43 protein-coding genes and 1 tRNA gene (1 of these 44 running past the window's edge) are annotated in these 57671 nt (G+C 58.4%); 34 read left to right on the forward strand and 10 right to left on the reverse strand.

The window, feature by feature from the left end; all coding sequences use genetic code 11:
- On the reverse strand, nt 1-4344 hold a 4344-nt coding region (locus ACRC0P_RS09220; RefSeq protein WP_438630125.1), incomplete at its 3' end, for a YDG domain-containing protein.
- Nucleotides 4345-4582: 238 nt separating this feature from the next.
- Here ACRC0P_RS09220 and ACRC0P_RS09225 point away from each other — a divergent pair.
- Together ACRC0P_RS09225 and ACRC0P_RS09230 are read left to right on the forward strand one after the other, a co-directional pair.
- A complete protein-coding gene (locus tag ACRC0P_RS09225) occupies nt 4583-5290 on the forward strand; it encodes a response regulator transcription factor (RefSeq protein WP_438630127.1) in 708 nt (235 codons plus the stop codon).
- Nucleotides 5291-5469: 179 nt separating this feature from the next.
- Nucleotides 5470-7299, forward strand: coding sequence for a sensor histidine kinase (locus ACRC0P_RS09230; protein ID WP_438630129.1), 1830 nt, complete (start codon nt 5470-5472; stop codon nt 7297-7299).
- 176 nt (nt 7300-7475) lie between these two features.
- Here the strand turns inward: ACRC0P_RS09230 and ACRC0P_RS09235 are convergent, their stop codons facing one another.
- The 5 genes from ACRC0P_RS09235 to ACRC0P_RS09255 all read right to left on the reverse strand — a co-directional run bounded on the left by ACRC0P_RS09235 (nt 7476) and on the right by ACRC0P_RS09255 (nt 13480).
- Nucleotides 7476-9011 (reverse strand): sialidase family protein, encoded by a 1536-nt coding sequence (locus tag ACRC0P_RS09235; protein ID WP_438630131.1) that lies wholly within the window; start codon nt 9009-9011, stop codon nt 7476-7478.
- A 366-nt stretch (nt 9012-9377) separates the two neighbouring features.
- Nucleotides 9378-10442, reverse strand: coding sequence for a helix-turn-helix transcriptional regulator (locus tag ACRC0P_RS09240; protein WP_438630133.1), 1065 nt, complete (start codon nt 10440-10442; stop codon nt 9378-9380).
- A gap of 39 nt (nt 10443-10481) precedes the next feature.
- On the reverse strand, nt 10482-11042 hold the full coding sequence (locus tag ACRC0P_RS09245) for a lytic transglycosylase domain-containing protein (protein ID WP_438630135.1): 561 nt from the start codon (nt 11040-11042) through the stop codon (nt 10482-10484).
- Between the two features lie 145 nt (nt 11043-11187).
- Nucleotides 11188-12930 carry a proline--tRNA ligase gene (locus ACRC0P_RS09250; protein WP_438630137.1) on the reverse strand — a complete coding sequence of 581 codons (1743 nt, stop codon included), beginning with the start codon at nt 12928-12930 and terminating at the stop codon, nt 11188-11190.
- 139 nt (nt 12931-13069) lie between these two features.
- Nucleotides 13070-13480, reverse strand: a complete 411-nt coding sequence (locus ACRC0P_RS09255; protein ID WP_438630139.1) for an HU family DNA-binding protein — start codon at nt 13478-13480, stop codon at nt 13070-13072.
- 253 nt (nt 13481-13733) lie between these two features.
- Between ACRC0P_RS09255 and ACRC0P_RS09260 the strand changes: the two genes are divergently transcribed.
- From ACRC0P_RS09260 to ACRC0P_RS09340, 17 genes are all read left to right on the forward strand, one after another.
- Entirely contained in the window at nt 13734-14027 is a 294-nt protein-coding gene (locus ACRC0P_RS09260) for an FmdB family zinc ribbon protein (protein ID WP_438630141.1), read from the forward strand.
- 51 nt (nt 14028-14078) lie between these two features.
- Nucleotides 14079-15857: an aspartate--tRNA ligase gene (aspS, locus tag ACRC0P_RS09265; protein ID WP_438630143.1), complete on the forward strand. Its 1779-nt coding sequence runs from the start codon at nt 14079-14081 to the stop codon at nt 15855-15857.
- 140 nt (nt 15858-15997) lie between these two features.
- The gene (locus tag ACRC0P_RS09270; RefSeq protein ID WP_438630145.1) at nt 15998-16741 is read left to right on the forward strand and encodes a YebC/PmpR family DNA-binding transcriptional regulator; all 744 of its coding nucleotides are present in this window, start codon (nt 15998-16000) and stop codon (nt 16739-16741) included.
- A 298-nt stretch (nt 16742-17039) separates the two neighbouring features.
- Nucleotides 17040-17570, forward strand: a complete 531-nt coding sequence (ruvC, locus tag ACRC0P_RS09275) for a crossover junction endodeoxyribonuclease RuvC (protein ID WP_438630147.1) — start codon at nt 17040-17042, stop codon at nt 17568-17570.
- A 75-nt stretch (nt 17571-17645) separates the two neighbouring features.
- Nucleotides 17646-18254, forward strand: coding sequence for a Holliday junction branch migration protein RuvA (gene ruvA / locus ACRC0P_RS09280; RefSeq protein ID WP_438630149.1), 609 nt, complete (start codon nt 17646-17648; stop codon nt 18252-18254).
- A 258-nt stretch (nt 18255-18512) separates the two neighbouring features.
- Nucleotides 18513-19535, forward strand: a complete 1023-nt coding sequence (gene ruvB, locus ACRC0P_RS09285; protein WP_438630151.1) for a Holliday junction branch migration DNA helicase RuvB — start codon at nt 18513-18515, stop codon at nt 19533-19535.
- A gap of 293 nt (nt 19536-19828) precedes the next feature.
- A complete protein-coding gene (ybgC, locus tag ACRC0P_RS09290; protein ID WP_438630153.1) occupies nt 19829-20233 on the forward strand; it encodes a tol-pal system-associated acyl-CoA thioesterase in 405 nt (134 codons plus the stop codon).
- A 3-nt stretch (nt 20234-20236) separates the two neighbouring features.
- A complete protein-coding gene (gene tolQ / locus ACRC0P_RS09295) occupies nt 20237-20926 on the forward strand; it encodes a protein TolQ (protein WP_438630155.1) in 690 nt (229 codons plus the stop codon).
- A gap of 13 nt (nt 20927-20939) precedes the next feature.
- Entirely contained in the window at nt 20940-21371 is a 432-nt protein-coding gene (gene tolR, locus ACRC0P_RS09300) for a protein TolR (RefSeq protein ID WP_438630157.1), read from the forward strand.
- A gap of 8 nt (nt 21372-21379) precedes the next feature.
- The gene (tolA, locus tag ACRC0P_RS09305; RefSeq protein WP_438630159.1) at nt 21380-22138 is read left to right on the forward strand and encodes a cell envelope integrity protein TolA; all 759 of its coding nucleotides are present in this window, start codon (nt 21380-21382) and stop codon (nt 22136-22138) included.
- A complete protein-coding gene (gene tolB / locus ACRC0P_RS09310) occupies nt 22135-23439 on the forward strand; it encodes a Tol-Pal system beta propeller repeat protein TolB (RefSeq protein WP_438630161.1) in 1305 nt (434 codons plus the stop codon). Before tolA ends, tolB begins: the two co-directional genes overlap by 4 nt.
- Before the next feature lie 126 nt (nt 23440-23565).
- A complete protein-coding gene (locus ACRC0P_RS09315) occupies nt 23566-24048 on the forward strand; it encodes an OmpA family protein (protein WP_438630163.1) in 483 nt (160 codons plus the stop codon).
- Nucleotides 24049-24066: 18 nt separating this feature from the next.
- Nucleotides 24067-24879 carry a tol-pal system protein YbgF gene (ybgF, locus tag ACRC0P_RS09320; RefSeq protein ID WP_438630165.1) on the forward strand — a complete coding sequence of 271 codons (813 nt, stop codon included), beginning with the start codon at nt 24067-24069 and terminating at the stop codon, nt 24877-24879.
- A gap of 171 nt (nt 24880-25050) precedes the next feature.
- Nucleotides 25051-25710, forward strand: a complete 660-nt coding sequence (gene queE / locus ACRC0P_RS09325) for a 7-carboxy-7-deazaguanine synthase QueE (protein WP_438630167.1) — start codon at nt 25051-25053, stop codon at nt 25708-25710.
- Between the two features lie 145 nt (nt 25711-25855).
- On the forward strand, nt 25856-26533 hold the full coding sequence (queC, locus tag ACRC0P_RS09330) for a 7-cyano-7-deazaguanine synthase QueC (protein WP_438630169.1): 678 nt from the start codon (nt 25856-25858) through the stop codon (nt 26531-26533).
- A 112-nt stretch (nt 26534-26645) separates the two neighbouring features.
- A tRNA-Lys gene (locus ACRC0P_RS09335) sits at nt 26646-26721 on the forward strand.
- 372 nt (nt 26722-27093) lie between these two features.
- Nucleotides 27094-27984: a LysR substrate-binding domain-containing protein gene (locus tag ACRC0P_RS09340; protein WP_438630171.1), complete on the forward strand. Its 891-nt coding sequence runs from the start codon at nt 27094-27096 to the stop codon at nt 27982-27984.
- A 330-nt stretch (nt 27985-28314) separates the two neighbouring features.
- Here the strand turns inward: ACRC0P_RS09340 and ACRC0P_RS09345 are convergent, their stop codons facing one another.
- From ACRC0P_RS09345 to ACRC0P_RS09355, 3 genes are all read right to left on the reverse strand, one after another.
- Nucleotides 28315-30864, reverse strand: a complete 2550-nt coding sequence (locus tag ACRC0P_RS09345) for a TonB-dependent receptor plug domain-containing protein (RefSeq protein ID WP_438630173.1) — start codon at nt 30862-30864, stop codon at nt 28315-28317.
- Between the two features lie 282 nt (nt 30865-31146).
- Nucleotides 31147-32535 (reverse strand): sodium-dependent transporter, encoded by a 1389-nt coding sequence (locus ACRC0P_RS09350; RefSeq protein WP_438630175.1) that lies wholly within the window; start codon nt 32533-32535, stop codon nt 31147-31149.
- Nucleotides 32536-32827: 292 nt separating this feature from the next.
- A complete protein-coding gene (locus ACRC0P_RS09355) occupies nt 32828-34111 on the reverse strand; it encodes an NAD(P)/FAD-dependent oxidoreductase (protein WP_438630177.1) in 1284 nt (427 codons plus the stop codon).
- Nucleotides 34112-34455: 344 nt separating this feature from the next.
- Here ACRC0P_RS09355 and amaB point away from each other — a divergent pair, with 344 nt between their 5' ends.
- From amaB to ACRC0P_RS09375, 4 genes are all read left to right on the forward strand, one after another.
- Nucleotides 34456-35949: an L-piperidine-6-carboxylate dehydrogenase gene (amaB, locus tag ACRC0P_RS09360; protein WP_438630179.1), complete on the forward strand. Its 1494-nt coding sequence runs from the start codon at nt 34456-34458 to the stop codon at nt 35947-35949.
- A gap of 141 nt (nt 35950-36090) precedes the next feature.
- Complete coding sequence (locus ACRC0P_RS09365) at nt 36091-37494, forward strand: pyridoxal phosphate-dependent decarboxylase family protein (RefSeq protein ID WP_438630181.1); 1404 nt, start codon at nt 36091-36093, stop codon at nt 37492-37494.
- A gap of 170 nt (nt 37495-37664) precedes the next feature.
- Complete coding sequence (locus ACRC0P_RS09370) at nt 37665-39167, forward strand: hypothetical protein (protein ID WP_438630183.1); 1503 nt, start codon at nt 37665-37667, stop codon at nt 39165-39167.
- A gap of 37 nt (nt 39168-39204) precedes the next feature.
- Nucleotides 39205-41493, forward strand: a complete 2289-nt coding sequence (locus tag ACRC0P_RS09375; protein WP_438630185.1) for a GH92 family glycosyl hydrolase — start codon at nt 39205-39207, stop codon at nt 41491-41493.
- Nucleotides 41494-42019: 526 nt separating this feature from the next.
- Here ACRC0P_RS09375 and ACRC0P_RS09380 read toward each other — a convergent pair.
- The gene (locus ACRC0P_RS09380) at nt 42020-44353 is read right to left on the reverse strand and encodes a GH92 family glycosyl hydrolase (RefSeq protein WP_438630187.1); all 2334 of its coding nucleotides are present in this window, start codon (nt 44351-44353) and stop codon (nt 42020-42022) included.
- A 191-nt stretch (nt 44354-44544) separates the two neighbouring features.
- On the opposite strand from ACRC0P_RS09380, the gene manD reads away from it, so the two are divergent.
- The 11 genes from manD to ACRC0P_RS09435 form a co-directional block, all read left to right on the forward strand.
- Entirely contained in the window at nt 44545-45753 is a 1209-nt protein-coding gene (manD, locus tag ACRC0P_RS09385; RefSeq protein ID WP_438630189.1) for a D-mannonate dehydratase ManD, read from the forward strand.
- Nucleotides 45747-47117: a sugar MFS transporter gene (locus ACRC0P_RS09390; protein ID WP_438630191.1), complete on the forward strand. Its 1371-nt coding sequence runs from the start codon at nt 45747-45749 to the stop codon at nt 47115-47117. The genes manD and ACRC0P_RS09390 overlap by 7 nt, the downstream gene beginning before the upstream one ends.
- Before the next feature lie 558 nt (nt 47118-47675).
- Complete coding sequence (locus ACRC0P_RS09395) at nt 47676-48338, forward strand: FadR/GntR family transcriptional regulator (protein WP_438630193.1); 663 nt, start codon at nt 47676-47678, stop codon at nt 48336-48338.
- 457 nt (nt 48339-48795) lie between these two features.
- Entirely contained in the window at nt 48796-49572 is a 777-nt protein-coding gene (locus tag ACRC0P_RS09400) for an SDR family oxidoreductase (RefSeq protein ID WP_438630195.1), read from the forward strand.
- Between the two features lie 14 nt (nt 49573-49586).
- The gene (locus tag ACRC0P_RS09405; RefSeq protein WP_438630197.1) at nt 49587-51977 is read left to right on the forward strand and encodes an SMP-30/gluconolactonase/LRE family protein; all 2391 of its coding nucleotides are present in this window, start codon (nt 49587-49589) and stop codon (nt 51975-51977) included.
- A gap of 34 nt (nt 51978-52011) precedes the next feature.
- Nucleotides 52012-52791 (forward strand): ThuA domain-containing protein, encoded by a 780-nt coding sequence (locus ACRC0P_RS09410; RefSeq protein ID WP_438630199.1) that lies wholly within the window; start codon nt 52012-52014, stop codon nt 52789-52791.
- Nucleotides 52792-52907: 116 nt separating this feature from the next.
- Nucleotides 52908-53918 carry a Gfo/Idh/MocA family protein gene (locus ACRC0P_RS09415; RefSeq protein WP_438630201.1) on the forward strand — a complete coding sequence of 337 codons (1011 nt, stop codon included), beginning with the start codon at nt 52908-52910 and terminating at the stop codon, nt 53916-53918.
- 43 nt (nt 53919-53961) lie between these two features.
- Nucleotides 53962-55293 carry an ABC transporter substrate-binding protein gene (locus ACRC0P_RS09420; RefSeq protein WP_438630203.1) on the forward strand — a complete coding sequence of 444 codons (1332 nt, stop codon included), beginning with the start codon at nt 53962-53964 and terminating at the stop codon, nt 55291-55293.
- A gap of 44 nt (nt 55294-55337) precedes the next feature.
- Nucleotides 55338-56222, forward strand: a complete 885-nt coding sequence (locus tag ACRC0P_RS09425) for a carbohydrate ABC transporter permease (protein ID WP_438630205.1) — start codon at nt 55338-55340, stop codon at nt 56220-56222.
- Between the two features lies 1 nt (nt 56223).
- Nucleotides 56224-57150: a carbohydrate ABC transporter permease gene (locus ACRC0P_RS09430; protein WP_438630207.1), complete on the forward strand. Its 927-nt coding sequence runs from the start codon at nt 56224-56226 to the stop codon at nt 57148-57150.
- A 17-nt stretch (nt 57151-57167) separates the two neighbouring features.
- Nucleotides 57168-57671, forward strand: the 5' portion of a protein-coding gene (locus ACRC0P_RS09435) for an ABC transporter ATP-binding protein (RefSeq protein ID WP_438630209.1). The gene runs 621 nt beyond the window's last position; the window shows 504 of its 1125 coding nt (coding positions 1-504); the start codon lies at nt 57168-57170; its stop codon lies off the right edge, out of view.

Here is a 57671-nt window from a genome sequence, read left to right on the forward strand (position 1 = left end):
CAGGGTCAGGCCGCTGATATTCACCGTCTTGTCGCTGCCGGCGTTCTTGTCGGCGAAGGCACCGCTGGCCGTGGCGACCGTGAGGGTGTCGCCAGAGACCATGCCGGTGAAGCCTGCGCCGGACGCATCGAGTGTCGCGGCGGTGGTGCCGTCGTAGGTCTTGTCCTCAGCGGCGATGCCGGTGATGGCGGCGATGCTCGTCTTGCCGATATCGGCACTGGTAGTGGCGGTGTCGCCGGCAAGTGTGTAGTTCCCCGCGTCGTCGCCACCCAGAGCCAGACCACTGATCGAGACCGTCTTGTCGCTGCCGGCGTTCTTGTCGGCGAAGGCGCCGCTGGCCGTGGCGACGGTGAGGGTGTCGCCGGCGACGATGCCGGTGAAGCCCGCGCCGGACGCATCGAGTGTCGCGTCGGTGGTGCCGTCGTAGGTCTTGTCCTCAGCGATGATACCGGTGATGGCGGCAATGGTTGCCTGGTTTACCGTCAGGGTTCCGTCGGCATAGCTGATGTCGTAGTTGTCCGCCGCCAGGCCGTCGGCGGTGAGGCTGTAGCTGCCGGCATTCACGGCGTTTTGCGCGTCGCCGCCAAAGCTGAGGCTGCCGTTGAGCACACTCTCGTCCTCACCGGCCACGAACCCGGCGTAGCTCACTCCGTTGCCGCCGGTGAAGGCCTGGCCGTCATAGGTTTTGTTGGCGTCGTTGGCGGTGACGGTGAGCGCGGCCTTGTCGATGGTACTGGTGGTGTTGTCGGCATAGGTGACGCTGTAATTGTCGCCGCCGTTGCCGTCGTTCACCTCTATATCGGCGACGGTGACCGTCTTGCCGGTCCCGGCGTTCCTGTCGGTGAAGGCGAAGCTGCCGCCGGAGAGGCTGTCGTCGCCGAACAACTGGCCGGCCACGACGGTGGCCGTGCCGTCGGCTTCGGTGGTGCCGTCGTAGGCCTTGGTTACGTCGGCACTGGAGAGGGTAAGCGCGGCCTGATCGATGGCGCTGTTGGTGTTGTCGGCATAGGTGACGATGTAATTGTCGCCGCCGTTGCCGTCGTTCAGCGTTACATCGGCGACGGTGACCGTCTTGCCCGTACCGGCGTTCCTGTCGGTAAAGGCGAAGCTGCCGCCGGCGAGGCTGTCGTCGCCGAACAAGTCGCCGCCCACGACGGTGGCCGTGCCGTCGGCAGTGGTAGTGCCGTCGTAGGTCTTGGTTACATCATCGGTGGAGAGGGTGAGTGAGGCCTGGTCGATATCGGCGTTGGCGCTGGCGGTATCGTCGGCGAGGGTGTAGTTGCCCGCGTCATCGCCGCCCAGGGTCAGGCCGCTGATCGTGACCGTCTTGCCGCTGCCGGCGTTCTTGTCGGCGAAGGCACCGCTGGCCGTGGCGACGGTGAGGGTGTCGCCGGAGACGATGCCGGTGAAGCCCGCGCCCGACGCATCGAGTGTCGCGCCGGTGGTGCCGTCGTAGGTCTTGTCTTCAGCGATGATACCGGTGATGTTGGCGATGGTTGCCTGGTTTACCGTCAGGGTTCCGCCGGTATAGCTGATGTCGTAGTTGTCCGCCGCCAGGCCGGCGGCGGTGAGGCTGTAACTGCCGGCATTCACGGCGCCTTGCGCGTCGCCGACAAAGCTGAGGCCGCCGTTAAGCACACTCTCGTCTTCGCCGGCCACGAACCCGGCGTAGGTAACACCATTGCCGCCGGTGAAGGCCTGGCCGTCATAGGTTTTGTCAACGTCCTTGGCAGTGACGGTCAAGGCTGCCTTGTCGATGGTCAGCCCGCCCGTGCCGTAATCCACGTAAACACCGTTTGCGGAAGTGGTGGTGACATCGAGGACGCCAGCGCCGGAATAGGCGTAGGTTCCGGCATTGGTCGTATTCGTGATGGCGCTGCCCCATTCGAGCGAGACATTGTCCGTTCCTACGCCGTCCAGCCTAATGTCGGTGAGCTCCGGGTTGGTGTCGCCATAGGTCTTGGAGGTTTCGGACAGTTTGACGTAATCGTCATACAGCGCGCCACTGACACCGACCCCGCGCAGCATCATATAGCCGCTGTTTTCGGGGGTATCGGTATTATTGGACTTGCCCCAAGTCGAGAAATCCCAGCCCGCATCGATGAACGTGAAGGGATTTTGCATTTCCGCCGTGGTCAGGCCGGTCACGGTCTGACCGTTTCTGTCAACGCCAATGCCGGAGGACTGTCCACTGGTCTCCGTATTCCAGTAGGCGCCTTTGACCACGGAGGAGGGATCGTTATCGTTAGCCCCCACCAGCCCGCCGACAGCGAAATCTCCCGAGACCCTGCCGGTGGCGTAGGCGTTGCTGATGGTGGAAGAGTCGCTGTACCCCACCAGCCCGCCGATATCGCCAGTTCCCGACACGCTGCCGGTGGCGTAGGCGTTGCTGATGGTGGAAGAGTCGTTGTCCCCCACCAGCCCGCCGACATGGGTAGAACCCGTCACGTTGACAGTGGCGTAGGCGTTGCTGATGGTGGAAGAGTCGTTGTCCCCCACCAGCCCGCCGACATCATCATCTCCCGAGACGCTGCCGGTGGCGTAGACGTTGCTGATGGTGGAAGAGTTGTTGTGCCCCACCAGCCCACCGACGTAGTCGTCCCCCGTCACACTGCCGCCAACGAGCCCGACATTGCGGAGGGTCGCGCCGGTGGTCGAGCGGAACAGTCCGACTCTACTGGCGTCGGGGCGATTGATGGTCAGATCGCTGATGGTATGGCCGAGGCCATCGAAACGACCCATAAACTCATTATTGAAAGCGCCCACCGGGTCAAACCCCGCGCCGGAGTTCCAGCCTGCGGTCTCGCCGGCGTCAATATCCGCACCCAGCACGTAATTGCCGGAGAGATCGCCGTTCATCCCTTGCAGGTCGGCGCCAGTGTCGCTGCCCTGGGCCCCCAGACTGGTGATAATGGTGTACTGGACGGCGCCGCCCGCGCTGCCGTCTTTGGTGGAGAAACTGCCTGTCGAGGCAAGGTTGACGGGCGCGTTGACGAAGTAATCGCCGCCGCCGTCGGCCTGGTTGTATTCCAGCGCCAGCCCGGCCGCGTTGGAGGCGTTCATTTCCGCGTTGATCTCGATATTGCGATCGGCGCTCAGGGTCAGGGTGTTGGCCGACCAGCTGACGCTATGGTTGACGAAAATATCGCCGTTGCCGTCGGTGGCGCCGTCGGCGCTTTGGATGGTGACGTTGTTGCTGTCGAGCTGGCTGGACAGCGTGTCGCCGGAGATATCACCGCCGGATTCGGCGATGGTGTAATCGTTGGGGTCGATCAGCCAGGTGCCGGTGGCGCCGTCCGCCGCCAGGGTGGTGATGGCGGTGCCGTCGGCGACTTTTACCCTGGCCGCGGAGGTTTCGATAAAACCGCCGTCGCCGCCCTCCGGAGCGGAGGCGTCGAGGGTGCCCGCCACATTGACTTCGCCATTGTCCATATCCCCGAGCAGAACGATCTCGCCGTTCTCGCCACTGGCCAGGGTGCGCGCCTCGGTGACGCCGGTGTGGTTGATCACACTGGAAGCCAGCTCGCCGGCGGCCTTGGCGGTCAGGTAGACCTGGCCGCCGCCGGCCTCAATGGCGCCGCCCTGTTCGATCAGACCATTCAGCGCGCCCTTTTCCACCCGCAGCTTGACCGGGCCCCCCAGGTCGAGGGTGACGCGGCTGCCGGAACCCATCGCCACGGTGCCGCCGGGGGCCTCGATACTGCCCTCGTTGACGATGCGCGCGGCAACGAGCGCGACCGCCCCGCCTTGGGCGGCGCGGATGGCGCCTTCGTTGATGACCGCGGCCGTGCTGTCGCCCTCGAAGGTGTGGCGCCCGGCGAGAAAGTCCTCGTCGCTCAGTTCCAGGGTGGAGGCCACCAGGCCGCCGACGTTGACCTGCGCCGTGGGGTTGAATAACACGCCGTTGGGGTTGATCAGAAACACCCGGCCGTTGGCGCTCAGCGCGCCCTGGATGCTGGAGACATCGGAGCCGGTCACGCGGTTGAGGGCGATTGACGAGGCGGAGGGCTGCTCGAAGGTGACCGAGTTGTCCTTGCCGATGGAGAAGCTCAGCCAGTTGACCGACATACGATCGCTGGACTGGGTCACCAGCATGTCGGTGCCGTCGCTGCTGATGCTGCCGCTGCCGGCGCTGATGGTGCCGCTGCCGGGCAGTTCGGCCAGGGCCGGCGCCGCGGGGACGGACAGCCCGGCCGCCAGTAAAAGCGTGCCGACGCGGGGGGCGGACGGGGATGATGTGCTGGATACCGCGCCGCGGCTTTTACCCTGGGCTTTGGCGAGTTCGCCGGCGGCTATCCAGGTGTTGCGGCTTGTACTCCATAGGACTTTGTAGATGCGGTTCATTGTTGAGGCCTGTTTTTTTATCTCGTCGTCCCGTCTGGCGTTGCAACCGCATCCGGCTTTTTTCTTTATGAGAATGGCGGTCCGCACCGGTTGCTGGCGCCGGGCTAGTTGCCGATAACGATAAATAAGGACGATAAGGCAGGGCTACGATTGTTTTCTGTCAAAGTCTGTCAAATCCTGTTAACTTATTAATGGGTTATACAAAAATACAAAGCTCAGCGTGACAATGAATCACTTTGTGCAATACACACAACCCCGTATCGCCGTCGTTGAGGATGAAGATGACCTGCGCGATGATTTGGTTGAATTCCTGATGCTCCGCCCGTTTCAGGCTCAGGGCTTTGCCAGTGCGGAATCGCTTTTCCGGGCCTGGTCCGCCAGGGCCTTTGATTTGGTGATTCTGGATATCGGCCTGCCGGGAATGGATGGCCTGCAGGCATTGCAGTGGCTGCGGGCACGCAGCACGGCGGGCATCGTTATGTTGACGGCAATGGATAGCCAGGCCACTCAGGTAACGGGGTTGGAAAGCGGGGCGGATGCCTATCTGGTTAAAACCGCATCGCTTGATGTCATTGAAGCCACTTGCCGCAGTGTACTGCGCCGCTTGCCGCAACAGGCTGAAGCAACGGAAACCGTACAGGCCGACTGGCTGCTGAATTTGAAAAGCTGGCGCTTGACCGTCCCGGGTGGCGAGCACATCGAGTTAACGCATAGTGAGTCGATCTTCCTGGGTTGCGTTATGCGGGCACCGGGTGTTCCGACCAGCCGCGATACGCTGCTGGAGGCCTTCGGCAAACCCTGCACGCTGTCAAACATGCGCAATCTGGATAACTGCGTCAGCCGTTTGCGGCGTAAACTCCAGGTCCAACTGGGGCTGGAAATTCCGATTCGTTCCAGCTATGGCAGTGGCTATACCTTCACGGGTGAATGCGGTGTGAAGGATTGACCACAGTGTTTCTTCGCCATTTCTTCGACTATAGCTTTCGCGCAATCCGTCTATTCCGTTTTATCGTCTGTCTGACTGTGCTGTCGTCATTTTGTGTAACGGCAAGCTACGCCGCGGACTCCACACCCTCCACACCCTCCGCACCCTTGCAATTGACCGCCGATACCCGGCGTGCATCATTGTCGGACTATATTGACAGCTATGTCGATGGCGCCGGAAAACTTACCTATGCGCAGGTCAGACAGGTCGGGCAGGTCGGGTTTTCAAAACAGGATATTCACCTGAGTGACGGATACAGCAGCGACGCACACTGGTTTCGTTTCCGTCTGGCCCGTAATGCCGACGCGGCGCGACACTGGATATTGTCGATGGGCGAGCCCTATCTGAATAATGTGGACGTCTGGGTGAGCGACCGGGATGGAAGCCTGCGCAGTTACCATCTGGGGGATCATGCAAAGTATGCCGATCGCCCGTTGCAAACCCGTCTGTTCAGTGTCCCGCTGGAACTGTCGGACACGGTTGTCACGGTTTATGTACGGGTGCAATCCACAAGCTCGATCAACTTTACGGCTGAACTGCTGCGACCGGACGTTTTTACCGCCCAGGATACCCGTTCCAATCTTTACCACGGTATCTATTTCGGTGTTCTCGGCATTACCATCGTGCTCTATCTGCTGCTGGGCATCTGGTTGCGGGACGGCGGCATGCTGGCTTACGCCAGCTATGTGGCCATACTCTTCCTGGCCTTTATGAGCACCAATGGTTATGTGGCCGTACTCTTTCCCTCCTCCGTGCCCTGGTTGAACGACCTGTTGACGGGTTTTGGGACCATGGGGGTACTGATCACCATCACGCTGTTATGGGTATACCTGCTCGACCTGAAAAAACATTTCCCGCGCATTGCCCGTGTTTACCTGATAGCCGGTCTGGTCGGATGTTGTTCGCTACCTTTTGTCGCCACACCCTATTATCGGCTGGTGGCGCCGCTGGTGATGCAGATTGGTATATTCATTGCGCTTCTCAATCTGGTGCTGCTGATTGTATTGTGGTGGCGGCAGCGACAGGCTGAATTGCTACTCTATTTCTTTGCCTTTATCACCAGCATCATCGGTAGTCTGTTGGCGATAGGCACCACTATGGCCTGGATTCCCTACCATCCCCTGACGAGCAACGCCTATGAATACGCAACCTTCGTGCATGTGCTGGTAATGAGCCTGGGCCTTGCGCTGCGGCTGCGCCAGATTCAACGCGGTAAGGTTCGGGCCGAGAAGGAGGCTTTTTTTTCCAGCCAGCGGGTGGAGGAGCAGCGCCGTTTTGTCGCCATGCTCTCGCACGAGTTCCGCAACCCCCTGGTGGCCATCGATCGCGCCGCGCAGATACTGCAATTCAAGTTACAAAATATCGGCTCGCAGGACAGCGCCCGACTGGAGAAAATCCGCTCCTGGACCGGCACGCTTTCCGGGCTGGTGGATAACTTTCTGGCCGCCGAGGTGCTGGACCAGCACAAGGCGTTGGCCCTGGCACCCGAACCCTGCCGCCTCCGGCCCCTGCTGGAACGTGTGATACACATGCTGGGAGAAACCACGAGCGAACGGGTGACACTATTGGTGTTGCCGGAAGATGCCGTTTATACCCTGGACAGAAACATGATCGAAATGGCCGTGGGCAATCTTGTCGGCAATGCCTTGCGCTATACGCCACAGGACAGCCGGGTAACGGTGTCGGCCAGGGTGGATGATGATGGACTGTTGATTGAGGTCGAGGATCGAGGCGAGGGCCTGAGCGACGATGAACTGAAACAGTTGGGAGTACCCTATTACCGGGCGAGTACTTCTCTCGGTAAAAAAGGCAGCGGCTTGGGCTATTACTTCACCCGCCGCGTCGCGGAAGCGCACGGCGGCACCCTGCAAGCCCATTCCGCACCGGGGCAGGGCTTGTGTGTCGCCATCCGCTTGCCGGTATCCCCCGAGCCGTTGCCAATGCCGTCCCTGGTGGCTGCAGAGGGCTGACTACGCGCCCCAACTCTTCGAGGTACGCGGGATAGGCATTGTCGGACCGATTGTGAATGACACTAAGTGTAGGAGCCTGCTTGCAGGCGAATTGAGGTCGCGGCAAGGCACCGGGAATGTTCGCCTGCAAGCAGGCTCCTACAGCGCAATCCTCAGGGGCAGGAGCAGCTCGGGGCTTAACTTAGTGCCATTTGGCTTTGGTGTTGTGATTGAAGCGTGTCTGCGGATCCGTTTTGGCCGGTGTAAAGCGCCGCCTGATCGGTAGTCCAGATCCGCCACTTCGCGCCGGGAGACGCCGCGGAGCTAGATAATTCGACCGTGTTCTTTGGGCCACGAACCAGGTTGCGGCATTCGGTGCCCTGGGCATTTTGTATCACATGGACGCCGGGCTCGACTTTCACCAGCTTCCAGTTAGTGCCGGGCAGTCCGGGCTTTTCGGTCATCGTCACCTTGCAATCAAGAGTCTTGCCATTGAGCCAGTATCGCTTCCCTCCCTCGTGCCGCACAAACTTGAACGTCCCTGGCATGTCCCCGCACTCGCAGTACCACTTGGTTCCGGCGAGGTCGAAGTCGCTTTCCAGTGTGACATCCTGCTTAGTAGTGACTTGGCTGTTCAGCCAGCGTCGGTCGGTCGTGTCGGCGTCGCACTGGATCGACACCCGGGCTCCGTCGAGGTTCAGTAGCCAGTCCAAGGTAAAGCGGGTAAAGAAGATGCCGCCAGTATTCCCATGTTCGTACAGCAGGCCGATAGAGCCGTCGGCGAGCACCACCAGGTCGGAATATGAAGATGGTCCTGTGTGTATCCGTCTGCTGCGTTGCCATGTCTTGCCCTCGTCGTAGCTGATGCGGACAGTCATGTTTTGACGGTATCTTGAGTCGTCAGGGTTCGAGAGGAGAAGCAAGTCGTCGTTCCGGGCCGTGCAGCGCACGATGCTGCCTTCCACGACCGGGTCCGTCAGTCCACGATCCCGCCGGATATCCGACCAGCTCACCCCCCCGTCCCGGCTCGTGGCGACGGCACGCACCCGGTTTCCATCCGAGTTGCGCATGTTCATCATGATTTTGCCCGACGCCAGTTCCTCCGCTGTCGCCTCGCTGGTATGCTCGCCGACGGTTCCACCAAGCTGCCAGCTTCGTCCATGGTCATCACTCCAGATGGCGTGCGAGAATGGAACGGAACCTTCGCTGGCCGTTGTATGGTAGGCGGGTATGAACAAGCGACCCGCAAATGTCTGTGAACGCAACTGGATGCCGTGACCCGGGCCGATTCCGTACCAACGCCAGTCGGCCGGATTGACCTGCTCGGTGATGTCCCTTTCAGGGCTCCAGGTCTGGCCGTTGTCGTCGCTGCATGTGACGAATACGGTTCGGCGGCCCTTGCCGTGTTCGATATCCGTTTGGTCGTGGTCGGCTTTATTGAACAGGAGCCACACCGTCGGCAGTTTCGCCATTGTATCGACGACGACGCCCGGATTTCCCGCCTGATAGTTACCGTTGGATGCCACGACTGTGGCATCCGACCACGAATTCCCGTTGTCCGTGCTGCGCTTCATTACGATATGGATCTTGCCAAAATCATCACATGAGTTCACCCGCCCCTCTGCAAAGGCCAGCAAATCGCCATTCGGAGCCTGAATAATCGTCGGGATCCGGTAGCACTGGTAGCCTCCGATACCATTGGTAAATATGCCGGTTTCTGCAAAACTGTTCATGTCGCCTCCTTGATTGAATTTCCAATATCCAACGGCCACGTCCCTGCTACTTTCGGCACTGGCCTCTGTCTCGTCATTCCGTCTTTAACCTAGCCTTGCAACCGCGTCCGGATTACCTTTTTATGAGAAGGGTTGGTGGCGCGTGCCATGCTGGTTGCCGATAACAATAAATAACGACGGTCAGGCAAGGCTACGATTGTTTTCTGTTGAATCCTGTCAAATCCTGTTAAGGAACTTCTGAACAAGTTCAATCCGTCACTCCGGTGAAGTCCGGAGCCCGACCCCCCGCTGGACGTGCAGCACCATAGATCGCAAACAGGCTCTAACGAGTCGCCGGAATGACGATATTCAGAGGTTCAGGGTTTTTCAGGTGGGCAGCTGCTGGCGCCGGTACTCGGTCGGCGTCTGCTTGTGGCGGCGTTTGAAGGCGGCGTTGAACGGGCTCAGGGAGCGGTAGCCGATATCCAGCGCGATGGTGAGGACGGGGAGGTGCGCCTGCTTCGGGTCCGCCAGGCGCCGGCTCGCCTCGTCGATGCGAAACCGGTTCAGGTACTCGTTGAAATTGCGGTGGCCCAGGTGGCGGTTGATCAGTGCGCGCAGCACATACTCCTGGGCGCCGAGTTGTTCCGCCAGCTCGCGGATGGTCAGGCCCGTGTGCCGGTAGCCGCCGTTTCGCATATGGGACTGCAGTTTTTCCAGCAGTTGGCGCTGCTGCTCGTCCAGCGGTTGCGATTCCTTTTCGGGTAGCTCTTCTTCTATGTCGGGTTCTGTGGCTTGAGGTAGGGATTCGCTCAGGGCTCCCGGGGAGAGCGCCAGCAGCCACAGGCAGGCGGCCAGGGCAAGTCCGCTCGCCAGTACCGCGTGCAGTGTTGGCACACCGGCGGGAATCGGCTGGTAGGAGAACAGGAATTCGGCGCAGACCACGACCAGCATGTAGCAGCCGATGGTGATCAGCAGCACCGCGCGCAGGTTGCGCCGCGATTCCACCAGGTCCGACTGGTACTGGCGCAACAGTGCAACCAGGCCGGCGCCGAGCAGGCCGAGTTGCAGTGGCTGCTTGAGCAGGTACAGCCAGTGGCGCAACGCCGGCCAGTGCCCGGCGTCCAGGTGGGCGGCGGCGAGGCCGACCGCCAGACTCACCGCGATCAGGGCCCAGCCCCAGCGAGGAAAGCGCTCGCACTCGCTGCACAGTGCGAAGGCGAACAGCCAGAAGGCGCCGGGGATCAGTTCGGTGGGGAGGTCGACCAGAAAGTCCATCAGCGGCCCGCGGCCCGGCAGCACCGGGCGCAGCAGATAGAAGAAGACCCCGGTGATCAGGAGCAGCAGCCAGCGCCCGGCGGCCTGGTGGCGGTAGCTGATAGCCAGTTTCGCTGATGCCAGCAGCAGGAGCCCGCAGGCAGCACCGGAAAAGAATATAAAGCTGGCGGCCATTTTTCTGTCTTCTGCCCTCTGGCTACTGCCTTCTGAAGCCTACCGCCATCTGGACGCCCAGGCATCCAGCACTTTGCTGGAATAGGTGTGGCGGCCGTAGCTGCCGTTGTAGTAGGCGAGGGCGTTGGCCAGGTTGCCCTTGGCCTTGCCGATATAGTGCTTGAGAATGGTGCAGCCGTAGCGCAGGTTGGTGTCCATATCGATCAGGTTGTCGCCGGGACGGCCGATTTCCTTTTTCCAGAAGGGCATCACCTGCATCATGCCCTGGGCGCCCACCCGCGACACCGCGTAGGGGTCGAAGGCGCTTTCGATCTGGATCACCGCCAGCACGATCTCCGGGCGCAGGCCGGCGAGGGTGGCCTCCCGGTGCACCGCCTTGAGCACGTGCATACGCTCCCTGGGGTCTTCGATGTAGCGGGCCAGCGGCTGGGACTTGGACATCAGCCAGACCTCCGCGTCGAAGCGGTCGGTGAAGCTGTCCGCACCGGTGACCGCCTCCCTCAGGGCGAGGCGGAGTTCCGGGTCTATTTCCCGGATTGTTTGCGCTTGGGCGCAAACAATAAACAGGTAGAGTACTGGTATGAGCGCGGTTCGTTTCACAGGCTTTTATTGTGAGTTATTGGTGCGTTGTGATGGGCACGTCGCTACGCTCCTTTGCCCATCCTACGGGCTGCTCGCAAGCGAAGGGCCACGGAGTTTCGTTCTTTTCGCCTGCAAGCAGGCTCCTACAGGGGCTCTCTGTGATTCAGTGTCCTTTAATCATTTGCAGGAGCACTTCTTCCAGCTGCGATTCCGCAAACTCCTGGCTCTCGGCGTCGCGGCGGCCCTTGTACTCTACCAGGCCCTTTTCCAGGCCGCGGTCGCCGATGACGATGCGGTGCGGAATGCCCAGCAGTTCCACGTCGGCGAGCATGGCGCCGAGGCGCGCCTTGGATTCATCCATCAGCAGCACGTCGATGCCTTTGTCGCGCAGGGATTCGTACAGGTGTTCGCACTTTTCCCTGACCACATCGCTCTTGTGCATATTGATGGGCACTATCGCCAGTTGGAAGGGGGCGATGGCGTCGGGCCAGATGATGCCGGCGTCGTCGTGGTTCTGCTCGATGGCGGCGGCCACGATACGGGATACGCCGATGCCGTAGCAGCCCATGCTCAGCACTTGCTCCCTGCCGTTTTCATCCAACACGGTGGCGTTCATCGCGCGACTGTATTTGTCGCCGAGCTGGAAGATGTGGCCCACCTCGATGCCGCGCTTGATCTCGAGCCGGCCCCGTCCGTCCGGGCTGGGATCGCCGGCGACCACATTGCGCAGGTCTTCGATGCGGCCGAGTTCCACGTCGCGGCCCCAGTTGACCCCGGTGTAGTGATAGTCGTCCCGGTTGGCGCCGCAGATGAAGTCCACCAGATGTGCGGCGGAGCGGTCGACGATGGTTTCGATCTTCAATCCCACCGGACCCAGGGAGCCGACGCCGCAGCCGAGTTCCCCGGCGATGCGCGCCTCGGGCGCAAACTGCAGCGGGCTGGCGACCCCCGGCAGTTTTTCCGCTTTCAGTTCATTCAGCGCGTGATCGCCCCTGAGGACCAGGGCTACCAGTGGCGCTCTCTCACTTGCTTCCGGGCTCTCTTCGCATTCGCCCAGCACGATCAGCGTCTTGATCGAGTGGGCCGGGTCCGACTGCAGGAATTCGCTCACCGCGGCGATGGTTTTCTGCCCCGGGGTGTGTACCTCTTCCATGGTTTTGGTCCCCGCCGGGCGCTCGCCCGCGGGTGCGGTAGCCTCCGCCAGTTCCACATTGGCGGCGTAGCGGCTCTCGGTGGAGAAGGCGATATCGTCCTCGCCGCTCTCGGCCAGCACGTGGAATTCGTGGGAGTGGGAGCCGCCGATGGAGCCGGTGTCCGCCAGTACCGGGCGGTAGTCGAGGCCGATGCGGTCGAAGATGCGGCAGTAGGCGCCGTGCATCACGTCGTAGGTCTCCTGCAGGGAGTCGGCGTCCAGGTGGAAGGAGTAGGCATCCTTCATGATGAACTCGCGCGCGCGCATCACGCCGAAGCGCGGGCGTATCTCGTCGCGGAACTTGGTCTGCACCTGGTAGAAGTTGACCGGCAGCTGCTTGTAGCTGTTGATCTCGTTGCGGACCACGTCGGTGATCACCTCCTCGTGGGTCGGGCCCAGGCAGAAGGGATTGTCGTGGCGGTCCTCGATGCGCAGCAGTTCCGGGCCGTACTGCTGCCAGCGGCCGGACTCCTCCCACAGCTCCGCGGGCTGCACCACCGGCATCATCACTTCCAGTGCGCCGGCGCGGTCCATCTCCTCGCGCACGATGCGCTCCACCTTGCGGAGTACCCGCAGGCCGGTGGGCAGCCAGGTGTAGAGACCGGAGGACAGGCGGCGGATCATACCGGCGCGCAGCATCAGCTGATGGCTGATGACCACGGCGTCGTTGGGAGTTTCTTTCTGGGTGGCGATCAGGTAGAGGGATGCGCGCATAGGATAATTCAGTTTGTATTGCTTTTCGGGGCGGCCATTTTACGTCGGGGAGGGGAGGCTTGGTAGGGGCGGCGTCGACAGGGCGAACACAGGGTTCGCCCCTACAAAAAACCCCGCTGGAGCGGGGTTTTGGACGGCATCAGGACTCGGCCATTTCCTTCAGCTTCTTCAGCGGGCGCACCTTCACCTGGGTGCTGGCGGGTTTGGCCTTGAACATGGTCTCCTCGCCGGTGAAGGGGTTGATGCCCTTGCGGGCCTTCTTGGCCGGCTTCTTCACGGTGGTGATTTTCAGCAGTCCGGGGAGGGCGAACTCGCCCACGGAGCGCTTCTTCACGTGGGCGTGAATCACGTCGGTCAACTCGTCCAGTACCGACTGCACCTGCTTGCGGCTCAGCTCGGTGTTCTCGGCGATCTGGTTGAGGATCTGGGTTTTGGTGTACTTCTCCTTTACCGCAGTGACTTTCTTGGCCGGAGCGGCCTTCTTGGCGGGTGTCTTTTTCGCTGCGGTTTTCTTCGCGGGGGCTTTCTTAGCTGCTTTTTTTGCGGCCATGAGTGCTTCCTTCTAAATGGTGTTTTTCCGGTGAAAATGTATTCGTACAGCGGGGTACTGCCGGGAAGTATATATGGTTTTTTTTTGCGCGCACGGGAAAATACGGGAAAAACAGTGCTTTTTTACGTTTTTGCCCCCGGTTTGGCCCCGGTTTGGCCCCCTTGGGGCCCGGGCAGGCGCCTGCGGGCACAGCTTCTTCCCCCCGGGACGCTCATGTATAATCTGCGCCCCCTTGTATTTCAGGTACCCAGCAATGCCGATCTACGAATACCAGTGCAGCGCCTGCGGCCACCAAATGGAGGCCCTGCAGCGCATGAGTGACGCTCCTCTGACCGACTGCCCCGCCTGCAACGGGGCAACGCTGCGCAAGAAGATCTCAGCGGCCGGCTTCCGCCTCAAGGGCGGCGGCTGGTACGAAACCGACTTCAAGACCGGCGGAAAGAAGAACCTGGCCGGAGACGCGGCCAAGCCCGACGCGGCCAAGCCCAAGGAGACTGGGGCCAAGGGCGGGGCAAAGGCGGACAAACCCGCCGCCGGCGCCAGCTGAGCCGGCTGGCTGAATTGACAATCCAATAATCGACTACGGGAATTTGACTCCATGCGCACCGACTACTGTGGCGCCCTTCGTTCCGCGGATATAGACCGCGAAGTAACCCTGTGTGGCTGGGTGGACCGCCGCCGCGACCACGGCGGGGTGATCTTTATCGACCTGCGCGACCGCGACGGCATAGTGCAGGTGGTTTACGACCCGGATGCGGGCGCCCACTTCGAACAGGCGGACCGGGTACGCAGCGAGTACGTGCTCAAGGTGACCGGCCGCGTGCGCGCGCGCTCGCCGGAGACGGTAAACCCGAATATGGATACCGGCGAAGTGGAGATCTATGGCACCGCGCTGGAAATCCTCAACAGCGCGGAGACCCCGCCGTTCCAGTTGGACGAGCACACCGCGGTGGGCGAGGACGTGCGTCTCAAATACCGCTACCTGGACCTGCGCCGCAATGAGATGCAGCGCAATCTGCGCTTCCGCTCCAAGCTCACCACCGCCGTGCGCAACTACCTGGATGGCGAGGGTTTCCTGGATATCGAGACCCCGATCCTGACCCGCGCCACCCCCGAGGGCGCGCGGGACTACCTGGTGCCCAGCCGCACCCACGAGGGTAAGTTTTTCGCCCTGCCGCAGTCGCCGCAGCTGTTCAAGCAGCTGCTGATGGTGTCCGGTTTCGACCGCTACTACCAGATCGCCAAGTGCTTCCGCGACGAGGACCTGCGCGCGGACCGCCAGCCGGAATTCACCCAGATCGATATCGAGACCGCCTTCCTCGACGAGGGCGAAATCATGTCCATCACCGAGGGCATGATCCGCAGTCTGTTCAAAGAATTGATGGGCGTGGATCTGGGCGAGTTCCCGCGCATGTCCCACTGGGACGCGATTCTCAAGTACGGCTCCGACAAGCCGGACCTGCGCATTCCGCTGGAACTGGTGGAGATCAAGGACCTGATGACCGAGGTGGAGTTCAAGGTGTTCTCCGGCCCGGCCAACGATCCCAAGGGCCGTGTGGCCGCCCTGAAGGTGCCCGGCGGCAACGACAAACTCACCCGCAAGCAGATCGACGACTACGGCAAGTTCGTCGGCATCTACGGGGCCAAGGGCCTGGCTTATATCAAGGTCAACGACAAGTCGGACCTGGAGAACGGCCTGCAGTCGCCCATCGTCAAGTTCCTGCCGGAGAGTGTGCGCGCCGCGATCCTCGAGCGGCTCGAGGCGGAGAACGGCGACCTGATTTTCTTCGGCGCCGACAACCGCAAGGTGGTCTCCGAGGCCCTGGGCGCACTGCGCTGCAAACTGGGCGAAGACCTGGACCTGTACACCCGCGAGTGGGCGCCCCTGTGGGTGGTGGACTTCCCCATGTTCGAGGAGGAGGACGGCGGTAGCCTCACTTCCCTGCACCATCCCTTCACTGCGCCTTCCTGCACCCCGGAAGAGCTGGAAAAGGCACCGCTGGACGCCCTGTCCCGCGCCTACGACATGGTGCTCAACGGCACCGAGCTGGGCGGTGGCTCCATCCGCATCCACGACCAGTCCATGCAGCAGGCGGTGTTCCGCACCCTGGGTATCGGCGAAAAAGAGCAGCGCGAGAAGTTCGGTTTCCTGCTCGATGCCCTCAAGTACGGTGCGCCGCCCCACGGCGGCCTGGCCTTCGGTCTCGACCGCCTGGTGATGCTGATGACCGGCAGCGACTCCATTCGCGACGTCATCGCCTTCCCCAAAACCCAGAGCGCGGCCGACGTAATGACCGACGCCCCGGGAGCCGTGGAAGCCAGGCAACTGCGCGAGCTGAACATCCGCCTGCGCCAGAAGGAAGATCAGGTCGGCTGACATTTTAAGCCGTAGGATGGGCAAAGGAGCGCAGCGACGTGCCCATCAAATTGAGCTGATGGGCACGCTGCGCTTTGCCCATCCTAAAAACGAACATAAACAATACATTGAGCCACAACGGAGCAATACCGGAGAGATAGATGGCGGGACATAGTAAATGGGCCAATATCAAACACCGCAAAGCGGCCCAGGACGCCAAGCGCGGTAAGATTTTCACCAAGATCATCCGCGAGTTGACCGTGGCCGCCAAGGCCGGCGGGAACCCGGAAGACAACCCCACCCTGCGCGCCACCATCGACAAGGCGCTCAGTAACAATATGAAGCGCGACACCATCGACAAGGCCATCGCCCGCGGTGCCGGCAATGCCGATGGTGACAATTACGAGGCGGTGACCTACGAAGGCTACGGTGTCGGCGGCGTCGCGGTCCTGGTGGAGTGCCTGACCGACAATCGCAACCGCACCGTGGCGGAAGTGCGCCACGCGTTTTCCAAGCGCGGCGGCAATCTGGGCACCGACGGTTCGGTGGCCTACCTTTTCTCGCGCAAGGGCCAGATGTACTACGAGCCGGGCGCCGATGAGGATGCGCTGATGGAGGCCGCGCTGGAGGCCGGCGCCGAGGATATCGAGACCAACGAAGACGGCAGCATCGAAGTCACCACCGAGTTCCAGGACTATATGCCGGTAAAGGACGCGCTCACAGAGGCGGGTTTCAAGCCGGACAATGCCGAGATCGCCATGATTCCCTCCACCACCGTGCCGATGGACAAGGACGGCGCGGAGAAGGTGATGGCCCTGGTGGATATGCTGGAAGACCTGGACGATGTGCAGAACGTCTACACCAACGCCGATATCCCCGACGAGGTGATGGAGCAGTTGGGTTAACCTGGGCGCGCCGAGCTCCAGCTCGGCTTGCGGGCCGCAGGCCCGCTTTCTTCCGTCCTATCTGTTATCTTCCCTCTGTATCCTTGACGCCCACCGCCCACCTTGGGAAACTCCCACCACTATATAAACATACAGAGTAACTACTCACCCATAGGGAACCTGCTTTGGCTTAAGCGAGCCACCCTGTAGGAGCGGCGGGGCGGCCATCCGACATGCCCGCGATCGGGTTCTGTTCGCGGGCATGGCCCGCTCCTACTGGGGGGAGCAGTTACCATACAGATACCAACTGGAGCCGCCCTTGACCCGAATTCTGGGCATAGACCCCGGCTCGCGCAAAACCGGCTACGGCCTGATCGACACCCAGCGCGGCCGCGGCCGCTACGTGGCCAGCGGCGTGATCCGCCTGCCGGATGGCCCGCTGCCGGAACGGCTCAAGCTGATCTTCGACGCCGTGAGCCAGATAGTGCAGCAGTACGCGCCGACGCAGATGGCCATCGAAAACGTGTTTATGTCCAAGAGTGCCGGCTCCGCCCTCAAGCTGGGCCAGGCCCGCGGCGCGGCGATCGTGGCCGCCACCTGCGCGGATCTGCCGGTGGCGGAGTACGAGGCGCGCAAGGTGAAGCAGGCGATCGTGGGCAGCGGCGCGGCGGACAAGCTGCAGGTACAGCATATGGTGAAGACCCTGCTGCAGTTGCCGGCTTCGCCGCAGGAGGATGCCGCCGACGCCCTGGCGGTGGCCCTCTGCCATATGCACACCACGCAGACCCTGGTTCAGGCCGCCGGCGGCGCCCGCGGGCGCTTTCGCCGCGGCCGCCTGACGATTTCGTGAATTGTCATTGTGGCGCGGGAAAGGGGCATCCCTCCCGGCTTAGCGCCCAGGCCCAGATGTTTGAAGGAATAGAAAATGATCGGAAGACTGAGCGGCACCCTCGCCGCAGTGCAGCCGCCGCAGTTGCTGGTGGACGTGCAGGGGGTGGGCTACGAAGTGCTCGCGCCCATGACCACGATTTTCGAGCTGCCGCCCTTGGGGCAGGCGGTGCAACTGCACACCCACCTGGCGGTGTCGGAAACCGCGCAGCAGCTGTACGGCTTTATCCGCGAAGGGGATCGCCAGCTGTTCCGCACCCTGATCAAGGTCAACGGCGTGGGCCCGAAGATGGCGTTGGCGATTCTCTCCGGTCTCGACGGCAACGCCCTGGCGCGCTGCGTGGCGGAGGACAATATCGGCGCGCTGGTCAAGGTGCCCGGCGTGGGCCGGAAAACCGCGGAGCGGCTGGTGATCGAACTGCGCGACAAGCTGGCGCCCCAGGCCGGCGACGCGGGCGACATCCCGCTGATGACCGCCAGCGCGCCGAAAGTCGATTGTGCCGGCGAGGCGGAGAGCGCCCTGGCGGCCCTGGGCTACAAGCCCGCGGAGGCGACCAAAATGGTGGCCAGGGCCAGCAAGGAGCAGCCGGACGCCGACAGCGCCACCCTGATCCGCCTGGCCCTGAAAAGCATGGCGCCAGCCTGATGAATGCGGAAGGGGGGGGAGAAATGCGGAATGCGGAAGGGGGGTAGAAATGCGGAATGAGGAATGCGGAATGCGGAATGAATTATCCCGCCCATGGCCGCGATCAAAACCGACGGCGGCAACAATGTGTGATCGCGGGCACAGCACTCGGAGCCGGCACTGCGGCCCGGCGCGTATTCCGCATTCCGCATTCACCATTCCGCATTCGTTCTGCATTCCGCATTCGTTCTGCATTCCGCATTACAGCCGGAGGCTGCCATGATCGAAGCCGACCGCCTGATCGCCCCCGAACCCATAGGCCCGGCCGGCCAGGAGGACCAGCACGACCGCGCGGTGCGCCCAAAATCCCTGGCCGACTACGTGGGCCAGCCGGTGGTGCGCGAGCAGATGGAGATATTTATCCAGGCCGCCAAACAGCGCGGCGAGGCCCTGGACCACACCCTGGTGTTCGGTCCGCCGGGGCTGGGTAAGACCACCCTGGCGAACATCATCGCCGCGGAGATGGGTGTGGCCATCAAGACCACCTCCGGCCCGGTGCTGGAGAAGGCCGGCGACCTGGCCGCGCTGATGACCAATCTGGAGCCGGGGGATGTGCTGTTTATCGACGAGATCCACCGTCTCAGCCCCCACGTGGAAGAGGTGCTCTACCCGGCGATGGAGGATTACCAGTTGGACATCATGATCGGCGAGGGCCCGGCGGCGCGCTCGATCAAGCTGGATCTGCCGCCCTTCACCCTGGTGGGCGCCACCACCCGCGCCGGGCTGCTCACCTCGCCACTGCGCGACCGCTTTGGGATAGTGCAGCGGCTGGAGTTCTACAGCGTGGAGGATCTCACCAGCATCGTGCGCCGCTCCGCGAGCCTGATGGGTGTCGAGATGGACGAGGGCGGGGCGCTGGAAGTGGCCCGCCGTTCCCGCGGCACGCCGCGCATCGCCAACCGCCTGCTGCGCCGGGTGCGCGACTACGCGGAGGTGAAGGGTGACGGCAGCGTCGGTGTGGAGATCGCCGACCTGGCCCTGAACATGCTCAACGTGGATGCGCGGGGCTTCGACCACCTGGACCGGCGCATGCTGCTGGCGATGATCGAGAAATTCGACGGCGGCCCGGTGGGGGTGGACAGCCTGGCGGCGGCGATCAGCGAAGAGCGGGATACCATCGAGGATGTGCTGGAGCCCTTCCTGATCCAGCAGGGTTACGTAGCCCGCACGCCGCGGGGGCGGATGGTCACGGCGCTGGCCTACGAGCATTTCGGCGTGCCGAAGCCGGATCGCGGAGATTAGTCGGATAGATTGATCGCGGCCATGGGCGGATGGCCGCCCCGCCGCTCCTACAAGGGATAGTCCGTAGGGTGCGCCGCGCGCACCATTGACCGGGCGGTGCGCACGGCGCACCCTACTTGAGTCCCGAGTCCCGAGTCCCGAGTCCCGAGTCCCGAGTCCCGAGTCCCGAGTCCCGAGTCCCGAGTCCCGAGTCCCGAGTCCCGAGTCCCGAGTCCCGAGTCCCGAGTCCCGAGTCCCGAAAGCTACCCGGCCAACGAATACCCGAAATCACACGAAAAACTGTATCGAAGCCCATGATCGACCCTTTCAACATCCCCATCCGCGTCTATATAGAAGACACAGACGCGGGTGGAATCGTCTACTACGTGAATTATTTGAAGTATATGGAGCGCGCGCGCACAGAATTCATGCGCTCGCTCGGCTATGATAAGCCCGCAATGCCGCAACAGGGCCTGTTGCTGGTGGTGCACTCGGCGGAGATCCAGTACCACCGTTCCGCACGGCTGGACGACGCGTTGCGGGCCACCGCGTCGATTGGCAAACTGGGGCGCGCCGCAGTGACCTTCCAACAAGAAATTTACCGCGGGAATGAAATTATTTGCGCCGGTGTGGTCAAAGTCGCCTGCGTGGCGGATGACAACCGCAAACCCTGCGCATTGCCCGAAACCATTTTTTCAGCATTAAAGGCAGCTAGTTAGAAGATGAACGCCGGTGAACAACTTTCCCTGTGGGGGCTGATACAAAACGCCAGTCTGTTGGTACAGTTGGTGATGTTGCTGTTGCTGCTGGCCTCGGTGGTCTCCTGGGTCATGATTGTGCAGCGCGGCTTCTACCTGTCCCGCGCCAAGAGCGCCTTGTCCGGCTTTGAGCGGCGCTTCTGGTCCGGGGCGGACCTCAACCAGCTGTTTCGCGAGGGCAATGCCCGCGCGGAGAAGGGCCGGGTGCACGGCCTGGAATCGATTTTCCGCGCCGGCTTCACCGAGTTCACCCGCCTGCGCCAGCAGGGCCGCAGCGGCCCGGAGGCGGTGATGGACGGCTCTGAGCGGGCCATGCGCGTGGCGATGTCCCGGGAGCAGGAGCGCCTGGAGATGAACCTGCCGTTTCTCGCCAGCGTGGGCTCGGTGAGCCCCTATATCGGCCTGTTCGGTACCGTGTGGGGCATCATGAATTCTTTCCGTGGCCTGGCCACCATGCACCAGGCCACTATCGCCACGGTAGCCCCCGGCATCAGCGAGGCCCTGGTGGCCACCGCCATGGGCCTGTTCGCGGCGATCCCCGCGGTGCTGGCTTACAACCGCTACGCCGCCAAAGCGGAGTGGCTGCTGTCCAGTTACGAGACCTTCGCCGAGGAGTTCTCTTCCATCCTGCACCGCAAAGTGCACTCCAGCTAGGCGGGATGCATCTATGAGTGTTGCTCGCAAAGCACCCAGGAAAAAGCTGGTCTCCGAGATCAACGTCGTTCCCTATATCGACGTGATGCTGGTGCTGCTGGTGGTGTTTATGGTGACCGCGCCGCTGCTGATGCAGGGGGTCAAGGTGGACCTGCCCGACGCCCCGTCGGCGCCGATCGAAGACACCGACGACGAGCCGCTGATCGTCTCGGTGCGCGCTGACGGCACCTATTACCTGAATCTGGGCAAAGATGAAAAAGAGGCTAAACCGCTGTCGGAGATCCGCGACACCGTAGCCAAGGTACTGCGCCAGAAGCCCAAGACCCCGGTGCTGGTGTGGGGCGACACCGACGCCAAATACGGCCTGATTGTCGGCACCATGACCCAACTGCAGCAGGCCGGCGCGCCCAGTGTCGGCTTGGTCACCGAGCCGCCGCAGGAGTAAGCCGGGATATGCGAGGCTCCTATTCGCTGGCGATTGTGATCAGCCTCCTGTTGCACGGGACGCTGATCGCCGTGCTCACCTATGGTTGGGAGGCGACCAGCAGGCCCGAACGCAAGCCCATGCCCCAGTTCGTGCAGGCTAAGCTGGTGACCATCGAGCCCAAGGTCACCCAGAAGAAGACACCGCCCAAGGTGGATTTGGAGCAGAAGCGCCGCCAGCGCGAACTGGAGCGCCAGCGGCGGGCGGAAGCGGAGAAAAAGCGCCGGGCGGAAATCGAAAGAAAGAAGAAAGAGGCGGAGAAAAAGAAGAAAGCGGAGCAGGAGCGCAAGAAGAAGGAAGCGGAGGAAAAGGCCCGCCGTGAGAAAGAGCGCAAGGAGCAACTCGAGCGCGAGCGCCGGAGCGCCTTTGACGAGGCGCTGGAGGAAGAGGAGGAGCTGCTGGAAGCCACCGAGGACACCCAGGCGGTCATGTCCGTGGCCCAGGCCATCCAGGCGCGTATCGAATCCGTGTGGAGCCGCCCGCCCAGTGCGCGCAATGGCATGCTCACCGTGGTACAGATAAACTTTGTACCCACCGGCCGCGTGGTGGCGGCCAACATCGTGGAAGGCAGCGGCAATGCGGCGCTGGACCGCTCGGTGCTCACCGCCATCCGCAAGGTGGAGGTGTTTCCCGAGGTGGCCGAACTGGCCCGCAAGGAGCCCGCCCTTTTCGAGCGCGAAGTGCGTACAACCCTGTTGAACTTTAGAGTCGAAGATCTGCGCCAATGATTAAAAAACTCGCTAAGCTACTCCCGGTTCTCGCTGCCCTGGTCGCCGCATCGCTCAGCCTGGGCGCCCGTGCCCAGTTGGTGGTGGATATCACCAGCGGTATCGACGACCCCACGCCGATCGCCGTTTCCCCGTTCAGTTGGTCCGGTACCGGCGTGCTGCCGGAGGATGTGTCCGACATCGTCGCCGCGGACCTGCGCCGCAGCGGCCTGTTCGCGCCGGTACCGAAAGAGGACATGCTCTCCTTCCCCAAATCCGCGGATGAGGTGTCCTTCCGTGACTGGCGGGTTCTGGGCACCGAATACGTGGTGGCCGGCCGCATAGAACCCCAGGCGGCCGGCTACCTGCTGACCTTCGACCTGGTGAATATCTTTGGTCAGCAGAAGATGTTCACCAAGCAGGTGAGCGGCGGCAGCCGCCAACTGCGGGATATCGCCCACCGTGCGGCGGACGAGATCTTCGAGGCGATCACCGGCATCCGCGGCGCCTTCTCCACGCAGATGATCTATGTACAGCAGAACACCCGCGGCGGCCAGCCCAGCTACGCGCTGATGCAGGCGGATATCGACGGCGCCCGCGCGCGGGAGATCCGCCGTTTCAGCGCCCCGGTGATGTCGCCCTCGTGGTCGCCGGACGGCCAGGAAGTGACCTATGTCTCCTTCGAGACCGGCCGGCCGGCGATCTTCCGCGAGAACCTGCGTACCGGGGCCCGCCAGCAGCTGACCAACTTCAAAGGCCTCAACAGCTCGCCCACCTGGTCGCCGGATGGGACCAAGCTGGCCATGGTGCTCTCCAAGGACGGCAATCCGGAGATTTATGTGCTGGATATGAGCAGTGGCAAGTTCACCCGGATGACGCGGCACTTCTCCATCGACACCGAGCCGAACTGGATGCCGGACGGAAAATCGCTGGTTTTCACCTCGGATAGGGGAGGTAAGCCACAAATTTACCAATTGACCCTTGCCACCGGTCAAGTAGACCGCTTAACCTTCGACGGGGACTACAACGCAAGGCCGCGGGTATCTCCGGATGGGAAAACGCTGGTAATGGTCCATCGCAACAGGGGGGTGTTCACCATTGCGACGATGGATATCAATACCGGCAGAATGCGTGTTCTCACCGAGACGCGCCTGGACGAATCCCCGAGCATCGCGCCCAACGGCGCCATGCTGATGTACGCCACCAAGCGGGGGGACAAGGGTATTCTGGCGGCGGTGTCGCTGGATGCCGGGGTGAAGTACAGTCTCCCGTCCCAGAGCGGGGACGTTCGCGAGCCGGCGTGGTCGCCTTACTTCGATTGACTTTCTTTAGATTGGTAAGGGGTGCCTGTTGAACGCCACCGATCGGCGGCGCTTTCGGCGGGTGTGGAGATCAGACAATATAACGTCTTACGGAATTTTTCGATAACACTAAAAGCGGAGTAGCTTATGTTGAAATCAGTAAAAACTGGCCTGGGTCTGGCCTGCGTTCTGGCGGTAATGGCGGGTTGTACCAGTACCGAAACCGAAGATACCCGGGAAGAGGTGGTAGATCAGACCCCGCCGCCGGTGGTGGAGGAGGAACCTACTCCGACAGAAGAAGTGGTGCCTCTGGACAATGTCGTCTACTTTGACTTTGACCAGTCCCTGTTGAAGCCGGCCACCCGGGAGCTGCTGATTCAGCACGCCGACCGTATGCGCGGCAACACCGGCGGCACCGTTCGCCTGGAAGGCCACGCCGACGAACTGGGCACCCGCGAATACAACCTGGCTCTGGGTGAGCGCCGTGCCAACGCCGTGCGCGACTTCCTGGTGCTGCAGGGTGTCGATCCCTCCACTCTGGAAGTGATCAGCTACGGTGAAGAGCGTCCGGCGCAGGCTGGTTCCAGCGAGAGTTCCCGCGCGATGAACCGTCGCGTTGTGATCAACTAATCGTTCAAATGGATGCCAATGGCTTTTACCATTAGACGTATCGCGATTGCCGCAGCCGCCCTGGCTGCGGCGTCGCCCGTATTCTCCCAGGCGCCGATCGTCGACCTGTCCAGCGACAGTTCGCAGAGATCGGCGCCTGCCTATGAAGACGACCGGACAGTGCGCGCCGCGCCGGTTTCCGTCCAGCGCCCGCGCGCGCAGACGAATCCCCAGGCCGACGCCTACTACCAGATGCAGGTGCTGCAGCAGGAAGTCCAGGAACTCCGCGGCGCGGTGGAGGAGCTGAGGCACGAGGTCAAGCGCCTGCGCCAGCAGCGCACCGAAGACTACATGGACCTGGACCGGCGCATTGCCCGGCTGGCCGGAGCGGAGCCCTCACAGAAGGCTCCGGACGCGGACGGCGACATACCGGAAGACAGTAACGGTGCCGCACCCGCGGCCACTGCTGCTCCGGAAGCCAGCGAGGATGAGCGCGACCGCTACCAGGCCAGCTTCGGCCTGGCCCGCGACGGCAACTACGATGGCGCCCGTAAGGAATTCAAGCGCCTGCTGCAGGATTACCCTGACGGCCGCTACGCTCCCAATGCCAATTACTGGCTGGGCGAAATCGCCCTGGTACAGGGAGACCTGGAAGAGGCGCGCCAATGGTTCGCGTCCCTGCTGGACGGTTACCCCAAATCCAGCAAGGTATGGGACGGGCGCTATAAACTGGGCACCGTCTACCACCAATTGGGCGATAACGGTCGCGCCAAGGAACTGCTGCAGCAGGTGGCAGACAGCGACGCCCGTGCCGCCGGCCTGGCCAAGAAGTATCTGGAAGATAATTTCTGATACTCGGGACCCCGGCTCCTTCTTGTAGGAGCGGCGGGGCGGCCATCCGCTGGCCGCGATCAGTGTGGTAGTTACCCCAACCCTGTCGCCGCTGGTTTTTTGGCCAGAAAAAAACTATGATCCCGCGCCCGGACGGCATTCGTCGCCCGGGCGTTTCTATTTGTGGCGAGCATGACTGATTTGACCGCGGAGTCGCTCCGTATCAGCGAGATCTTCTACTCCCTGCAGGGAGAGGCTCGGGAGTCCGGCCTGCCCACGGTATTCGTGCGCCTGACCGGTTGCCCGCTGCGCTGCAGCTACTGCGACTCGGAGTACGCCTTCTACGGCGGCGAGCGGATGACGCTGGCGGAAATACTGCAAAGGGTACAGGGCCATCCGGCGCGCCATGTGTGCGTGACCGGCGGCGAGCCGCTGGCCCAACCCGGCTGCCTGCCACTGCTGAAAGCTCTCTGCGATGCCGGCTATCGGGTCTCCCTGGAGACCAGCGGTGCCTTGCCGGTGGAGCAGGTGGACCCGCGGGTCTCGCGGGTGATGGACCTGAAGACGCCGGCCTCAGGCGAACAGCACCGCAACCGCATGGAGAACCTTTCGGCGCTGTCCGGCCGTGACCAGGTCAAGTTTGTGATCTGTGACCGCGCCGACTACGACTGGGCGAGGTTCACCCTGGATCAGTACAACCTACCGGAAAGGGTCGGTGAAGTGCTCTTCTCCCCCAGCTATGAGCAACTGCAGCCGCGGCAGCTGGCGGAGTGGATTCTGGAGGACGGCCTGCCGGTCCGTATGCAGCTACAGCTGCACAAACTGCTGTGGGGGGATATCCCGGGGGTGTAGCCTGGGAGCGCCGAGCTCCAGCTCGGCCTGCGGGCCGCAGGCCCGCTTCTCGAGTATTGATCAGACTCGTAAGGTGCGCCGTGCGCACCGCCAAAGGCCAACGGTGCGCACGGCGCACCCTACTCAAGTACCAAACAGAAAAGTGATGACCGTAAGAAAAGCCGTAATCCTGCTGTCCGGCGGCCTCGACTCCGCCACCGTACTGGCCATGGCCAAAGCCGAGGGCTACGAATGCTATGCCCTGGGCTTCGATTACGGCCAGCGCCACAGCGCCGAGCTGTTGGCGGCCCAGCGGGTCGCCGCCGATCTGGAGGCCCGCGAGCACAAGGTGGTCGCGCTGGATCTGCGCTCCATTGGCGGCTCGGCGCTGACCGACGACAGCATCGACGTACCGGAAGAGGAGACCGGCGGCATTCCGGTGACCTATGTGCCGGCGCGCAACACCGTATTCCTGTCCATCGCTCTGGGATGGGCGGAAGTGCTGGGGGCGCAGGATATCTTCGTGGGGGTCAACGCGGTGGATTACTCCGGCTATCCGGACTGCCGCCCCGAGTACATCGAGGCCTTCGAGCGTATGGCCAACCTGGCCACCCGCGCCGGTGTCGAGGGCCACAAGCTGCGCATACGCGCGCCGCTGATGCAGATGAGCAAGGCGGATATCGTGCGCCGGGGTACCGAACTGGGCGTGGACTACAGTCTGACGGTGTCCTGTTATCAGGCGCGGGCGGACGGCGCCGCCTGCGGCCGCTGCGACAGTTGCCGCCTGCGCGCCGCCGGTTTCGCAGAGGCGGGGCTGCCGGACCCCACGGTCTACGTTCAGTAGACAGAGGGCGGAAGACAGAGTCCAGAGACTACCTAAGCTCTTAAATTCTTTGGATTTTTTTGTCGCCGGGTATTGTCTTTTCGAAATAGATCCGTAAGATACGCAGCTCTTCGGGTCGTTAGCTCAGTTGGTAGAGCAGTTGGCTTTTAACCAATTGGTCGCTGGTTCGAGTCCAGCACGACCCACCATTTTCGCAAAGGGCTGCCGTCAGGCGGCCCTTTTCGTTTCCGAATCCCGCGGCAAGGCTGTCGAAAAGATACCCTCTCGCCATCCGCTCGCCGGGACCGACCTATGCCGCAGCTGTAAATACATCCCTATACGCTTGTAATCGGCATCCCTGTCTCATGCGGTCCCCGGAGAGGAGTATCCTTCCCTTTCCGCCTTTATTGGCAAGTTGTGACCAATCGAAAAATATTGGTCTTTCCTGGGAGTTGCTTTCTTTTGACCAGATGGATAGTACGTGTTATCTGAGAGGAAGAAAGCCTCTTTACCGGTTAACCTGCAAAGAAAATTATAATATAAGTGTAGATATTAATTTATAGTCAGTGGCGGGCCAAAATATGCTTGCACCCAAACGACTTCTTCCCTCTCTCAGCATGCTCAGCATATTTGAGGCAGCTGCCAGGAGGGGCAGTTTTTCTGCCGCCGCGGAAGAGCTCTGCCTGAGTCAAAGTGCCGTAAGCAGACAGATCAAGTGCCTTGAATCCCAGCTGGAGCACGAATTGTTTGTCCGCGAGCGGAAAACCGTGCGCATCACTGAGGCGGGAGAACGGTATGCGAAAACCGTTCGCGAAGCACTTCTCCTGATCGCCAACGCATCCATAAACTTAAGAGCCAGTCCGGAAAAGAGTACGTTAAATCTGGCGGTCCTGCCTTCCCTGGGCGGAAACTGGCTGGTGCCCAGGTTGTGTGGATTTCTTGAACAAAATCCGGATATAAAAATAAATTTGAGCACCTACACAGAGCCCTTCGACTTTCACAAGGAGAGCATCGATGCTGCCATACATTTTGGCAGTGATCACTGGGACAATGCCGAAACCAGGTTTTTGGCGAAGGAAAAACTGGTACCCGTATGCTCTGAGGGTTTTTTGGAAAAATACCCACTGGATAGCCCGGAAGCGGTTTTGGATGTCCCCCTTTTGCATCTCACCACCAGGCCGGATGCATGGGAGCGTTGGTTCCGGTCCCAGGGTATAGCATTTGATTTTTTGACAGGAATGATGATCGACCAGTTCGATGCCGCGATCAAAGCCGCGCAGTGTGGCATGGGGCTTGCGCTTATCCCGGAGATCCTGTTGTCCAGGAACCTTGCGGATGACTCTTTGGTGGCTCCCCTGGATATCCCTGTAGAAAGCGAAGGCGCCTATTACCTAGTTTGGCCGAACGATACAGAATATTTGCCAGCGCTGAGTAGATTTTACGATTATCTGAATAGACGAGCGTCTGAATGAAAGCCTGGATATAAGATGCGGAGCTTACGGAGTTTCCCCCGAGAGCCCTGAATGAAGATGCCTGGGAAGCCTATTTCTCCAATAGACCTCAGCTTCAGTAGTCATGTATAGGAGAATGGCACTAAGTTAAGCCCCGAGCTGCTCCTGCCCTTGAGGATTGCGCTGTAGGAGCCTGCTTGCAGGCGAACATTCCCGGTGCCCTTCCGCGACCGCAATTCGCCTGCAAGCAGGCTCCTACAGGGGGGTTCCGCTTAACTTAGTGCCATTCATGTATAGGAAAAGTGGATTAATAGAGCGCCATCCGCGGCGCTCTATTAATCCGGAGGCAGGTTAGAATTGCGCGTCCAGGCTCACGTAGTAGAAGCCGCCGTTTAAGCCCGCGGGGGAATTCAGCGGGTAGACGGCGCCGAGAAAGCCGGGCTGATCGCCGTACTCGTGCTTGTCGGGATAGGTGTCAAACAGGTTCTTGGCGCCGATGCCGACCTGGAAGGTATCGTTGAGTTGTGCGCTGACCTCGGCGTCCACCAGCACAATGGAGCCGGTCTTCACAGGCAGCGTCGGATCGTTGAACAACAACTCCAGGGTTTCGCCATAGTAGTTGGTGCGCACCATCGCGTTCCACATGCCGATGCTGTGGTTGACGGTGAAGGTGGCCCGGTGCTCCGGCAGAAAGTCTTCCAGTTCCTCGGCGCGCGCCTCGCTGACGGTCTGGCCGCGGTTGACGACCTTGGTATCGGTCCAGTTGTAAGCTAGGGTGAAGTCCGTGAAGCCCGCACTCGATTCAAACGGTGCCGAGGCGACGATGTCCACGCCCTGTGTCTCGGTATCGAAGTCGTTCACAAAGAACTGGATCTGGCTGATGGTCTGGGCTTCGGCGTTCCCCATGGCGAGCAATTCGGCGCGGTCGTCCTCCGTGATACCGGCTTCGGTCAGCGCGATGCGGTCGTCCACGTTGATCTTGAAGTAGTCGATGGTGAGGTCCACGAAGCCGGCGGAGATCACTGTGCCGATGCTCAAACTGGTGGATTCCTCCGGTTGCAGCTGCTCGCCGCCCTTGAACTGCGCCACTGCATTGGTGGGCGGCACTACCAGTGCTTCGATGAGCTGGCCGTCTTCAAAACTGGTTGAGGCGCGGCGCAAGCTGCTCTGGCCGACCGTGGGTGCCTTGAAGCCGGTGCTGGCCGCTGCGCGCAGGCTCATCCAGTCGGTCAGGTCCAGGCGGGCGGCGAGCTTGCCGTCGAAGGTACTGCCGAAATCGTCGAACTCTTCGAAGCGCATGGCGCCGGACACCAGGAAGCTATCGGTAATATCGGCCTCGAGATCCAGGTAGCCGGCATAGCTGTCGCGGTTGAAGGTGCCGGCGACGTCGTCGGAGAAGCCCTGAAAGCCATTGGAGCCGATGGAGAAGCCCTGGTCCTCAAAGCCACCGGGCGCGAAGGACTCGGTTTGGCCGGCGATGATTTCGAACTGTTCCTTGTGGTACTGGAAACCGAAGGCCACGTTGAGATCCGAGGCCAGGCCGCTGATGGCCACCGGGTAGCTGAAATCGGCGTTCGCCATACGTTCGAACTGGATTTGGCTGCCGAGATCGAAGCTCGAGGGGCTGTTGGGGCCGTAGGAGGCATTGACGGAGTTGTAGATCGTGTAATCGAGCTCGCTGCGACCGGCGGAAGCGCTGAAGTCGTAGGTCATGCCGTTCGACCACTCGCCGCGAATACCGGCGGCGAAGCTGGAGTCGGTTACCGTGCCGCCGAAACGCGGGGTAAAGCCACCGGGATATAGTTCGTTGAAGGCGAAGCAATTCGGGTTGTTGGCTACCTGGTCCTGGTAGACCGGGTCGTTGAGCACATTGTCCACGCCGGTCAGAGAAATAGTCGGGCAGTCTCCGCTGCCGTCCGGGGTCAGGTCGGCCACCAGCAGATTGCCGTCGTCGGGATTTTTGAAAACACCGGTCCGGCCATGCGGGTGGCGGTAGAAGAAGCTGCCGTCGGTATCGCGGGTGGCGAAGTTGCCGAAGGCGTAGACCTCGCTGCCGTTCCCGACCTCCATGGCGGAGTTGAGAAAGATCTTGTAGTCGTTGGTAATCTCCGGAGTGCCCCAGATGACCACCGGGTCGGGAACACTGGTGTTGCCCGCATCCACCAGTGCCTGGGCGCCGGGGTCCTGGATGCCGCGGCTGGTGGCCTCGGTGTCCTTGATCTCAAAGGCGAGGGTGGCGAAGCCGTCCTGGCCCAGGTGGGTGCCAAAAAGGCCGGAGATTTCGCTGATTGCGCCATCGCCCTCGAAATACTGGCCGCTCCGAACCTGAATCTGCCGCGCTTCCGGATCGTCTGCCAGGACGAAATTCAGTACGCCGGCAATGGCGTCCGAGCCGTACTGGGCGGCGGCGCCGTCGCGCAGGACTTCGACCTGTTTCATGGCGATGCCGGGCAGCGGTGAGATATCTACACCCTGGGCGCCCTTGTTGACACCGGCAACGAATTCGCCGATCACCGCCCCGCGGTGGCGGCGCTTGCCGTTCACCAGCACCAGGGTGTTGTCGGCGGGCATGCCGCGCAGGTTGGCAGGCCGCACCAGGGTGCCGGCGTCGCTGATGGGTTCGCGGCTGACGTTGTAGGACGGCACCACGTTGGTGAGCACGTCCAGCATATCGCTACTGCCCTGGGACTTCATCTCGCTGTCACCGATAACGTCCACCGGTACCGGCGCGTCGAGGACGGAGCGGCCGTCGCGGCGGCTTCCGACCACAGCGATCTCTTCGATGGTGGTTTGACCGCTGTCTGCCAGGTTGTTCTCTGTCGTCTCCGCATGGGTGTAGGCCGCGGCAAATGCCCAGATGGGGACGGAGGTCAATAACATCGGAAATTTTACACATTTCATTACTTTGCTCTCCAGAAAATATGCGTGATTGTTATGCGCGCTCTCAGTTTCAAGCGGAGTTGCGATGCGGCTTTGCTTATTGAATTTATCCCTCGGGATTCAAAGCAACCCCTAATTCCGCAATATCGAAGCCTGCAGTCGCTGAACTGTCGCGCGATTCGGGTGCCTGTTGGGCTTGTTATTATTATTTTTCTGAACAATCCTCCTTTTCTTTAGCTTTGGTTCTGTGGGGAATCATCGCAATATTTCTTGTTGTTGTATTTTTAAAAGGTTGGTCATCAGTCATACGGATTGCTCAGTTAAACTGAAGACGGCGATAATAATTATTGCTATAGGTGCTACAAAACGCGCCGCAAAAAGCCACAACCGAAAACCAATTGGTCCCAGCTTGATTTGATCCAGCAAGGTCCGGCGCGATATGAACCAGGCTGAAAAAATCACAATTAATAGGCCGCCGAGGGGCAGCAAAATGTTGTTGACAAGCGCATCTGTAAGGGCGTTGAAATCCCTTCCGTAAACTTCAAAGTGAGAGAAAATGTTGTATGAAAAAATAGACAGCATGCTTAGCAGGGCTATTGCGGAAAAAACAATGATCGCTGCCCGATGACGGGAAATATTCCCTTCATCCATCAGGAAGGAAATAAGCGATTCCACAAAGCCAATCATTGTGGTAATGGCCGCGCACGACAGCGAGAAGAAGAACAGAATGCTGAATAAGCGCCCGATTGGCATTTGGGAGAAGGCGACGGGGAGCGTTTCAAAAATCAGCCCGGGGCCACTGGCGGGGTTCAGACCAAAGGTAAATACCAGTGGGAAAATAACCAACCCCGCCAGGAGGGCGATAACGGTGTCTGCAGCAATAATAATCCCCGCCCCTGCAGGAATATTGAAGCTCTTGGGCAGATAGCTGCCATAGGTCATCATTGCAGCGAGGCCGACGCCGATGGAGAAAAAGGCCTGGCCGATGGCGGCCAGAAAGACCGAACCGTTTATTTTGCTGAAATCCGGTTCGAACAGGTAGCTGACGGCAGGCGCAAAGCCTTCGGAGAGCATCCCGTAACCGGCCAGTAGCACCATTACGACTATGAGCACCGGGATCATTACAGACACTGCGCGCTCAACACCGGCTTTCAGGCCGAGAAACGCAATCCCCGCTGTGATTGCCAGGCCGGTCCAGCACCAGAAAATCATGACCGCATTGTCCTGCAGCATCGCCTGGTATGCCGCAGATGACATGGTCGCATCAAAGGAGCCAAATCCTGCTGATACTGATTTGTAGAGATAGTAGAGGACCCAGCCGACTATGCCGCTGTAGACCAGGGTCACCAGGAATGCGGCCAGCATGTTGACGTAGCCTACGCCTTTCCAGCGTGGGGACCTGTTCTCCTGTAGTGCGGTTTGGAGCACTGCACCCGTACAGGAGCCCCGGCCAATCCGTCCAATGGTCAGTTCGGCTATCAGTATCGGCATCCCGATAACGAACACGCAGAGTAGATAAACCAGCACAAATGCCGAACCGCCGTTTTCACCCACCATATAGGGAAAGCGCCAGATATTACCGAGGCCGACCGCGAAACCTATCGATGCAAAAATAAAGGCGGTTCGAGAGGACCATCCTGCTGTTGCGGATTTGTCGCCAGATATATCACTGCCTGCATTGAGCGTTATCATTATTCGCAAATTCCCCTAATTATATTTTTTATGTCGATAGCATGGCTGCAGATACATTTGTCAGCACAGGTTAAAATGGCAGTTTATTTGCTAAATTCAGTTATACCCTGAAACCCCGCCCTGAGTTATCGCAAAAAAGGTATATGATTGTGATCTAAGGTCATATATATCGCTCTTTATCTGTTTTTGTAGTTAAAGGCGCTATACATGTGTTATTTGGTAGGGGTAAATCTGGTTTGTGGAGCAGGGTGCAGAATATTTGCCTGTTGCTGTTTGTGGTTGAGCTCGCCGTTTATACCAACTGTGTCAGTCCATGTATGACGGTGGCGCCAAGCTCGTAGTAGCGGCTCTTCGCGGTAGTCAAGCTTTCGCGATACACGGTCGAGGGTTCAATGGGCAGCACCTCTTCATTGCCGCCCAGCAAATACTCGGCGGCAGCTTTGCCAAACACGCTGCCCGGCCCAATACCCCGCCCGCTATAGCCAAAGATACTCAATGCGTTGGGGCCAAATTTGACCATATGGGGTAAGTGGTCCGCCGAAAAAGCGATGCGCCCGTGCCAGGTGTGATCGAATTCGACGGCTTCCAGGTAGGGAAACATCTGGCGCAATCTATGTTTGGCCCACTGATAGTGGATGCCGCTGCTGGCGCCTTCGATATTGCCCACCGCACCGATAATCAATCTCCCCGCCTCGTCGCGCCTGAGCGATGTCATAATAGTGGCGGTATTCCAGCACCCCTGGCGCTCGGGCAGAATGCGCTCCAGTGTCTCCGCCGACAGCGGTTGCGTCGCAGCCTGGAAAAAGTACACGGGGGTATATTGAGGCGTGGCGTTGCCGACCAATAAGCCCCGATGATAGGCATTGGTGGCCAAAAGAATGCCATTGGCCTCCACGGTATTCGTTGGAGTGCGAACCCGCCAGCGGCTTCCTTTTCTCTCTATCGATACGACAGGGCTGTTTTGGTAAACAGAGGCGCCGGCGGAAACCGCGGCACGGGCCAGGCCGCGAACATAAGCGAGGGGCTGGATGGTTCCCACATCCTGATGCCAGATTGCACCTCGATAGATGGAGGTGCCTGTTTTGGCCGCCGTCTCTTCCCGACTCAACAGTTCAGCCTTCAAGCCCCTCGCGAGGTATTGTCTTAAGCGGTCTTTTAAATTGGCTAATCCCCTGGCTGAATGGGCGCAGTGCAAGGTGCCCGTTCGGGTGAGTTCGCAATCGATCCCGAAGCGGGCGATATTCGAGAATACCTGCTCCGGCCCTGCCGCGAGCATAGTGTTGATTTTCTTTCCCGCCGTTTTACCCAGTATTTTTTCTATTTTTTCCGGCTCCATCCACAGCCCGGCGTTGACCAGCCCCACATTTCTGCCAGAGCCCCCATAACCGATATCATCGGCTTCCAGCAGGGTTACGCTGGCTCCCTTTTCCGCCAGCTCCAGAGCCGCCGTTACCCCTGTGAAGCCGCCCCCGATGATCACCACATCCACAACCTGGTCTTCATTCAGGGCGGTATTCTCAAGCACCTCCCCGGCGGTACTGCGCCAGAGGCTGTTTAATAAAGCGGGGTTATTCACATCTAACTCCTTAAGTGCTGTTCAGGGGTTATTCGCCACCCTGGGGAAGCTGTTGAAAGAGGTATTTCAGGCGAGTATTACACCGTGAAGTCGCCCTGAGGTAGCGTGTATTTGGTACATGCTTGTAACCAAAGCTCATGAATCGGGGCCGGACTCTCTCCTTCGGCCCCGGCGGCAAATCATTGCCAAATTTAGTCATATAGTTGTGAGCAATAGTTGTTTTACAGCCCCGGGCAGCTGTGCTCCACTAACCCGATCCAGCTCCATGGAGGTCTCATCGGGACAAGCTTTACGGTGGGCGGTGGAGTGTATTTTCAGATGCCGTTCAAGGGGGCACTAGCAAAGTGAAACTGACAGACGTTCTAGACAATCTCGGACTGGACACCAGCGCACTGAACCGGGGTGACCTCAGTGTGACCAGCCCAATCGACGGTGCTGAAATCGGCCGTGTAACAGCCCATAGTGCTGCCCAGGCGGATGCCATCATTGCAAAATCCCAGGAGGCCTTCCAACAGTGGAAGCTGGTACCGGCCCCCAAGCGCGGCGAGTTGATCCGCGTGCTGGGCAACAAGCTCCGGGAGCACAAGGAGGCCCTGGGCGCGCTGGTTACCCTCGAGTGCGGCAAGATCTACCAGGAAGGCCTCGGCGAAGTGCAGGAGATGATCGATATCTGCGACCTCGCTGTGGGCCTCTCCCGCCAGCTCCACGGGTTGACCATCGCCTCCGAGCGCCCGGGTCATCGCATGAGTGAAACCTGGCACCCCATCGGCCCCGTGGGCATTATCTCGGCGTTCAACTTCCCCGTCGCAGTCTGGAGCTGGAACGCCGCCCTGGCGGTGGTTTGCGGCAACAGCATCATCTGGAAGCCCTCGGAGAAGAGCCCTATCACCGCGATCGCCTGCCAGAAGCTCTTTGAGGATGCCGCCCGGGAAGTGGGCGGTGTGCCTGAAGGCTTGTCCCAGCTGTTGATCGGCGAGGCCGGTATCGGTGCCCAATTGACCGCCGACAAGCGGGTACCGGTGATCAGTGCCACCGGCAGCACCGCCATGGGCCGCAAAGTGGGCCCGGTGGTGGCCGAGCGCTTCGGCCGCTCTATTCTGGAACTCGGCGGTAACAATGCCATTATCGCCTGCCCCTCCGCCGACCTGGATATGGCCGTGCGTGCGATCCTGTTCGGCGCCGTGGGCACTGCGGGGCAGCGCTGCACCACCACACGCCGCCTGCTGGTGCACAAATCCATCTACCAAGAGCTGGTGCCGGCGCTGAAAAAGGCCTATCAAAGTGTTGAGATCGGCAACCCGCTGGACGCCGGTACGCTGGTGGGCCCGCTGATCGACCGGACCGCCTACGACAGTATGCAGACCGCCCTGCAGGGAGTGGCGAACGGCAAGGTCACCGGGGGAGAGCGGGTTCTGTCCGACGAATACCCCGAGGCTTATTACGTCCGGCCCGCCATTGTCGAAATGCCGGAATCCGGGCAAACGGTCCAGCATGAGACATTTGCTCCAATTCTCTACGTCTATCCCTACACCGACCTGCAGGAGGCGATACGCCTGCAGAACGATGTTCCCCAGGGGCTGTCCTCTGCCATTTTCACCAATGACGTTCGGGAAGCGGAAACCTTTCTCTCCGCTGCCGGCAGCGACTGCGGCATTGCCAACGTCAATATCGGCACCAGCGGTGCGGAAATCGGCGGTGCCTTCGGTGGCGAGAAGGAAACCGGCGGCGGTCGCGAGTCCGGCTCCGATGCCTGGAAGGGCTACATGCGTCGCGCCACTTCCACGGTGAACTATTCAACCGAGCTGCCCCTGGCCCAGGGCATCGAGTTCGATATTTAGAGTTCAAGTTTAGGGGGGCAGCTCAAGGCACCGTGGGAGCCTGCCCTGCAGGCGAAAAGAAGCCGGAGGTGCCCACCAGCCCTGGACCGGTGCGCACGGCGCACCCTACGGTTGAATTCCTGGATAGTGAAGGGAAAGTCGATGACGACCGACAAGCTGAGCGAAAACGAATCCGGCTACCCCCCTGACACCCTGGGGCTGGAAACCGAAGAGATGCGCCGCCTGGGCTACCGGGTGGTAGACATGGTGGTCGACCGGCTGGCATGCAGGAGCCGGGAGGCCGCGATCCTGACCGGCCAGGCGGACCAGCTCCGGCAGGGCCTGGGCGGGCCGCTGCCCGAACAGCCGTTAAATGCCGAGGAATCCCTCGCCCTGCTGGCCGAGGTGGCGCTTCCCCATCAACAGCGGGGCGACCACCCCCGCTACTTTGCCCGGGTACCGGGCCCCAGCTCTTTTGCCGCGGTACTCGGGGAATGGCTGGGTGCGGGATTCAATACCATCGCGGCCTCCTGGGCGGGGGGCTCCGGTCCCGCCACCGTTGAGCTGGTGGTGATCGACTGGCTGCGCCAGTTAATGGGCCTTCCCGAAGGCACCGAGGGTGTTCTGGTCAGCGGTGGTTCCATGGCCAGTCTCACCGCCTTTGCCGCAGCGCGAGCCACCGCCGGCACCGGTGTGGTGTACCTGAGCGACCAGACCCATTCGTCCCTGCCGCGGGCGCTTAAGGAACTGGGTTTCCCTCCGGAACATATTCGCATCCTGGAAAGTGACGAGCAGCTCAGGATACCTGTCGAGTCATTGCTCGCTGCCATTGCCGGGGACAGACAGGCGGGCAACAAACCGTTTATGGTGATCGGAACCGCGGGGACCACCAATGCGGGTACCGTCGATCCGCTGCCGGAACTGGCGGATATCTGTGCGCGGGAAAACCTGTGGTTTCACATCGACGGCGCCTACGGCGCCCCGGCGGCGCTCATTGCGCGGGGCCGCGACTACCTGCGCGGCATGGAGCGCGCCGACTCGCTGGTACTGGACCCCCACAAATGGCTGTTCCAGCCCTATGACGCGGGCTGCCTGTTAATCCGCAAAGGGGCCCTCGAGCACTGCTTCAACATGAACCCCGAGTACCTGAAGGATGTGGAAGCCGGGGCGGGCGAAGTGGACTTCCGCAATCGGGGCCTCGAACTAACCCGGCGCTCGCGGGCACTGAAGCTGTGGCTGAGTTTGCGCACTTATGGCGTAGCCCGATTCCGCGAGGCGATTGAAACCGGCATTGCCCTGGCCGAGTACGCCGAGGGCTACCTGCGACAGCAACCGGACAAGTGGGAAGTGGTCACCCCGGCACAGATCGGCGTAGTCTGTTTTGCATTGAAGGGGGAGTCCGGCGAGGGCCATAAGCGGCGCGCCAAGGATCTGGCGGACTCGGGCTTCGCCTGTGTGTCCTCCACCTCTCTCAAGGGGCGCACCGCACTTCGACTTTGCACCATCAATCCGTTGACAACGAAGGGCGATATCCGCGAAACCATCGAATGGCTCGGGAAGTGCTGAGCGACGGTAAGTACATACTCACAGGGGGCCTATATTGAGCGGCTTGGCGCTATATCCGGGCCAGGGATAAGGTATGTATGTAGAAATTTGACACCGGTGTCATCAGGGGTTATTGTGAAACATCGCATTAACCAAGAAATAATAACTGATAGTAAATTTGCGAGATTCTAGTGCGCACTTTAATGACATTTAGGACTTTTTTATCATTCGCTTTATTATTGTGTGGCTGTAACCAAGACGCAACAGAGTTGGAAAAATCTGATGCCTCAATTGAGGTTGGATTTAATACAGGTAAAAAACAATGGTTAGCGGGTGATCATCATATACATAGTCGTTATAGCGCAACTTGGGATCATTCAACGGTACCTCCGACGCCTATATTAGGTGGAGATGCGCATTACTCGACTGTTTTAAATGCACAAATGGCAGCTCATCACGGCTTAAGCTGGATGGTTACCACGGATCATGGTGGCCCTAACCACAGTAAATTAAATTTCGATAATGCATATCCCGATTTACTTGCGTCACGAAAAGCCGTTTCTCAAGTCATTCAATTTTATGGAATGGAATTCGATACGCCAGGGGCAAAACACAGTAGTTTAATTATTCCGCACAGCCATCACGAATCCCAGCAATTATTGGAGTTAGAAAAAACATATAACCGTCGTGAGGTGTATCCCGACGATCCCGCCCGAGATACAGAAGAGCGGATGTTGGATGCACTAACTGCAATGAAAGCACAAAAACATCAACCAATTGTTATAGTTAATCATCCCGGGAGAACGGCTACCAATTTAGGTGAATACACTAAAGTAACGCCTGCCGAATTAAGGAACTGGAATGATACAGCTCCCACCGTCGCTATTGGAATGGAGGGGGCGCCGGGGCATCAAGCAAATGCACTCAATCCGGATGGCAGTATTAAACCAACAGGAATTCGCGGCGGATATGATCAATATCCAACGCTAGGTGGGTTTGACCAAATGACGGCTAAATTAGGGGGATTCTGGGATAGTATGTTAGCTGAAGGTCGCCACTGGTGGATCACTTCAACTTCAGATAGCCATGTGCATTATACCGAGGGCAGAACAGATTTTTGGCCTGGTGAATACTCAAAAACCTATGTTTATGCAGAAAAGACCTACCAGGATATTTTATCCAGCTTGCGTTCCGGTCACGTGTTTGTCACTACCGGGGATTTGATATCCGAGCTTTATGTGACGGCTGAGGTCAAGGGTAAACATGCAAAAGCGAATATAGGCGATACATTAGTCGTAGAGCCCGATGACTCCATTGTTGTTACTATCACATTTTTAGATCCGGATTCAAACAATGCGCGCCGAGAAAATCCAAGCGTTGAGAGAGTGGATTTGATCACAGGGTTAATCACTGGACGTTCCGCAGATAGGACTACGGATACGAACCCATCAACTAAGGTGTTCAGGCGGTTTATGCCTGAAACTTGGGTTAAAGACGGCCAGTATATCCAGATAAAACAGCAAATCGATAACCTGACTAAGCCATTTTATATACGAGTGAGAGGAACTAATCAAAGAACGGAGCTTGAACCGGAAACAGACCCGGCGGGTGAAGATCCTTGGTCTGATTTATGGTTCTATAGCAACCCGATTTTTATCAAAGTGGGCCCAGGGAGTGCTCAAAAAACACCTTAAGTTGTACTAAAAACAACCCGACAATATAGGGATAAAAATGAAGCAACTTCTTAGCGCTGCTTTATTGCTAGGCACCAGTTTAATCGCAAGTTGTACACATGCAGAAAAAAATAATTATCAATATATAGACCCATTTATTGGCTCTGAAGGCGAAGGTAATGTTTTTGTAGGCCCTAGCGCACCATTTGGCATGGTCAAACCCGGTCCTGACATTGATATTGGTTCCAATAGCGGCTACTCCCCCAACTTAAATAAACCTTTGCATGGATTTAGCCAGGTCCATGTAAGTGGCACTGGTGGCGGCCCTAAATACGGAAATATTTCCGTTATGCCGTACTCAGGAGAGTTTGAGAAGATCGAACAAACCTCTCTGCGCCAAAATGAAGTTGCTAAAGCAGGTTACTACAGTGCTGATTTAACCAAGTGGAAAATCAAAGCTGAACTAACGGCCAGTGATCGAGTCGCCTTTCATCAGTATACCTTTAAAGATGCTGTCAGCAATGCCATAAAAATTGATGGTGGTTTTTTCTTGGGTGAAACCCCAGTCCCAGATGCCAGAGAAGCACAGCAATTTGTGGGTTCCGAGGTGCATGTGCTATCTAGCACGCAGGTAGAGGGATATAGCAGAATACGCGGTGGCTGGAACAATGGGGCGGCATATACGGTTTATTATTACGCTGAGTTCGACCAACCTTTTACGGACTATTCAACTTTCAAAGGAAAAAATATATCGCCTAAGTCGGATCAGCAATATGATTCTGCAGAGAAAACAGGCGCGTTATTGTTTTTCAACCAGCATGACAATAAAAAAATTAAAGTAAAAATAGGTATTTCTTTTGTCAGCTCAGCAAAAGCAAAGCACAATGTCGAAAATGAAGTGCCGCACTGGAATTTTAACCAGGTTTTGGCGCAAACACAGCAAAAATGGGAAAAGCTAATTAGCCGGATTGAAATAGATAGCTCCGCTACGCAGTCCCAAAAAACCATGTTTTATACTGCGCTGTATCATACAATGTTGATGCCGGTAAATCGTACTGGTGAAAATCCATTGTGGACGGCTGCCCCATACTATGATGACTTCTATGCTATCTGGGATACATTTCGAACATCGTCCCCGTTGATCACCCTTATATCACCAAGTCGACAGGCAGAAATTATTAATGCCATGATAAACATCTACAAATACGATGGTTATTTGCCGGATGCAAGAAGTGGAAACAGTAATGGCAGGACTCAAGGTGGATCAAATGCTGCCATTGTCATTACCGATGCTTATGTTAAAGATGTGCCTGGCGTTAATTACCACGCAGCATTGAAAGGCATGATAAAGGATGCAACAGTTCCTCCTGGCGACAACGAAGAGAAGCATGGTCGGGGCGGTTTAGTTGACTACAACAACTTAGGCTATGTGTCGACGGATTATGTGCGTTCGGGCAACCGAACTCTGGAGTATGCGTACAATGATTATGCCATTGCTGTACTTGCAAAAGGCCTCGGCAGGATGGGCGAGTACTATCGATATTTAGCCCAATCTGATAATTGGAAAAATTTATGGCGTGATATTAGTGATAATGGCTCTCAAGGTTTTATCATGCCAAGAGATTCAAGCGGTCAGTGGGTTGATAAAATACAATGTGATGTGTCGGATGGCCGTTTTGCAAGTATTGACTATCATCCACTTGCACAGGATTGGCCAAATTGTGTTTGTTGGTGGTGTGGATTTTTCTATGAAGCGAGTTCTTGGGAGTATTCACTATATGTACCGCACGATATAGCCGCAGTCATTGAGAAATCCGGTGGTGATAAAGCATTTGAAAAAAGGCTCAATACACTATTTGATAAGAGTTTATACAATGTTGGCAATGAGCCTTCATTTTTGAGCCCAACTTTATATCACTGGATTGCTCGTCCGGATTTAAGTTCAAAGCGTATCCATAAAATTATTGATAAAAACTATAACAGTACGCGTGCGGGCATTCCTGGAAATGACGACTCCGGCGCTATGTCATCCTGGTTGGCTTTTCATATGATGGGGATTTTTCCAAATGCAGGTCAAGCATATTACCTCCTTAATACACCTTATTTTAAACGGGTGACATTACATCAGGAAAATGGTAAGTCGTTCACCATAGAAGCTAAAAATTTATCCGATAAAAATAATTTTATTGTTTCGGCCGAGCTTAATGGCAAGCCATACAACTTATCCTGGATTGAGCATAAAGAGATAATTAAAGGTGGAAAACTTACCCTCACTATGGGGAGTCAAGCGACCGATTGGGGTAGTAAAATCAGGCCACCTTCCAAATCCACAAGCACTCTTCCGTAGACATAGGGGAGCTTGTGGATTGGTCATTGTTTCGGCTCGGGCCTAATACCGCTACCTTAAGCGTTGTTTCGGTCGCAGGATGGGCACAAATCGGCAGGATTGCCGATTTGGACACCGCAGGCGCTCGCGAAGCGGGCGAGCGCCATGGATGGCGCGAGTCAACGGAGCGTAGCGACGTGCCCATCTTCCGGGACCTTGATGGGCACGCTACGCTTTGCCCAGTCCGGCCGCTCCAGGTATTCACGGCGCCTTCGGCCCTACAAATATGCCGATTTTCGGCTTAAGGTGGCGGTATTAGGCTCGGGCCCGAATGGCGCTAAGTTAAGCCCCGAACTGCTCCTGCCCCTGAGGATTGCGCTGTAGGAGCCTGCTTGCAGGGCCAAGCCGCGCGCATACAAAGCACTGCTTTGTGCGCGGCTTGGCGACCCGCCATGGATGGCGGGGCCGGGGCCTGATCGAATGTGCCTTCGCCTCGCCATGGATGGCAACCGGAAGCTTGCTGCCCGCACTCCTGCAAGCAGGCTTCCTACAGGGGGGTTCCGCTTAACTCAGTACCATTGTGCGGTTCGGGCCCCATGTTCAGAATCAACTCGCCACCCCGGATAATTTCACTGTGGCGCAGGTAAGTTCTGGAAAGGGGCTTGCCGTTCAGCCGCAGGGACAGGACATAGCGGTTTTTGTCTGAATTGTTGACGGTTTTGATTGTAAACCGGTTGCCCGGGTAATACTGGCTATCCAGTTCGATGCTAATCTCGTCAAAAAGCGGGCTGCCTATCCAGTACACGGGGTCGGGTTCGGTGCCCCCTGTCAGTTGGAATAAACCTATCTTCATCAGCACTGCCAGTGAGCCCATCAAACCCTGGTCTTCATCGCCGTTGTAGCCGGTATCGGGGCTAAGGCCGGAGAAGACGTGATTGACCACTTCCCGTGACCAGTACTGGGTTTTCCAGGGGGCGCCGGCCGCTGAAAAAATGAAGGCTGTCTGCATACTGGGTTGATTGCCGTAGTTAATCGGAACCCGGCTGTAGCGCTTGTCCTTTTCGTACTTGTGGGCGCTGCCAGCTGTGAAACTCTGTTTCGACGCTTCTTTGAAAGCGTTGTCGAGTTTGTCGACCAGTGCCTGCTTGCCGCCCATCAATTCAGCCAAGCCGTCCAGGTCGTGCGTGGCAAACCAGGTCATCTGGGATGCGTTGGACTCCACAAAGCCCTTATCGTAGTCGTAGGGATCGTAGTTTTTGCGCCAGCTGCCGTCGAGTTCCTTCGGGCGCATAAAACCGCTGGAAGCGTCATACAAGTTTCTATAGTTTCGAGAACGCTCGAAAAAATAGGCGGCATCGTCGTCATGGCCGAGAGACTTTGCCAGTTGGGAGAGGGCGTTGTCCTGGAAGGAATACTCTATCGTTTGCCCGGCACCTTTCCAGTGAAAGAGGTCGCCGTTGCTGTGGTCGGCCTCTTCGGGAATGGGATAGGGTATGTAACCTCTCTCCAGATAATACTTCATGCCGCCACCGACGGTGGAGTAATGCTCGTAACCGGCGCGGGCCATGATGCCGTCAATGGAATGGTTCCGTTTAAGACCCGTATAGACTTCGTCGATATCGATATCCCGAATGCCCTTCATCCAATTGGACACCATAAAGGGGGTTGAGGAGGCGCCAGTCATCACGTAGGTATAGTTACCCCCCGACGGACCCCGGGGAATCATACCGCCGTCGCGATAATACTGCAGCAAGCTGTGGCTGAAATCCGACGCAACCCTGGGGTATGCCAAGGGCCAGAGGGTGCTGATGGTCCACTGAGCGCCCCAAAACGAATCGGAATTGTAATGATTAAAACGGTCTCCGTTCTTTTTTTTCGGCAGCTGTTTGACGACTCTCTTGTCGCCGGTTTGATCCGAATAGTGACCGTCCACATCGCTGATAATGCGCCGCCCCTGCAGGGCGTGCCAGAGGTCGGTGTAAAAGCGCCTGCGCTGCTTCAGGGAGCCGCCCGTGACGGTGATTTTGGATAACCACCGGTTCCACTCTTCGGTGGCATCCTTGACCGTGCGATCAAATTCCCAATGGGCGAGTTCGGTCTCAAGGTTTTTCCTGGCGTTTTCCGCGCTGGTGTAGGAAATACCTACTTTCATCATGACAGGCTTGTTGGTTTTTTCGAGGGTCAATACAGCACCGGTATTCCGGCCGCTGACTTTCTCCGCCTGTTCAACCACGTTTTCACCTTTCCAGGCGGATAGGTAAGCAACGGGTTGATTGAGTTCGACATGGAAAAACACCGGTGTTTCTTTGGGGCGCCGGATGGTTGCGCCGTTAGTCACATAGCCCGAAAAACGGTGTGCATCGATCTGCTCCAGGTGCGCATCGGTAAACTCCACCGGTCCCAGTTTACCGCTGAGCTTAAACAATATTTTGGGGGTTTTGCCTGCGGGAAAGGTGTATTTGTGAAAGCCCACCCGCGTGGTTGCGGTCAGTTCTACCCCGATATTGCTTCGCTCCAGCAGTACCTTGTGGTAGCCGGGGCGGACTTCTTCGGTATCGTGGTTAAAAGGGGAGTAGTAATCGCCCTTTAACTCTGATGTTGGCAGGCTTGACACCACCGGCATAACGGACAGCCCGGACAGCTGCCAGGCATGGACATGGCTGAAGCCTTTGATGGTGTCAGAGTGATAGCGATAGCCGCTGCCCCAGGCACCGCCGATTTCCGTATCCGGATTCAGGTTGACCATGCCGAAGGGGCGGGAGGCGGAGTCAAAGAAAAACCAGCGGCTGTTGGCGGTATCCAGGTGGGGGTAAACCAGGTCGACTGGTCGTTCCTTGGCCATCACTGTGGAAGTGGTGAACAAAGTGAAGGTGGTCAACAAGCTGAACAACACCAAGCCTAGAACGCGCATTTCAGGGAGACTCCCGATTTCAGGTTAAACATCCCTTGATTTAATTGGATAGACCAGTTACTGTTTGGTACAAGGGTCTGACCAATTTAAGCAGAAGCCATTTGTCAGTGCAAGCATTTCCTGGCGGCACCAGAGTCTCATGAACCAGAAGGAGTAGACTATTGAAAATCGTAGATGCCAAGGTAGTTATCACCTGCCCGGGACGTAATTTTGTCACTCTCAAGATAGAGACCGACGAAGGGCTCTACGGTATCGGTGATGCCACCCTCAACGGGCGCGAACTGGCCGTTGCCAGCTATCTCCAGGATCATGTGGTGCCCTGCCTGATCGGCCGCGACGCCGGCCAGATCGAGGATATCTGGCAGTACCTGTACCGGGGGGCCTACTGGCGCCGCGGGCCTGTGGGTATGACTGCCATCGCCGCGGTGGACGTGGCTTTATGGGATATCAAAGGCAAGGCCGCCGGTATGCCACTTTACCAATTATTGGGGGGCAAGAGCCGTGACGGAGTGATGGTTTACGGTCATGCCAATGGTGGCGACACGGCCGAAACTGTCGACGAGGTGGGCCGTTATATCGAAATGGGCTACAAGGCCATTCGCGCCCAGAGCGGTGTCCCGGGGCTGCCCAGTACCTACGGCGTCTCCAGGGACAAGATGTTTTACGAGCCCGCCGACGCGGACCTGCCCTCCGAGAACCTCTGGTCGACACAGAAGTACCTGAACCATGTCCCCAAGCTGTTTGATACCCTGCGTGACAGCTACGGCTATGACCACCACCTGTTGCACGATGTTCACCACCGCCTGACGCCCATTGAAGCGGGTCGCCTTGGTAAGGAGCTGGAGCCCTATCGCCTGTTCTGGCTGGAAGACACGGTGCCGGCGGAACTGCAGGAGGGCTTTCGGCTGGTTCGCCAGCATACCACGACGCCGCTGGCCGTGGGCGAGGTGTTCTCCTCCATACACGATTGCCAGCAGCTGATTACCGAGCAGTTGATCGACTATATTCGCAGCACCATTGTTCACGCCGGGGGGATTACCCATGTGCGCCGCATTGCGCAGTTGGCGGAGCTCTACCATGTGAAGACCGGTTTCCACGGCGCCACCGACTTGAGCCCCATCACCCTGGGGGCTGCGGTGCACTTTGATACCTGGGTGCCCAACTTCGGCATTCAGGAATATATGCGTCATACGCCCGAGACCGACGAAGTCTTCCCCCATGACTATGAGTTCAAGGATGGCTGTCTGATCGCCGGTGAAGCGCCTGGGCACGGTGTGGACCTCAATGAGGAGTTGGCGAAAAAGTACCCCTATCAGCGCGCCTTCTTGCCGGTCAACCGGCTTGAAGATGGCTCCATGTTCAATTGGTAATTGGGCCGGCGATAGAATCATGGCTAAAAGTTCCGCGGTGGAAATCGGGGTCGGCGGCGTTCAGCGCTAATAATAACTTAATAACAGGTAGAGATATGGGTATGCACAGTAGTGGTAGTGCGGAAGTGGGTGCTCCAGGCGGTGCCAACCACCAGTTTGCCTTTGGTGTGATGACGAGTCTGTTTTTTATCTGGGGCTTTATTACCGCACTTAACGATATTCTTATTCCGCACCTCAAAGCCGCTTTTGATTTGAGTTACACCCAGGCGATGCTGGTGCAGTTCTGCTTTTTTGGCGCCTACTTTTTGGTGTCACCTTTTGCCGGCAAGCTGCTGGAACTGATGGGTTACAAGCGCGGGATTATCATCGGTCTGCTGACAATCGCCACTGGTTGCGGCCTGTTCTACCCCGCGGCGGAACTGGAGGCCTACCCCGCGTTTCTGGCCGGGCTGTTTATTCTGGCTGCGGGCGTTGCCATGCTCCAGGTTTCCGCCAACCCTTATGTGTCCATTTTGGGCCCCGAGCGTACCGCCGCCAGTCGCTTGATTCTGGCGCAGGCCATCAACTCCCTGGGACACACGCTGGCCCCCATGTTTGGCGCGATCCTGATTTTGGCAGTGACTGCCGAATCCGGCACCGCGTCGGCCAAGGCCGTGCAGTTGCCCTATTTATTGCTGGCGGGCGTTATGGTTTCGACCGCGATTGTCTTTTTCTTTCTCAGGTTACCCGTGGTTTCCCATGTGGAACAAAGCACTGCCGAATCTGCCCGGGATTCCATCTGGAACCATAAACCCCTGGTGCTGGGTGCGCTGGGCATTTTTCTCTATGTCGGGGCGGAAGTCACCATTGGCAGTTTCCTGGTGAATTATTTCGCTCAGCCCGATATCGCCGGCATGGCGGAAGCGGAAGCGGGACACATGGTATCTTACTACTGGGGCGCGGCGATGGTGGGGCGATTTGTCGGCGCCGTTATCACCCGGCGTATCGCGCCGTTTTATGTCCTGGGCTTTAACGCCCTGCTCTCCATCTGTCTGATTCTGGTGAGTGTGATGAGCTCCGGTCACATCGCCATGTGGTCGATACTGGCGGTGGGATTTTTCAACTCCATTATGTTCCCCACAATCTTTTCCCTGGCCATCAGGGGCCTGGGCTCGTTGACCGGTCGCGGCTCCGGACTGCTGTGCCAGGCGATTGTTGGTGGTGCCATACTGCCGGTTATCCAGGGCGCTGTGGCCGATCTTATCGGTGTGCAACTGAGCTTTATCGTACCAGCCCTCTGTTATGTCTATATCGGTTGGTACGCGATTTGGGGGCAGGATGGAAAGACCGTGACCGCATTTAAAATGGGTGCTAGTGGCGCATGATGAAGCTATTTATCTCGCCTTGGTGCCATACTGTCCGGTCCCCTGTATCTTGACCCCTTGTGCCGGGGCTGCCATAATTTTGGCTAGGCCCCTAGACTGCTTGGCTGGTTGCCCTAGTGCAATTTGTTGCACCCTGCTAGTGCACTGTGCACCCTGCTAGTGCACTGTGCACCCTGCTAGTGCACTGTGCACCCTGAGTGGAACCATGTGAAACCCTGTAGCTATGCGGGTTTGGGCCTATCTATAAGTTCCACCGTAACTGCTGGCCATGTTGTTAGTAAGAGAAGCCAGGGGTGCTCTATTCCCGAGGGGTGAGGCGTAGGTTGGAGTGAGCGCAGCGAAGTCCAACTCCCCCAGACCGCAGGGCTTCGCGAAGCTCGGCCCAACCTACGACGCTTTCCCGGGTCCCGATCCCGATGAGCTAAGTAGTTACGTTCCACCAATAATTTAACGCTACACTGGTGTGCCTGAGTGCCGGCATGTAAGCAGTGTCCTAAAGTGTGTTTTAAGGAGTGGTGCGCTATGGAAATAGAAGCGGTAAAGCTTCGACGTTTATACATGGAAGTCGCTGATCAGTTGTCCCGCTTGATCGCCCGAGGCGATGTCAAAGTGGGCGAGCGCCTGCCCTCGGAGCGCGACCTGGCCACTAGGTTCGGTGTTAGCCGTCCCACCATTCGCGAGGCCATGATTGCGCTGGAATTGAATGGCATTGTGGAAATTCGCACAGGCTCCGGGGTATATGTATTGAAGCAGCTGCCCAATCCGGAAATCAGTGATGTAGGTCTGGGGCCTTTTGAGATACTCGAGGCGCGCATGCTGGTGGAAAGTGAAGCCGCTTCCATGGCGGCGACCCAGCTCTCCCGCGAAATGCTCGACAAGTTGGAGGGCGCCTATGAGCGCATGGCCTCCCTGGAAGGCTTCGCGGAGAAGGTGGAACAGGCCGACCGGGAATTTCACTGTATTATTGCCGATGGTTGCGGCAACAGTGCCCTTGCCTCGATAGTGCATTGGCTTTGGGAGCTGCGCCAAAGCTCGGGTATTACCAATATATTCCATGAGCGCGTGCGCAAAGCGGGTAGCCATCCCTCGCTGAAAGAGCATTACGACATACTTGAGGCCATGCGAGCCCGGGACCCTGAGGGAGCCCGCTTGGCCATGCGTGCTCACCTGCGCAACACTATCGCCGCATTGGTCGCGACGATGGAACAGAACGCCTCCTGACGCCGATACATCTGCCGCTGAGGCCGTTGCGCAAAGTGGCGGCAGTGCGGGTCAACTTCTCAATTTCCTGCCAGTTTCCATTTTTCACAAACTCCTTCGCCATCATCCGCGAGCCACCCACACAGCACATGTTCGCCCCGGGCAGCGCTTCCCGGATAGCGCCAATGGCCTCCAGGGCAGTGGGGCGCGCAAGGCGATCTCGCCGGCAAGTCGCCTATATACAGCGCCGTGGCCAGTAGGGTGGCATTTTCCAGTTGGTCGATGACCGACACGGGAATCACAGGGCTTTGAGGCACAATTTCGCAGTTTCGGAGACTGCTTTCACTGAAATACCTTCTGTGATAGTGTGCGTCAACAGATGCAATTTGGTTTGGTGGTCAGGCCAATTAGCCTTGCCTCCGTAAGCCCAGGCCTGTATGAACAGGCGCTCTCGCGAGCGAACAATGGAGAAACTGAGATGCTTGTCGATAAAAACGTGATTGTTACGGGCTCATCCACCGGCATAGGCTGGAGTATCGCTGAAGCCATTTATGCGGAAGGGGCCAATGTGCTGCTGCACGGCACCAATGAAGACGCCTTGAGGCAGAAATCCGAGACGCTGGGTGAGCGTGCGGCCTTTATTGCCGCGGATTTGGCCGACCCCGAGTCCCCCGCGAGGATCGTTGAATTTGCGATTGAGCGCTTTGGCTCCGTCGACTGCCTGGTTAACAATGCGGCGGTGATGACCAGAAATACGCTGGAAGGTTTAACGGTTGAGGCATTCGACCGCATCATGGCCATCAACGCGCGGGCGCCGCTGCTGATGTGCCAGCAGGTGATCAGTCATTTCCGCGCCCGGAATCGGGGCGGGTCCATTGTCAATATCGGTTCTATCAATGCCCATTGCGGGCAGGACAATATTCTGGTGTATTCCATGTCAAAAGGGGCGATGCAGACTATGACGCGGAACCTGGGCGACGCCCTGGGGCCGGAAAAGATCCGCATTAACCAGTTGAACGTGGGCTGGACCCTGACTGAAAACGAGCACAAGATCCAGGTCGGGGAAGGGCGTCCGGAAAACTGGCTGGATCAAGTCCCAGCGGTGTTTGCGCCTTCCGGCTCCATTTTGAAACCCGAACACATTGCCCCACACGTTATCTTTTGGTTATCGGAAAGATCTGCACCTATTAATGGGCAGGTTTACGAAGTGGAGCAATACCCGGTTATCGGCCGCAACAAAATCAACCAAGCCTGAGGCGGACAGTGGTGATGGCAGACGTTGAAGTGGTGGCCAACCTGCACAACGAGCTGGGGGAGGGGCCGCTATGGTGTGCCCGGGAGCAGGTGCTTTATTGGGTGGATATCAAAAAAGAGCTGCTGTTTAGATTCTCTCCCTGCGATGGCCACGTCAAAGAGTGGTCTATCGGCATGGCGGTTGCGGCTGTCACTACCACGGATATGCCGGGCCGGTTGCTGCTGGCCTGCCGGGGTGGTTTGTATCGGTTTGATGTGGCAACCGGCACCTCGACTGAACTGCTGTGCTACGAGCAGGAGCTTCCCGACAACCGCCCCAACGACGGTAAGACGGACCCGAACGGACGTTTCTGGTTTGGCACCACCGATGATCTGGAACAGGCCGTAAGCGGCTCCCTATACCGGCTTAACGGATGCATGGACGGGGCTGGGCAACTGCAAAAAATCAGCGGTAATATCGGTAACCCGAATACCTTTGCCTGGAGTCCGGACCGCAAAACATTCTATTCCGCGGACTCTGTCGAGCAAACCATGTTCGCCTACGATTTCGACAATGCTAAGGGTGAAATTTCCAATAAACGGGTTTTTTTTACCCTCAAGGGAACGCACATAATTCCCGATGGCTCAACCGTGGACGCCGAGGGCTATCTCTGGAATGCCCAGTGGATGGGGTGGCGGGTCGTACGCTATGCCCCGGACGGGAGCATTGATCGCATTGTGGAGATGCCGGTTGCCTGTCCGACAAGTTGCATGTTCGGTGGCGAAGACCTGAAGACCTTGTATGTGACATCGGCGCGCAAGGATCAAACCGAAGAAGCTTTGCTCAAACAACCCTACGCGGGTGCGCTCTTTGCGATTAAGTGCGAGGTGCCCGGATTGCCCGAATCGGCTTTTATTATGAAACAGCAGGTACGTTTAAATGCTGGCCTCGCCGGCGAAAAGAATGGACTGACATATTCGCGGGACTCCCTGGATTACGGGATTGTTCACTTGGGAATTGGCGCCTTTCATCGCGCCCATGAAGCAGCTTACACCGACAAGCTAATGGCGCAGCAGGGGGGCGATTGGAAAATCATTGGTGTTTCCTTGCGCAGCGCCGGCGTGCGCGATCAGCTGAACCCCCAGAACGGGCTTTATACCCTGGTGGAAATGGACGGTGAGTCGATTAACCGGCATGTTATCGGTGCCGTCAGCCAGGTACTTGTGGCGCCGGAAGATCCGGGGGCGGTATTGGAGGCCATGGTCAGCGAGCGCTGCAAAATCATTTCCCTGACCATTACGGAAAAAGGCTATTGTCTTCTACCCGCCTCGGGATTACTCAACGAGCGGCATCCGGGGATAGTGCATGACCTGGCGGATCCGGAGAGGCCGGAAACGGCGATTGGCTTTATCGTCGAGGCGTTGCGCCGGCGCAGGGCAGCGCGGGCCTCAATACCGACTATTCTGTGTTGCGACAATTTGCCCAATAACGGTAGCACCCTGAAACAGATTGTGGTCGGATTTGCCCGGCTTCGCGACGCGGGGCTGGGGGACTGGATCGAAGCCAATGTCAGCTTCCCCAATACCATGGTGGATCGCATCGTCCCGGCTACACGGGAAGAGGATATTGCGCAACTGCAACAGGATTGCGACTACCTCGACCTCGGTTTGGTAAAGACGGAAGCTTTCTCCCAGTGGGTGATCGAAGATGAATTTACCGCCGGGCGACCGGACTGGAATAAGGTGGGGGCAAATTTTGTCAGAGACGTGGCACCTTTCGAGCTGGCGAAACTGCGTTTGTTAAATGGCACCCATTCCACTCTTGCCTATCTCGGATACCTGGCGGGGTACGAATATGTTCACCAGGTGCTGGCCGACCCGGAATTTGCCCGCTTTCTCCGCGGCCTGATGGAGAAGGAAATTGCCCCGACGCTGACCGCTCCGGAAGGCATGGATTTGAATGATTATGTGGATGCGCTTCTGACCCGGTTTGCCAATGCCAACCTGCAACACAGGACTTACCAGATAGCGATGGACGGTTCGCAGAAATTGCCCCAGCGCCTGCTGGGGACCCTGCGGGACCGGTTGGCCTGTGGCGGCAGTATCGAGCACCTCTCTCTGGCTATCGCCGGCTGGATACGCTATGTGATGGCCTTCGACCAGCGGGGCGACCCGATCGACGTGCAGGATCCCATGGCCGGGCGCTTGGAGCGGGTAGCCAGGGATAGCGAGGACAAATCGGGCCGCTTGGTTAATGTGGATACCCTGGTGGCCGGTTATTTGGCTATCAGTGATATTTTCGGGGAGGACCTGGCAGAGAATCGGCATTTCAGTGAGCGGGTAACTTACTGGCTCAGCCATATTTTGGCGAACGGTGTTGGGACCACGATTAAAATTTTTAGTGTTTCAGAAAAGTGCGCGGCCTGACAAGGTTACCCGGAGGATTGCTAAAGGAGTTTTTATGACCGTTAAAGTGACCGTCTGGAACGAATGCCGCCACGAAGTCGAAGACGAGGAGGTGCAGAAGGTTTATCCGGAAACCATCGGCGGCTGTATTGTCGATGGACTGAACCCTTACGGCTTTGAACTGAGGCTTACCACCCTGGACGATGAAGGACAAGGGCTGACTGATTCGCTGCTGGACGATACAGATGTGCTGATCTGGTGGGGGCACAGGTACCACGGTGAGGTGCAAGAGGAAAGGGTTGAAAAAGTTCAGCAGCGGGTGCTGCAGGGCATGGGCCTGATCGTTCTGCACTCCGGCCATCACGCGAAAATCTTCAAGCGCCTGATGGGGACCAGTTGTAACCTTGCCTGGCGGGAAGCCGATCACGGCGAGTGTGAGCGGATCTGGGCCTTGCAGCCCTCGCACCCTATCGCGGAGGGACTGCCACCCTATATCGAACTGCCCAAGTCAGAGATGTACGGGGAACCCTTTGATATTCCCGAGCCCGATGAACTGGTATTTACATCCTGGTACCAGGGGGGCGAGGTCTTGCGTAGCGGTTGTTGCTTCAAGCGGGGGAGAGGCAAAATCTTTTATTTCGGCCCGGGCCACGAGACCTTTCCCATCTACCGTGACCCAAACATTATCCGCGTGATTGCCAATGGTATTCGCTACGTCAATCAAGCACACGGGGATGGGTGGCGCCTGGAAAACTGGGGGCGACCCTATCCGGCGGAGCCGGTAGAGAGAGCGCCGAGACAGACCCTGTTTAAAAAGCCGATCAGGCGCCGCTGATGAGCACGCTGCGCTTCGTCCATCCGGCAATAACTTCGATCTGCGTGCCCAACAAGTGCTGGGTCGCAAGAGTCGTCCGAATCCGGCCAGAACACTGTAAATAAGGAAACCAACTCGTGAAGCTAAGACTCGCAGTCATCGGCAGTGGCATCAAGGCACGCCAGTACATAGAGACGTGGATTCAAAGACAGGATCTTGAAATCGTCGCTGTTGCGGATCTCAGTGAGGGGGCCTTGCAAGCGGTAAAAGACCTTGCAGAAATCCAGCGGAAACCCTGCCCTTCGCTATACGGGGACTGGGTGGCGATGCTGGAGGACCTGACAGCGGAAGGCGTCGCCTCGCCTCTCGACGCCGTCTATATTTCTTCCCCCCACGCTTTCCACGCGGAGCAGGCCGTCAGTGCCCTTAAAGCGAAAGTGGACGTGCTTCTGGAAAAACCCATGGTCATGACTGTCGACGAAGCCAGGCAGATCATTACCGCCCGTGAGGCCAGCGGCAAAGAACTGGTCGTGGCTTACCAGGGCGGCCTCTCGCCGCTGGTGCACCAATTGGCAAGAGATGTGGCGCAGAAAACCTACGGTGAGTTGGTGAGTATCAACGGCACCATCTGGGAGGAGTGGGCCACCAAGTACCGGAATCATTGGAAGCAGGTCTCGAAAATATCCGGCGGTGGTTTTATGTTCGATACCGGCGCCCACCTGATGAACACAGTGTCGATGATTTGCGGCGCTGAATTCAAAACCATTTCCGCGCTGATGGACCATCGGGATTATCCGGTAGACGCGGTCACCGCGGCTGTCGGCCGCCTGGATAACGGAACCCTGTTTACCCTGCACGCTTCGGGCGAAACCATCCCTGTGTGCCAGTCGCGCATTGAGTTGTTTTTCTCGGAGGCGATAGTGCGAATTTGCGCCTGGGGTCGCTGGGTGGAGATTGAGCGACCCGGCAAGGCCATCGAACGCAAGGAGCAGGAATCGGCCAATAACCTGATGGATATCTTCAACAGAGTCAGGGCAGGTGAACTTGAGAATCCTTCACCTGCCGAACAGGGTTTGAAGATGGCCACATTGTGGGATGCGATCAAGGCGTCCGCGGCAGCGGGCGGTGCGCCGGTAAACTGCGATTGAATACCTGTTTAAAACAATCCGCGCTGTTTTGAAGAATAAGCCCATGACTAGATATTATAAACAATATTTGCAGCGCTGCCTGGTAACAATCGGCTTCCTGGCCAGTATACTGCCCATCGACGCCTGGGCGGCCGGGGATGTGATCCGCATCGCTGAGCATCGCGCAGTGCGCCTGGAGGCGCTGAGAAGCCTGGTGCCCGAGATTGAGTCATCCCTCGGTATCGAGATCCGTATCGTCGAGTACCCGAGCCCCGCCCTGGATTACTTTACCAAGCTGGTCACGGAGCTGCGCTCGGGCAACGCGCCGGACCTGTTTACGGTTCCTCGCGATCAGCAGATCGACGACCTGGCCGCTGCCGGCTATCTGGCTGATTTGACGGATGCTTTCGCCGATTGGGAGGGGTATGCTCAACTGGTTCCCCTGGCCAAAACATTGAGCAAAGCCAGATTTAACCAGGTGCCCTATGTGGTGCCGTCCATCCTCACGGTTGAGCAGCTCTACTATCGAAAGGATATTCTCGAACAATACGGGATATCGACAGAGCAACCGAGAAACTGGCCGGAGTTGCTGGACCGGGCCAGGGAGATCAAGCAAAAAACCGGTCGGTACGCCATGTTGTTTCCAGCGGGACTGACCTGGGGAACGGGCTCCTACACCGAGGGGTTTCGCTACCTGCTGGCGGGCAGCTCCGACCCGCGACTGCTGAACAATCAGGGACAATACCGCCTTGCCTCGAAAGGCATTTACGAGGCATTGGACTTTTATCAATCCCTGGTGGATGAAGAGCTGATGCCCATCCGGCCTTTGCTCAACCCGGAGCCCTGGGTGATTCCGAAATACGAAATGTTCCCCAAGGGCCAACTGCTGATGACCACCTGCGGAACCTGGTGCCTGATTTTTGACTGGGGCCCCAACAGCCGCAATCCTATCCCGGACCTGGAAAACACCGTAGGCACCTGGAAAATGCCGGGCGTTCGCGGCGAACAGTATGTGCTGTCGTCTCTCGTATACAGCTGGGGGGTCAACGCCAAATCCCGTTATCCCGAGTTGGCCCGCCAGGTGGCATTGCAACTGGGGTCCGTTGAGTCCGCGCTTGCCTATGCCAAAAAGCTGGGCAACGTCCCCGCCCGGCTCGATGTTGTCGATCACCCTGAGTTTGCCGATATGGGCTTGCTGGCGGCCGCTCACGGGACGCTTGTGGATGCCAAGGCGGTTCAGACTACAGTCGGCGCCAGCACGCTGATGGCAGGCGTGGCACGGGCGACGGAAAGCCTGTTGACAGGAAGGGAGGACGCCGACGGCGCGCAGGAGTTATTGCTCAAGTATGTCAGCAATATCATGGGGGAGTCGGCGGTAGAAACCGCGTCGCAATGACTTTCTCGTCCCACTTGATGACCACTACCGGGGAGTCCTGATAAATGGCTCTGTCCTACAAAAGAAGAAAGCAGCTCTTCTATCGCCTGCTGATGTCGCCGGCGCTCCTGTTAATGGGGGGGCTGATCGTGTTTCCCGCATTTTACGCCTTCTCCCTGAGTCTGACCAATGAAGCCCTGCTGGGATTCGCCGCCCGGGAGTCTTCCTTTGTCGGGCTGCGCAACTTTGTCCGGCTGTTTACCGACCCGCTGTTTTGGAACTCGCTGAAAGTCACACTGATTTTCGTGATCGGTTCAGCTGTTGTCGGGCAATTCCTGTTTGGGCTGGTGTCGGCTCTGTTGCTGAGTCGACCGATTCGTTTTAAGGCGATGTTCAATGCCATGATTGTATTGCCCAATGCCGTGCCGGAAATGGTGGTGGGTTTTATCTGGGTGTCTATGTACGCCACCGGCGAGTATGGCACCCTGAACCGCATTGTGGGCTGGTTTGGGGTCGATCCCCAGCAGTGGCTGTTCAGCTTCCCCTTGATGGCGATCATTATCGTCAACACCTGGCGCGGCATCGCATTTGCCATGATCCTGCTGACCTCCGGTCTGGAGTCGATCCCCAAAGATATCTACGAGGCGGCCAGAGTCGATGGCGCCAGTGAGCGGCAGATCTTTTTCCGCATTACACTGCCCATGTTGATGCCCACGATATTTCTTTACATGTTTGTCTCCACGGTAACAACTTTTGCGATTTTTGGCCTGGTTTATACTCTCAGCCGCGGCGGACCGGCCAATACCACTGAGATTATCGGGATCTATATTTACAACCAGTCGTTCACGGCGTTCCAGTTGGGCTACGGCGCAGCCGTTGCGGTGGTCAGCTTGGTGATTTCCATGTTGATCGGTTACTTCTATGTGCGTGCGCTGAAGGTGGAGGTTTAGAATGCAGACATTGGTTGCGAGCAGCACTGCCCAATCAACTATTGGCAGCAAGTCCAATCTGCGCGCCTATGGCATATTGTGCATTATCGCGCTGTATTGCGTGATACCGTTTTTCTGGGTGATCCTCGCCTCGGTTGATCCAAAAGCCGGTCAGTTTTTACAGTGGCCAGACACCATCACCTTTTCCCATTACACGAACCTGTTTACCAATGAGAGCGGAGCGCTGTGGATTTTCAACTCCGTGGTCATAGTCGGTATGGCGACCCTGATTGTACTGGTGCTGGCGGGTTTGGGGGGGTATGCGCTGTCGCGCACCAAGGCCTGGTGGAAGGCGCCACTGCTCTACGCCATTATCCTGGTCAGGATTGTGCCGCCGCCAGCGCTGATTGTGCCGGTATACAAGGTGATGTTGACACTGAACGACTGGGTCAATAACGCGATTAACCTGCTGGTATCCGAACCGGCCAATCAGCAGCTTTTGAGCCGCCTATTGTCCTTCGTCGATGGCTACCTGGGACTGGTTCTGGTGCTTGCGGCCATGCAGCTGCCCCTGGCGTTGTGGATTATGAAAACGTTTTTTGACGCCATTCCCGAAGATTATGAAGAGGCGGCGGCTCTCGACGGTGCCACAACCCTGCAGACCCTGAGGCATGTGTTGATACCCATGGCGCTGCCAGGGCTGGCCGCCGCCGGCCTGTTTGCGTTTATCAATGCCTGGGGAGACTTCCTGATGCCGTTGATGTTCACGTCGTCGCCTGAACTGCAGACACTGCCTTTGGGATTGTTTCGGGCGTTTCTGCGGGTGGACGCCATCGACTACGGTTTTCTGACCGCGCTGGCGGTCATCTATACCTTGCCGGCAGTAGTGGCATTCAGTTTTGCGCGCGGTTACCTAACGCGAACCTTTTCCGGTGGCGTTAAGGGATAATTATTGGAAGTGATCATATGTCTCAAATCGAACTGAAAGGGGTTAGGAAAAGCTACGGTGATGTCGACATTATCAAGGGTGTTGATATTACTATCGAGCAGGGCGAGTTTGCCGTTTTCGTTGGGCCCAGCGGCTGCGGAAAGTCGACGCTGCTGCGGATGGTGGCGGGCCTCGAGGAAATCACGGCCGGAGAATTCAGGCTCGGCGGCCAGCTGATGAACCATATCCCCCCGGACAAGCGGGGCATCGCCATGGTGTTCCAGTCCTATGCACTCTACCCCCATATGACGGTGGCTGAGAATATCGGTTTCGGGCTCAGCCTGCAAAAAGTCCCGAAGCCGGAAATTCGCAAGCGCGTCAAGGAGGTGGCGGAAATATTGCACCTAGAAGATTTGCTGCCGAGAAAGCCGGCGCAGCTTTCCGGCGGCCAGCGCCAGCGGGTGGCCATTGGGCGTGCCATTGCCAAGCGCCCTGAGGTTATTCTTTTCGACGAACCCCTTTCCAACCTGGATGCAATGCTG

Source organism: Microbulbifer sp., from assembly GCF_051659245.1.
In the GTDB taxonomy this organism is placed as follows: domain Bacteria; phylum Pseudomonadota; class Gammaproteobacteria; order Pseudomonadales; family Cellvibrionaceae; genus Microbulbifer.

Excerpts from the sequence above, each read along its gene's own strand:
- ACRC0P_RS09235 (WP_438630131.1), bottom strand. The coding sequence starts at position 9,011 with ATGAACAGTTTTGCAGAAACCGGCATATTTACCAATGGTATCGGAGGC.
- ACRC0P_RS09240 (WP_438630133.1), bottom strand. The coding sequence starts at position 10,442 with ATGGCCGCCAGCTTTATATTCTTTTCCGGTGCTGCCTGCGGGCTCCTG.
- ACRC0P_RS09250 (WP_438630137.1), bottom strand. The coding sequence starts at position 12,930 with ATGCGCGCATCCCTCTACCTGATCGCCACCCAGAAAGAAACTCCCAAC.
- ACRC0P_RS09255 (WP_438630139.1), bottom strand. The coding sequence starts at position 13,480 with ATGGCCGCAAAAAAAGCAGCTAAGAAAGCCCCCGCGAAGAAAACCGCA.
- ACRC0P_RS09260 (WP_438630141.1), top strand. The coding sequence starts at position 13,734 with ATGCCGATCTACGAATACCAGTGCAGCGCCTGCGGCCACCAAATGGAG.
- aspS (WP_438630143.1), top strand. The coding sequence starts at position 14,079 with ATGCGCACCGACTACTGTGGCGCCCTTCGTTCCGCGGATATAGACCGC.
- ACRC0P_RS09270 (WP_438630145.1), top strand. The coding sequence starts at position 15,998 with ATGGCGGGACATAGTAAATGGGCCAATATCAAACACCGCAAAGCGGCC.
- ruvA (WP_438630149.1), top strand. The coding sequence starts at position 17,646 with ATGATCGGAAGACTGAGCGGCACCCTCGCCGCAGTGCAGCCGCCGCAG.
- ruvB (WP_438630151.1), top strand. The coding sequence starts at position 18,513 with ATGATCGAAGCCGACCGCCTGATCGCCCCCGAACCCATAGGCCCGGCC.
- ybgC (WP_438630153.1), top strand. The coding sequence starts at position 19,829 with ATGATCGACCCTTTCAACATCCCCATCCGCGTCTATATAGAAGACACA.
- tolQ (WP_438630155.1), top strand. The coding sequence starts at position 20,237 with ATGAACGCCGGTGAACAACTTTCCCTGTGGGGGCTGATACAAAACGCC.
- tolR (WP_438630157.1), top strand. The coding sequence starts at position 20,940 with ATGAGTGTTGCTCGCAAAGCACCCAGGAAAAAGCTGGTCTCCGAGATC.
- tolA (WP_438630159.1), top strand. The coding sequence starts at position 21,380 with ATGCGAGGCTCCTATTCGCTGGCGATTGTGATCAGCCTCCTGTTGCAC.
- tolB (WP_438630161.1), top strand. The coding sequence starts at position 22,135 with ATGATTAAAAAACTCGCTAAGCTACTCCCGGTTCTCGCTGCCCTGGTC.
- ACRC0P_RS09315 (WP_438630163.1), top strand. The coding sequence starts at position 23,566 with ATGTTGAAATCAGTAAAAACTGGCCTGGGTCTGGCCTGCGTTCTGGCG.
- ybgF (WP_438630165.1), top strand. The coding sequence starts at position 24,067 with ATGGCTTTTACCATTAGACGTATCGCGATTGCCGCAGCCGCCCTGGCT.
- queE (WP_438630167.1), top strand. The coding sequence starts at position 25,051 with ATGACTGATTTGACCGCGGAGTCGCTCCGTATCAGCGAGATCTTCTAC.
- queC (WP_438630169.1), top strand. The coding sequence starts at position 25,856 with ATGACCGTAAGAAAAGCCGTAATCCTGCTGTCCGGCGGCCTCGACTCC.
- ACRC0P_RS09340 (WP_438630171.1), top strand. The coding sequence starts at position 27,094 with ATGCTTGCACCCAAACGACTTCTTCCCTCTCTCAGCATGCTCAGCATA.
- ACRC0P_RS09345 (WP_438630173.1), bottom strand. The coding sequence starts at position 30,864 with ATGAAATGTGTAAAATTTCCGATGTTATTGACCTCCGTCCCCATCTGG.
- ACRC0P_RS09350 (WP_438630175.1), bottom strand. The coding sequence starts at position 32,535 with ATGATAACGCTCAATGCAGGCAGTGATATATCTGGCGACAAATCCGCA.
- ACRC0P_RS09365 (WP_438630181.1), top strand. The coding sequence starts at position 36,091 with ATGACGACCGACAAGCTGAGCGAAAACGAATCCGGCTACCCCCCTGAC.
- ACRC0P_RS09375 (WP_438630185.1), top strand. The coding sequence starts at position 39,205 with ATGAAGCAACTTCTTAGCGCTGCTTTATTGCTAGGCACCAGTTTAATC.
- ACRC0P_RS09395 (WP_438630193.1), top strand. The coding sequence starts at position 47,676 with ATGGAAGTCGCTGATCAGTTGTCCCGCTTGATCGCCCGAGGCGATGTC.
- ACRC0P_RS09400 (WP_438630195.1), top strand. The coding sequence starts at position 48,796 with ATGCTTGTCGATAAAAACGTGATTGTTACGGGCTCATCCACCGGCATA.
- ACRC0P_RS09405 (WP_438630197.1), top strand. The coding sequence starts at position 49,587 with ATGGCAGACGTTGAAGTGGTGGCCAACCTGCACAACGAGCTGGGGGAG.
- ACRC0P_RS09410 (WP_438630199.1), top strand. The coding sequence starts at position 52,012 with ATGACCGTTAAAGTGACCGTCTGGAACGAATGCCGCCACGAAGTCGAA.
- ACRC0P_RS09420 (WP_438630203.1), top strand. The coding sequence starts at position 53,962 with ATGACTAGATATTATAAACAATATTTGCAGCGCTGCCTGGTAACAATC.
- ACRC0P_RS09425 (WP_438630205.1), top strand. The coding sequence starts at position 55,338 with ATGGCTCTGTCCTACAAAAGAAGAAAGCAGCTCTTCTATCGCCTGCTG.
- ACRC0P_RS09430 (WP_438630207.1), top strand. The coding sequence starts at position 56,224 with ATGCAGACATTGGTTGCGAGCAGCACTGCCCAATCAACTATTGGCAGC.